The following is a 57,388-nucleotide window of genomic DNA, read 5'->3' as shown; positions in this document are numbered from 1 at the left end:
CGGCCCAGGTCACCACCCTGCGCCTGAAGTTGCTGAAGATCGGTGGCGTGGTGATCCGCAATACCCGGCGCGTCCGGCTGATGCTGAGTAGCCACTACCCCGACCAAGACCTCTTCCTCAAGCTGATCAAGAAACTGGTGCCGGGATGACCGGCAGGGTGCTGTCCCCGGCACGAGATAAACAATGGGGGTAGGGGGCAGTGCGTCTTGAAGGCGGGAAATCGATCAAAAAGTGAGCGATTCTCGCGCCATCCAGCATGAAGAGCTGGCCTGCTCACCCGCCAGGCCAAACTCGCGATACTGATGCAATATTCAGGCTATATCTGTGCTGCAGATTGTGTCCGCTTTCAGTGAGATTAATGGCGTCAAGGTTCCATATACCTTTGCGCCACGTCGCGCCGGTGACCTTGCTACCTTCTGGGCCGATGCGAGCCTTGCCGAGCGTGAAATGGGCTGGAAAGCCAGGCGCACTCTGGACGGCATGATGCGTGATATCTGGCGCTGGCAGCAGCGAAACCCCTACGGCTATCGCCGGGTTTATGAAAAAAATAAACAATAATTCAAAGGGTTAATGCATGCTGAGCATTCAAGATGTGCGATTGGGCGTGATCGGCCTCGGCTATGTGGGACTGCCCCTGGCGGTGGCGTTCGGCCAGGCACTGCCGACTGTGGGTTTCGATATCGTTGCTCGGCGCATTACCGAGCTGCGTGGGGGTATCGACCGCACCCTGGAGGTAGAACCCGCGCTGCTGGCTTCGGCTACCCAGCTGAGTTTTGAGAGCGATCTCGAGGCGTTGCGCGAATGCAACGTATATATCGTCACCGTACCAACGCCTATTGATGCCAGCCGCCGCCCGGACTTAACGCCCTTGATCCGCGCTAGCGAGAGCCTGGGCAAGGTGGTGGGTAAAGGCGATGTGGTCATCTTTGAATCTACCGTCTATCCAGGCGCCACCGAAGAAGACTGCGTTCCAGTGATCGAACGGATTTCGGGTCTGGTCTACAAACGCGACTTCTTCGCCGGCTACAGCCCGGAGCGCATCAACCCGGGAGACAAGGAGCACCGGGTCACCAGTATTATGAAGGTAACGGCCGGTTCCACGCCCGAGGTCGCCGAGTTTGTCGATGCGCTCTATCGTAAGGTGATCTGTGCGGGCACCTACCAGGCGAGCTCCATCTCCGTGGCAGAAGCGGCCAAGGTGATCGAGAACACCCAGCGTGACGTGAACATCGCTCTGATCAATGAGTTGGCGATGATATTCAACCGTTTGGGGCTCGATACCGAAGAGGTGCTGAAGGCGGCGGGGACCAAGTGGAACTTCCTGCCGTTCCGCCCGGGGCTGGTGGGAGGTCACTGCATCGGCGTGGATCCTTACTACTTGACTCACAAGGCACAGCAGGTGGGCTATCATCCAGAGGTGATCCTCTCCGGGCGGCGCATCAACGACGGTATGGGTGCCTACGTGGCCGGCCAGCTGGTCAAACAGATGATCAAGCGGCGCATTCACGTGCAGGGCGCCCGGGTGCTGGTGATGGGCCTGACCTTCAAGGAGAATTGTCCAGACCTGCGCAATACCCGGGTGGTGGACATTATCAGGGAACTTGCCGACTACAACATCGCCGTGGATGTCCTCGAGCCACGAGTCGATAAGGATGAGGCGGAGAGAGAATACGGCATTCGGCCGGTGGTTGAACCCGAGACCGGCGCTTATGATGCCGTAATCCTGGCCGTGGCTCACCGCGAATTCCGCGAACTGGGTGTCGAACACATTCGCGCATGGGGCAAGCTTAAACACGTTCTCTACGATCTCAAGTATCTGTTGCCCAAGGAGGCGGTAGATCTGAGGCTGTAAGCCGTTTCCTGGATTTTGCCATGCTATAGGTCTTTCAATCATGACAGCCAAGATGTCGATAAGCTCACCGAGCCGTTACGGGCCGCAGGAGCGTCGCGCAATTAGGTCACCAGAGCTTCGAAAAGAGCGTCGTGGCGATGGTTCCCATAAAACATCTGATTTGTATTACTACCTAACCTATGGAATGACGATTGCTTCTCGGATCGAAATTCCCGAGATACTGGGAATTGCCCCGGTAGAATCGCCTGATCTGGAGATTCTTACATCTGAAGTGTCACCTCTCATGGAAGATGCCTCATACAACGATCAGTGGTTTCAGATCGGTCATCAGCGTTGCCAGATAGAAATTCCTGGAATTGCACGCTATCGGGTAGAAGGCGGCCAGCTAATGATGCTCGATAGGCGCGGTGTCGGTGCAAGTGAACCCTCTATAAATCCTGGTGATGTGCGTCTTTATTTGCTGGGCAACGTGTTTGGGATATTAATTTACCAGCGAAAGTGGATGCCTTTGCATGTGAGTGCACTGACGACCCCTTCTGGCGTGTGGGCATTCACCGGAGAGTCCGGTGCCGGGAAGTCGACACTTGTCGCCTGGCTTCACCATACACAGGGCTGGCTTCTTGTGACCGACGATGTGGCGGTGATCAAGCCGGAGGAGAGCATCCCGCTGCTCCACCCTGGCCCCTCGCGCGCCAAATTATGGAAGGATGCCCTGGCGATGTTGGGGATCAACAAGAGTGGCTTGGTGCGTGATATGAGCCGTCATGACAAGTATCACCTTCCATTGAATCAAGGGTTCGACCATCGAGCTAAGCCGCTTAAGACTCTGGTTAAGCTGGAACGTGCCGAACCGGGGGAGCCGGCCAGTCTTATACCTGTGGAGGGGGTAGATGCCTTTCTGATACTCGCTGGTGCGCTTTATCGAGCAGATCTTGGCAATGTATTTTGCGGGCCGGACGTGCTGATGGAATTCCTGGCCTTCCTTGGCTCAAAGATTGCGGTTTTTCGATATCGAAGGCCTTGGTCCCTGGAAAAGATCGACGATAATTTAGAACCATTGCTGAGCAGGATCAATGCGGACCAGGCCGGGAGGGGCTGTCCTCTCTTTTGAAAACGATCCCCGCGGCGCAAGGATCTTATTGCAGTTTGGATTCAATGAAGCCGGGAGGGCGTCGACTTCAGGTCAGCTGTGTGTTACTGGTTTTAGGTTTATCGTATACAGCTCTTGATCATAATTTATAGAGCCGCTGTATGTCTCGCGAACAGAAGTCTTTTTCATGACGGGTGCCGACCAAGTACGGTTATTCTCATGCTTTATTACAGAGTTCATTTCAATTTCCTTACGAATATGTGGCTAAAGGTTTAATGTAACAAGAGGCATGACTCACAGTGGTCAAGAAACACTTCCTAACCTGCCAGCATGTCATAGATACTTTATGCCACAAGTTTTTTTAACCACGTTATGTTTAGCACCACTAGCTCATAACCTCAAGTGAAATACAGTTCCGACTATTTGTCAAGAAATGTATCCATAGGCGGCGCGGTCTTTCATCGGTCAATCTTAACGTTAGTATTAAGGCATGAAAGACTGAGATAGCCACATGCTTAATGCTGAAAAATTTTCAGCATCGGCAAGAGTTTTGATGTTAAGCGATTACTACCCGTGTTGCTGTAGCTTAACGGCCTGGGGCTGTGCTAGTGTCATGTAACAAAGTGTAAAAACTGTCTGGCGCGGATCATTCGGTGCCCGAGGCCAGGGGTATGACGATTGATCGCTGGCTTGCAACGCTTCTCGGGGCGGCGCGTTACGAGCGTCAAAGGGAAGGGTCTAGGAGCGGAGATGAGTGCAATCCTGGGGCGAGTGAGCCTTGATGGTAGGCAAGTTTCGCGGAGAAACTTCATCAAGGCGTTTGACACTCTCCAAGATTGGGGGAGGGACGGCCGAGGGTTGCTGGTTCAGGGTGCTGTGGCTCTGGGGCACCAAAATCTTGCTTTGACACTCGTTTCCGGCAATGAACGTCAACCACTGTGCCTTGGCCGGCAGTACATTGTGTCCGATGCAGTCATCGATAACCGCGCTGAGTTATGCGAGCTGCTGGAAATTGATTCCATCTTGGCCGGAGAGATCCCAGACAGTCAGTTGATACTCAGAGCCTACCAGCGCTGGGGTGAAGCCTCCGTAGATCGGCTGGTGGGAGACTTCGCCTTTGTCATCTGGGATTCTGAAACGTCACGACTATTTGCGGCCAGGGACGTAGCGGGCAGCAGACCGCTCTTCTATGCGCAACGAGCCTGTACACTGTTGTTTGGCACCACCGTCGAGTCAATTGTTGCACATCCCGATATCCAGTTTGACATTGATGAGTCCCGAGTGGCATTTTTTCTAGCACAACCCTTTGGAGCGTATGAAAACCCATTTATAGAAGGGATCGAATTTCTTCCGCCGGGACATACCCTTCTGGCTTCCACGCACGGTATAAACGTCAGGCGTTACTGGCATCCGGAAGAAATACCTCCTGCATCATCAGCATCTCTCGATGACTATGCCGAGCAACTTCGGTCATTGGTCGAGAGAGCGATAGAGGATCGGCTTTGCCAGAACCATCCCGTTGGTTCACATATCAGTGGCGGACTGGACTCTACTGGCATCTCCGTGTTGGCACATCGTCTGCTGCGAAATAACGGTAGCCGACTCGACATGAGTTACGCCTGGGCGCCCCCTATATGTGACCTATACCCTTTAGTTGAAAAAGCTTTTGATGAGCGGTTTCAGATAGCTGATCTTTCTAAGCGTGAGGGCTTCGACTGCGTCTTTGGCTCAGCTAGTTCTGATGATTACATGAGTTTTTTAAAACGCAATATTGCCTTCGAAAACTCCACAGATCTTTTTGAAGAGTTGCCTTTGATGGAACAGGCTGCTGGCCGAAAAACTCGCGTTATGCTGTCTGGCTGGGGAGGGGATGAGTGCGTCACATTCGGGCTGCGCGGTTATCCATCTTGGTTGCTGGGCCAGCGTCGCTTCAAAGATCTTTTCAACTTGGCGAGAACTTGTGGTGGTGGGCTAAGAAAACCAATCGGAGTATCCAAGTTCATATTTCAGCTTGGGATCCTTCCCCTTTGTTCGGATAAAGTCTATTCCGCATTCAGCCCCTATTTGAAGACGAGGCAACTGCTTCGCCTTTCAGCGCCGGCGCTCATGGCTAGATATCCCGACGCCTACAAGAAAACCAGCCTGATCTGGCGAGACGCCAAGGACCCGTTTTCCATGCAGTGTGCACTCTTGAAGAATGGCCATCTTTCCGCTCGAATGAGCCTCTGGTCTACCTGGGCTGGACCGTTGGGCATCCAGTATCGTTATCCCCTGTTGGATAAGCGCTTGATTGAATACTCTCTTTCGCTTCCGCCGGACATGTTATGGCAGAAAAGAAGCGATAGGATTGTTTATCGAGAGGCTATGCGAGATGTGCTTCCAAAACGTGTCAGCAAATACGATACGGCTAATGAGGAAAAACGCAAGAAGATCAGTTTTTATTGCTGGAAAAAATTGAAATCAGACGTGAGTGTTTATCGTGAGATCCACTGCCCTTGGCTGGACATGGAGGCATTGGTAAAAAGAATTGAAGAAGCGCCAGTTGCCATAGAAGATTTTGACTTGTTGAGCTTTATCCCTCTTCATTATGGCATGCGTGTGCTCGAACTTTGGCGACAAGGAATGCATGAATCGGGAGACTATAAAGGTAAGGGTTTCGATAAAATTGGTGATAGGGGGCGTTATGAAAATCGATATTAATTGCACGGTGCGACGTAATCCAGATATATTGACCGCCGTTATCGACGATGAAATCGTGATGATGAGTGCTGATCAAGGCCAATACTTTGGCTTGAGCAATATTGGTGCTCATATCTGGAATATGACGGAGGATCCGATTTCGGTAGAGGAGCTGATTGCCATGCTTTGTCAGTCATATGATGTCAGTGCCCAGACGTGCAAAGATGACACCTTGCCTTTTTTAAATAACATGATCGATTCCGGTTTGATGGAAGTTATCTGTCGGTGAATATGTGGGTTCTTTGAGTTTTCGCAGGGGGCAACCATTGAGGAAATTCTCGGCATTTGTAAACAAGCCTGCATTTTTCAAGCTGTGGATCCTCCCCACCTGGTGTTTGCTGGGCGTCAGCAAGCTGCTTATTCATCTCGTGAGCTTTCGTCGCCTGGAGCGTTTTATGGGCACAGGGTGCGGGGTGAGCCCGGCACTGGCATTGCTTACTTCTAGGCAGCGAATGCGGGCGACCGCAATTGGCCAACTAGTGAGAATCACGGCCTGCTACACGCCCTGGACCTCCAACTGCTTTCCTCAGGCGCTGACCGCCGCCCTGTTATTGCGCCTCTATCGAGTCCCCTACCTGCTTTGTTTCGGGCTGGCACGTGGCCGAAGGTCCGATGATTACCTGGCCCATGCCTGGGTGAGCTCCGGTCCCGTGGTGGTGACGGGAGGCTTCAGCTTCAATTTATACACTGTGGTTGCCTGTTATCTTGCGCCCAATCTGTCTGTTGACGCATCACCATGAGTTGCCGACGCCTATCGGCATCGACGGTGTGGCACGCCTGGTGATCGGCGGGAAGGTCAATGGCTTGGCGCTCTCTCGGTAAGGATGGGATATGGAAAGTTACGCCCCTCGAACCCCGGTGCTGAGCCCAGAGTTACGTCTGTTGCTGCTGTTCTCTCGACTGGAGCTCAATGCTGAACAGGCCAGGGCCGCGCAGGCGCTCTGCCAGGAAATCAGCGATTGGCAAGCGTTCCGTCACCTTGCCGCCCAGGGCTTCATTCTGCCCTTGGCCTATCGTCATCTGCGTCGACTTGCCCCTTCCTCGCTGCCTCTCGAACAGCGCGAGTCCATGAAGCGGCAGGTGATGTCGCTCTCTCTGCATGGCTTGAATGTGGTGACCAGCCTGGGGGAGGTCAGCCAGACGCTGCTTGAGCCCTTGGGCATTCCCTATATCACGTTCAAGGGGCCTTCGCTTGCGGCGCGCTATTACGACGAACCCGCCGTGCGCTTCTGTCGCGATATCGACATTCTGGTGCCCAGGGAGCGCATGGCGGAACTACTGGCTCGTGCCCTGGCCCTGGGCTTTACGCCAGTGGTGCCCGCGGATCTGGCACATGATCCCGTCAGCCTGGCCTTCGTCGCACGCTATCAGCAGGTGATTACTCTCCGCTCGCCGAGGGGGATGATCATCGAGTTTCACTCTCGAATCGATAATCTCGGCACGGTGTATGCTTCGCGTGCGCTGTTCGATCGGGCGGAGTCGGTTCGTGTCGGCAGTCGCGAGGTGTCGGTCATGCCGACCGATGAGCTTTTCGTCTATATCTGCTGGCACCATACCAAGCACTTCTGGTCGCGACTGCACTGGCTGGTCGATCTCGATGCGATGCAGCGTCATCCTAGCTTCGACCACCGGCGCACCCTGGCCTGTGCCGAACGGCATGGGCTGGGCGCCACGGTCGATGTCTGCTTGAAGATGGCGGCGCTTCTGGGCTCGCCTGACTTCGAGCTGGATGACAGCCCTGATCAGCGGCTCAATCAGCTCTTGACGCTCTCGATCCAGGGCATGCAAGGAGATCCGAGTTTCGACCACCGGCTGGACAAGAAGATGTCGAATCCCGATTTCTCCTTTCAGTGGCAGACAGGGCGACTCCACCTGGTGCGCGGCAAGCTGCTGGGCTGGTTGCGGATGTTTCAACCCAGCTATGCCGAGTACCGAGTGTGGCCGCTGCCCAGCGGCTGGCAGTGGCTGTACTGCTTCCTGCGACCCTTGCTGGCGTGTCGCCGCCGCTTGCCGAACCACGACACCGACTAGCCCAAGGAGCATTATGCCCTCCATCGCCAAGTTGCTGGCTCATCTCGCGACACTGCGGCGCATCCTGGTCATTCTCTGGGTCAGCAGCCCAACCTGGATGGCGATATCTACCGGCCTGATGGCGCTCGAGATTCTTTTCGGGCTGGGGGTGCTGTATCTGCTGAAGCAACTCGTGGACAGCGTGACGACGCTGCTGGGGGGGGATGCCGCGGAAGACGGCATTCGCCAGCTGCTCTGGACGGTGACGACAACCGGCATCTGCTCACTGGGGTTTCTAGCGGCACGCGGCTTTTCCGGATTCGCCAGGGAAATCCAGGGGCTGCTGGTGGCCGAGTATATCGATCACGCTATCCATGAGTGTGCGGTGCACGCGGATCTCGCCTTCTTCGAGAGTCCGCGCTATTTCGATACCCTGCAGCGTGCCCGGGAGTCGGGCAACCAGCGCCCGGTTCAGGTCGCGAACAACCTGATGCTGCTGTTCAAGAACAGCCTGATGCTGGTTGCCATCGTGGTGTTGCTGGCCACCATCAACGGGATGCTGTTGCCACTGCTGGTTGTGGCCACCGTACCGGCTTTGCTGGTCAGGCTGCGTTTCACCCGCCGGCTCTATGACTGGCAGCGCAAACGCACCCAGATGGAGCGCAAGGCGGCCTATCTGGACTGGTTATTGACCTCGGATATCAACGCCAAGGAGCTGCGACTCAATCAGCTGGGTGACTTCCTGAGCCAGCGTTATGATGAACTGAAGGCCTTGATCCGCCGGGAGAGGCTGGCGATCAGTCGGCAGCGCACGATCGTCGAGGTTGGAGTGTCGGTGGTGGCGACGGCGGCGTTTTTCCTGGCGCTGGGCTATCTCGCCTGGGAAACCTCAGAAGGTCGCAACAGTGTGGGGGATCTGGTGCTCTTCCTGCTGGTGTTCCAGCGCGCCCAGTCCATGGGCCAGGAGCTGGTGAGTCAGCTATCGCGGCTCTACGAGGACCACCTCTTTATTGGCCTGTTGTTCGAGTTCCTCGATGTGCGGCCGGTCATAGCGGAGCCCAGCGATCCCAGGCCGCTGCCGCCGCGGATAAGCCAGGGACTATGCTTCGAGAACGTCAGCTTTCGCTACCCCGGCACCCGCCATGAGGTGCTGCATAACATCAATCTCACGATTCGGCCGGGGCAGGTCGTGGCGCTGGTGGGGGCTAACGGGTCCGGCAAGACATCGCTGATCAAGCTGCTCTGCCGGCTCTACGACCCCAGTGCGGGACGGATCACCCTGGACGGTACCGATGTCCGGGAGTACTCCCTCGATGAGTACCGGCGCAAGTTCAGTGTCATCTTCCAGGATTACGGCAAGTATGCCGACACCGTGCGCAGCAACATTCGCTATGGTGATATCCGTCAACCCGAGGATACGTCGCTGGTGGAAGTGGCGGGAGAGAGGTCGGGGGCGGATCTCTTCGTTCGCACCTTGCTTAGCGGTTACGACACGCCGCTTACCCGCATGTTCGATGATGGCCAGGAGCTCAGCATCGGTCAGTGGCAGAAGGTGGCCCTGGCCCGTGCCTTTATGCACCAGTCCGAAGTGATCATCCTCGATGAGCCCACCAGTGCCCTCGACCCGGGGGCCGAGTTCGATCTGTTCACCAACTTCCGCGAGCGCATCGACCATCGTGCCGCCCTGGTCATCAGCCATCGGCTCTCCACGGTGCGCATGGCGGATTATATCTATGTGCTGGATAACGGGGAAATACGTGAGACCGGTACCCATGATGAGTTGATACATCAGGGTGGCATGTACTGCGCGCTCTTTAGCCAGCAGGCGTACCACTATCGAGAGGTCGAGGCCTGAATGAGTGCCATCTGCGGTATTGTCAGCCTCGACGGGCGTCCGGTCGCGCCCTCGCATCTGGCCGCCATGGTGGCGAGGTGCCAGCATCGGCTGGTCGATGAGGTCTTCTATCACCGCCAGGCGGGGATGGGGGTGGCGTGTCTCTCCCGCGATAGCTCCTCGGATGGTACGGGGGCGTGCCGCCCCGAAGCCTCTCCGGATGGTCATTTGGTGTTGGTCGCGGATGCCCGTCTGGATAACCGCGAGGCGTGTCTTGCGTGGCAGCCTTCTGCCTTTACCCAGCGGGAGACGGCAACCGATGGCCATCTGATGTTCGGGACCCTTCTGCATGACCCGCAGGGCGGTCCTGGCCGGCTGATAGGCGACTTTGCCTACGCCCTCTGGGATGGGGGGCAGCGAACCCTGCAGCTGGCAAGAGACGCCATGGGCATGCGATCGCTCTATTATCGGGTCGAGTCGGGGCGCATCCTCTTTGCCACCGAGCTGAGCCAGATTCTGGCCGTGGAGGGGGTCAGGCGGCGTGCCAATCGCCTGGCGATGGCATGGCATCTCTCAGATCTGCAGACCCCGCCCGGCTGTACCTTCTTTGAGGGCATCGATGAGGTCCTGCCCGGTGAGGAGGTCGAGATCGATGCGCGCGGCAGGGTGCGGCGACGTGTGATATGGAAGCCGGACCCTGATGATCGGCTGCACTACCGGGATAGCGGCGATTATGCCGAGCATTTTCGGGCGCTCCTCGTCGAGGCGGTGCGTTGTCGCTCTCGGGTCGCCTCGCCTGCCGCCATCTCCTTGAGTGGTGGGATGGACTCGGGGAGTATCGCCTCGATAGCGGGATGGCTGGCCGAGCAGGGGAGGGATATGCCGGCCCTCAGGGCCTACAGCTGGGCCTTCACCCAGCATCCCGAGTGCGACGAGCGCGACAACATCTACCGCCTTGCCAAGCGCTTTTCCATCCCCGTCAAGGAGATTCCGGCCGAACAGACCTACCCCTTGATGGACCTGTCTGCCTATGTACCGGACGAGGATGGTCCCTTTAACCTGATCTATCAGGGGTTTGTCGACAAGGTGCTGCGCGGCGCCGCGGCAGATGGCTGTCGCAGCGCCTGGTTTGGCTTTCGTGGCGATGTGGTGGTGGGCGGCTCGATTCACGAGCTGGCGGGCCTGGTTCGTGATGGACGCTGGCGCGAGGCGCGGCATGAGCTGGCTGGCCTGCGACATGACCATGGGCTTGGTCGGACTCGGGGCCTGTGTCGTTTCGGGATCAGGCCGGTACTGGATGATGCCTTGAGCCTTCTGACCAGGCCCTTAAGGCAGGCTCCCTTCAGCGACGCTCGGCTGTCCGCCTACTCCCCGCGTGATCGTCTGCCCTCGTTCGTGACGCCCGACCTGGCTCTGCGCGCTGGCTTACCCGGTCGGGACCCGCTGGTTGCCGACTCCAATGCCTGGATCCGGGCCTCCCACCGCGAGCGCTATCGGCAGATCTTCTCGCCCCTGGTCATGAGCGTGATGCGGCTCGTCGAACGGCAGTGTGCAACCCATGGCCTGGTCAGGGCAGATCCATGGAGTGATCGGCGCCTGGCCGCCTTTGTGCTTGCCTGTCCCCAGCACCGGGTCGACGGATTTCGTCAGCCTAAACGGCTTGCCCGCCAGGCAGTCCGAGGCATCATGCCGGATGAGGCGCTCCAGCACTGTCGGAAGGTGATGCCGGCCCCCCTGTATGAACATGCGATTCGCCATCTGGCTTATGACAGGGTGCTGGATCTGATGACGGATAGCCGCTGTGCGGCGCTTGGTCTGATCGACGAGGCACAGTATCGGGCGCTGTTTCGCCGCCACTGTCGCGGCGCCCCCCAAGCAGTCGATTTCTGGCCTGCGCTATCGCTCGAACTCTGGCTGCGTCGCTGGTGGGCCTAACGCGTTGTCAGGCCTCATGCCATTCTCTTCCTTGGCCCCTGGAGATGAATTCCCGCCAATACTTTTGTAAACGATATGTATCCTGGTGAAGGGTGCTATATTTTTAACAGTCCTGCTGGCGGTCGAGAGTGGTGTCACCAGCCATGACGGGATCACCTTCGATGATCAGGGAGGCGGTAATGAATAACAATGCAAAGGATTCCTGCCAGACCAACGGCAGGGCCAGGTATCAGCCACCTCGGCTTTACCACTGGGGTGCCGTATCGGATTTGACTCGCCTCGGCGGCTCCGGCGGACCTGGTGACGTGTTCTACAATCCTGCTGGCAAGCCAATCGGCAACCCTGACGACGGTAGCGTGACACCGGGGTTCGTCACATAGCGGTAGTGTGATATTAGGGGCGGGCGTCGCTTCTTTGCGCCGCCCCAGTTCTTTGCGCCGCCCCCAGTGGAGAGCCTTGCCGTCTCGCTCCACGTGCCTCGGCCTGGAAATGAGTCATGTACCGCTTCCGCCTGTTCGGTTTCGAAACCCTGGCCAATATGAAACTGACCATTCCCATGGCGGAAGCCTCACCGCTTGCGACTCCTGAGCTCTTCTTCCGATGCCTTCCGGCTGGCCTTGGCGAGGTGCAGGCATCTGCTGGTATTTCGCTGTACCTCAGCAAGCGTCTCAATGACGCCGGTGAGCCTGCCGTGCAGCTTTTCGAGGTGAGTGGCTCTGCTTGGTTGATGCGCTTTCCAGGGATTGCCGACTTCTATCTCCGGACGGGAGAGATCGAGTGCCGACTCGTCGAGCCGGGATTGGCCTATATGATCAATATCCTGCTGCTGGGGCATGTTATGGCCTGCTACCTGGAGCATCAGGGCATTCTGGCCCTGCATGCGGGGGCCATTATGGTGGGCGAACGGGCCGTGCTGCTGGCTGGCGATAAGGGGGCGGGCAAGAGCACCCTGGTGAGCTCCATGGTCGCGGCTGGCTTTCCCTTGATGGCAGATGATATCGCCGCTGTCGAGGAGAGGGCGGGCAGGGTTTGCTGTCGCTCGGCCTTCCCGCTGGTCAAGCTGACGCCTGAGCAACTCACACTCTTTGGGAAGGGGCGATTCAGTGCATACCCTCGTTTTCATCCGGGTTTTACCAAGTTGAGCGTGCCGGTGACGGACCTGGGTAGTTTCGATGCCGAGGCCCGCCCAGTGGGGGCGATCTACCTGATCGACAGGGCAAATTACGCGAGCCCGGTCATCGAAACGCTGCCGCCTACCAGAGCGGTAGCGGAGCTGGCCAGACACTCCTTCCTCGGCCATATCCTCGAGGCGACTCCCATGTTACGTGATCGCTTCACCCATCTGGTTCGTGTGGCGCGCACCACTCCCGTAAAGATGCTGCGCTATCCGGACGGTTGCTGTTATCTGGCCGAGGTGCATGCTGCCATCGAGCGCGATCTGGAGGTTAGCTAGTGGGAGCAGACAACCTGATGGTGACACTGTATGACGGCGCGGAGGTCTCTGCTGCCAGGCTGCTGGCAGTCACCGGGAAGCCGGATACACCTGCAGCCGTCGCGGAGCTGGCGGCGGCGGTTCGTGCCAACCCTCTCTGGTCTCGGTTACCAGATTCGGTACTCATTGGAAGGTGCGAGCCTGTACCCTTGCTGGCGGTGGCAGGGACCTTTAGCGACGAGCAGCAGGTATTGCTGCTGCAGTTGAGAGGGTATCTCGATGTCCTTCTGCACGAGCGTGAGTTCGTCGACTACTCACAGGCCGAGGAGGTGTGTGGCCAGCTTGCCGAACGACTGGTCACGGTCTTTGGTGCCGACACACTCCAATCCGCGCAGTTTGCTGCCATTCCCCGCGGAGGCCTGATCGTGCTGGGAATGCTGGCCTACCACCTCGACTTGAAACCCAACCAGTTCACAAGCCTGGAGGCGGCCGATGCCGACAGGGTGCTGTTCGTAATTGACGACTGCAGCCTGACTGGCAAACGGTTCCGCGAATGTCTGAGTCGTATCGCCAGCGACTCCGTGGTGTTCTGTCCGCTCTATGCACCTGAGGCGCTCTGCGCGGGTATCGTAGCGCGTGAACCCAGGGTGGTGAACTGCATTGCCGGCGTCAGCCTCAAGGATACCTCACCGGCTCAAGGCGTCGCAGGGCATGAGGAGTGGCGCCGTCGGCGATATGCCCAACTTGGTGAGGACTTCTACTGGCTGGGACAGACTCTGGGCGTTGCCTTCGCCTGGTGTACGCCGCAGACCCGGCGCTGGGACGATGTTGAAGGCCGTTTCTTGGAGGACTGGGATGTGGTGCCGCCTTCACGCTCCCTCAAGCGTCGCTTGCTGCAGCGGCGCCTCGAGAACGATGCCGATGCGAAGTATCTGCCGACCCTGACACTGAATATGCCGACCCCCGGGACGGAGCTTCGAGTCCATGATCGCGTGCTCTGGTGTTGCTGGGACGACGAGGTGATCGTTGCCAAGCTCCCACAGCGAGCTGATGATGCCGCCAGGGTATATCGCCTGATCGGAATCAGCGCTGAGTTTTGGCAGCTGTTGATGACCCACGACGCGATGCAGTCGATTATCCAGGCGCTGTGGGAGCAATATCAGGTCGCCCGCGAGCGTCTCGAAGCCGATATGACCTCCCTGGAGGATCAACTATACGCGGAGGGGTTGCTGGTGCGCCACGAGCATCTGCCCCGGAATCATGGCACCGACACATACCAGCTGCAGGACGATCCCAGTTGAGCACTTGCAACTTTTGTATGAGAGCAATGATGCTGGCAAGGTGCCGACGTGGAGTGTAGCTTTATGTGTAGATTTGGTGGTCGAGTGTAAATTTTCTCGTTTATCCCTTAATAGTCTCGAATGGTTGGATGGAAGAAGCGGGTAAAAGATTAGGCGATCTCTCCTTGGGTAGTGTGGAAAGCCACGGTTGTTGATGGTGAGGTCGACATAGGTACTTCTGCTGCTGGGGTATTGAGGCATGACTACCGAAATGGCGATGAAAGAGTATGACCACCAGATGGATGGGGCGGGATGGGTCATCTTCGAGAAGGCAGTGGATGCTGATTTAGTGGCAGAGATGAAGACCGACGTGCTGAAGTGGATAGATCACTGCGAGACATACCAGGTCGAGCGGGGTTTGAGCGAGTTCGGGGACGGTACGGCGCATCAGACTGTTGGCGGCAATGATAGCCTCGACCGGTTCTACCAGATGCACCTTTTCCACGATTACATTGCACGCTATTTCGACGAAAAACCTTATATCCTGTGCTGCAGTACGCCCACTGCCGGCTACGCGCACAAGCGAAATTATCTGCACAGCGTTCATCGTGATATTGGCACCTATATTCCAGGCTTCAAGGTTCGCCTTAATATGATAGTGATGCTCGATGATTTTACTGTCGATAACGGTGCCACCCAGATACTGCCTGGTTCTCACCACAAGGAACATAAGCCTACCGATGAGGAGTTCGAGGCTAGCTGCATTCCGATCATCGGTCCCGCCGGCTCCGTCGTGTTCTTCAATTCTTATCTTTGGCATCGCGGTGGTCATAACAAGACAGACGACACTCGTGTCGCCCTGACCAGCGGCTTCACCCGGCCCTTCATCAAGCCCCAGGTGGATTACGCACGCATGTTGGGTGAGGAGTACGGCCGGGACCTTTCTCCGTTGACCCGACAACTCTTAGGCTACAACAGCCGGGTACCGGTCAATTTGGACGAGTGGTATCGGCCCGATGCGGAACGCTTCTACCAGAAGGGACAGGGATGAAGAGCTAATACACCAGGAATCTCGACCATCCCAGAGGGCTGGTGTTACATGGCGAAGAACATGGTGGTACTGGTGTCTTCCGGCGGCAGTGTGCTCGACGAAGCGCTCAAGGTGGATGCTTGTAGGCAGAACATCGCCCTGGTGGTGTGTGACCGCGAGTGTGCTGCCGAAGGAGTCGCCCGACGTCATGGCATTGCCGTCGAGGTGCTGCCATGTCGAACCGGCAGGGAATTCTCGGATGCTCTCTACGACTATTTCCTGGGCAAGCCGGAGGTTGATCTCTTCCTCTCGTCGTACTCCCGGTTACTCTCCGGTAAGTTTCTGCAGCAATATCGGGGGCGTATCGTCAACTTCCACCCCGCTGTCCTGCCCGCCTGTCCCGGCCTGGACGGCTTTGGAGATACGCTGAAGGCCGGCTGCAAGTTTATCGGAGCAACCGTTCACTTCGTGGATGAAGGCATGGATACCGGCAAACCGATCCTTCAGGCGGCCAGGCCCTATGACCCTGAGCTCACCGACGCGGAGAACCGCCAGAGGGTTTTCCTGCAGATGTGTCGAATGTTCGTTCAGGTCGTCGCTTGGTTCGCTGAAGGACGCGTGAATCCGCAGGGCAGCGTTTCCGGGGCTCGTTACGAGCTATCCGAGTTTTCCCCCAATCTCGATCACTGGGTGAGACTTCCATGATTAAACGCACTTTCGATATCGCCATGGCCGTTATCATGCTACTTCTCTTGAGCCCGGTCATGCTGTTGGTTGCCTTGCTCATAAAACTGACCATGAGGGGAGAAGTGTTCTTTCGTCAATGGCGACCGGGGAAGGGTGAAGTTCCCTTTCAAGTCCTCAAGTTCAAGACGATGCGTGATGCAGTGAACAGTCAAGGCGAACTTCTGCCTGATGAAGAGCGCGTCACCCGCCTCGGGCTGTGGATACGCCGTGCCAGCCTCGATGAATTGCCCCAGTTGTTCAATATCCTGAAAGGCGATATGTCTTTCGTGGGGCCCCGTCCACTGCTGATGGAATATCTCCCCTACTTCATCGCCGAAGAGCGGCGCCGGCATGAAGTACGTCCCGGGGTAACCGGGCTGGCCCAGATCAATGGACGACAGGATATCAGTTGGGAAGACAAACTCAGCCTGGATGTGGAGTACGTTGATCGCCAAACACTCTGGCTAGATCTCAAGATACTGTTTACCACCGTTGTGGTCGTTCTCAATCGTGAGGGCATCCTCCATGCTGCCCCCCAGGGCCGACTGGATGATTATCGCAGGCGTCTGGGACTTCGGCATGTGGCCTGATTACACTTTTCTCTCTGCGGTGTCCCGGCGGGTTGGCGGCGCCTTCTATCTTTTCGATGGGCGGAAATTTCACGACAACTATGTCGGTCTGCGTGATCAGCTTCGCAGCCATTGGCCGAACACCGAGCTGGCTTATGCCATGAAGGCCAATTATATGCCGCCCATCGGCAGGCTACTGCTCGAGCTGAATGGCTGGGCCGAGGTGGTGTCGGCTTTCGAGTATCGGGTCGCTAGCGCCTCGTTGCCTGCCGACAGGATCATCTTCAACGGGCCGATCAAGTCTGAGCAGGATCTGCGTGAGGCGCTTGAAACAGGGAGTCAGGTCAATCTGGACTCCTTTCGGGAAATTCAGCTGCTGGAGAAGATGGCGCCCGAGTTCGAACGTGTCGAAGTCGGCCTGCGAGTCTGCTTCGACTTCCCCGAACTCGCTAGCCGTTTTGGTTTCGAGGTAGAAAGTGGAGAACTGGATGAGGCGCTCCTTGCCCTGGGTGCAATCCCAGGCTTGAATGTCGTGGGGCTGCACTGCCATGCCACGCGCCGCCCATTGGGCGTGGCGGATCCCGTGGAGCGCGTCGAGCGTCTCTGTCGCCTGGCCGGTCAACTGCTGCCTCGATATCCCATCCGTACGATAAATATCGGTGGTGGCCTGCTGGGCGACATGCCTGGGTCAATCAGGAACCAGTTCTCCTATTCGGTACCGAGTCTGACCGAATATGCCGATGCTATAGGTCGGGCATTCGTGCGCTGTTCCCCAACATCATCCATGCGCTTGATCGTGGAGCCCGGAACGTCGATGGTAGCCAACAGCATGTCGCTGATAGCGCCGGTCATCGAGACCCGGAAACGTCGAGGGGGCTGGCAGGCCTTGCTGGATACCGGCATCAATAGTCTCAACCCCACCCGATCCAGTACTCATCCTAGTCTGAAGGTGGTGTCTTCATCTCCCCCGGAGGCGCATCGGACACTGCGGGAGTATCGCCTTGTCGGCAATACCTGTATGGAACATGACATCCTCTGTGATTCATTCTCTGGACACCTCGAGGCTGGAGACTTCGTGGTCTTCGAGAGCCGCGGTGCCTACTCGCTGAACTATACGCCACCCTTCATCGTGCCCTGTCCGGCAGTGGTGGATTGCCAAGGACGTCTGCTGAAGCGGGCCGACTCGCCCGACAACATTCTGGCCTCTTATCTACCATCCTCCCATGCCGGTCCCGAGGAAGCCCACCATGAATATCATGCTGACTAGCGCTGGACGGCGTAATTACCTGCTGAAATATTTTCGGGATTCGTTGGGTGGCAATGGACGTGTGCTGGCCGCAGACTGTTCCGACTATGCTGCGGCCCTACAGGAAGCGGATGGCGCTTTCGTGGTGCCGCCTGTGAACGCCCCCGGCTATGTTGAGGGCCTGCTTGAGCTATGCCTGGCTCAGCGAGTCGGACTGCTGTTTTCCCTCAATGACCATGAGCTCGCGGTCCTGGCTGCCGCCAGGGAGCGGTTCTCTGCCCAGGGGGTGCAGATAGTGGTCTCTCGCCCCGGGGTGATCTCGCTGGCCGCCGACAAGCTGATGACGGCAGAATTCCTGAAGGAGGTGGGGCTCGGGACTCCTGTCACCTATGCCTCACTGGAGGAGGCCCTTAGGGGCCTGGAGGACGGTGAGGTGGTGTTTCCCCTGGTCGTGAAGCCGCGCTGGGGAACGGCATCCCTGGGGATCGAAGTGGTCGATGACCTGGAACAACTCAGACTGGCATGGCGTTATGGGCAGCTGCGACTGCCGAAGCTGGGGTTAGGCAGCGGAGCCAGTGAAGGGGAGGGGCTGATTATCCAGGAGCGCTTGCCGGGTCAGGAGTATGGCCTTGATATCATCAATGACTTGAACGGGCGCTACCGGACAACCTTTATCAAGCGCAAGCTCGCCATGCGTGGTGGGGAAACCGACAAGGCCGTCACCGCGACTCGTCCTGACCTCCTCGAGGTGGGCAGGCGGATTGGCAAAGCCCTGGGGCATGTGGGAAACCTGGATTGTGACGTCTTTGTGCACGGCAAAGAGTGCTTCGTCCTGGAGTTGAATCCCCGTTTCGGTGGTGGTTACCCGTTCAGTGCAGAGGCCGGTGCCGATGTACCGGGTGCCCTGATTGCCTGGGCGGAAGGGCGAGAGCCACCCGTGGGGTGGAATGCCCCCCGAGAGGGGGTAGCATCGGCCAAGTGTGATCGCCTCGTGCGGATCATGCCGCAGCATTTGGCTGGCTTCCTCTAGCGTATCAAGGGGGAGGCGTTCGTGGAAAATTTGGCTGGATGGAGTGTGCTTACGCTAGGAGCCTGCTCGCTGCTGCTGCCCGCTGGCTTCCAGATTTTCCTGTTGGTGTTGGCTGCCGGCGCGGTCGGCTGTCTGATGCGACCGAGCCCCGGCGTTGCTGCCCCGTCGGTACTGTTTCCCTCCTTGGTCATGACTCTGTTCGGCATCGCATGGATAGCGGTGGCCGCATGGCATGGCGAGTTTCACGCGACATGGCGCTTGGTATGGCCTGTGCTGCTGGCGGCACCGATCTTGTGGGTCATGCTGTCGGCGCGGCCGAATCCGGCGTGGTTCTGGGGTGGCCTAGCCCTGGGGGCCTCCGGTGCCGGGGGCTGGGCGCTGTTCCAGGTAGTGGTGCTGGACGTGGGCAGGGTGGCGGGACACGACCCGCTGCATGCGATTCTGTTTGGCAATCTGGCACTCATGCAGGGGCTCTTCTGTCTTGCCGGGCTCGTCTGGGGATGGCGCCAGACCAGGCGGGTTGTCTGGTGTTGCGTCTTGACCATGGGGGCGTCGCTGGGTTGCCTGACTTCCCTGCTCTCGGGGACTCGCGGTGGTTGGATCGTACTGCCTGGGCTGCTAGCAATCTGCTGGATAGCATATGCCGGCTGGTTAACGCCGCGTCGACGAGTGCAAATCGTTGTATTTGGCGCATTGCTGGCTGTCTTCGCTGTTGCAACTCCGCAGACAGGCGTGCAGTCACGACTGGCGTTAGGCGTAGAACATGTCGGTCACTATCTCGCCGGGGAGCGTACTGTGGCAAATGCTGCTCGTCTGGAGCTATGGCGAGGTGCACTGATGCTGATCGGTGATCGTCCGGTGCTCGGTTGGGGAGATGCGGGGTATTTACGGGGCATGGTGGAGCTCTCGGAAGCGGGCAGACTGGATCCGGCTACCGCCAATTACTGGCATGCCCACAGTGATGTGCTCGATGCCTGGGTGCGGCGTGGGGCGCTCGGCATGTTGGTGTTGCTGGTTATCTACCTGCTACCGGTCTACCTCTTCCGAAAAGGTTTGCGAGCCCATGACCCGGAAAGACGAGCCCTGGCAACGTGTGGCCTGATGCTGCCCGCTGGCTTTTTCGGGTTTGGGTTGAGCTACAGCTTCATGGTCTACACGGTAGGTGTAGCCGCCTATGCTGGATGGTTTTGCGTGATCTGGGGGCTATACAGCTCCTTGCCACCCGACGCCGTCTACTCAGGTTCTTCGAACTGATGCCGATAGCAGGGCGACGATGTCGGTTCTCTATCCTCGACGTCTTCGTCATACAGCGCCTGCAGTATCGCCTCGCGCAAGACCGGTAGGTGAGAGCTCGCAAGATCCCTTGCCGCGGAGAGCAGCGTCAGCCGCCCCTGGCGCGCCAAGCGCAGCAGCGGCGCCAGGCTTTGCGGTGCATCACGCAGCTCTCCGCGATAGCGGGCGGCGAAGACCTCCGGGCTGATCTCCTGCTGGTGATACTGCCGGCGCAAGGCCGGTGAAGGAGAGGCATCCCGGTACCAGTCGGTGAGGGCGAGCCCCTCGCGGCGCTTGCCGCGAGGCCAGAGGCGGTCGACCAGTACCCGGGCGCCGTCCTCGGCGTCGACCGGCTGATAGATGCGCTTTAGCGCGATGTCGTAGGTCATGGCTAGCCTCTGTCATCAAGTCTGCGTCATCAGGTCCGCGTCGTCGGGTCCGCGAGGGCCTCTTTTGCCTGCTTCTGCCAGGGGCCGGGGAGGGCGGCGGCCCGCTCGAATGCCTCTCGCGCCTCGTCGGTTTCCCCTCTCTCACGATGCAGCAGCCCCAAGTTGAGCCAGGCGGCGGCGAGGTCGGGGGCCGCCTGCACGGCATCCGTGAAGGCGTCCAGGGCGCCTGCGGCGTCGCCGGCCGCATGGCGGGCGTTACCCAGGGCGAAATGGCCCATGGCAAGGCCCGGATGGCGCTTCACAAGTGCCTCCCAGGCGGGCAGGGATGCCCGGGCGCCCTGTGCGCGCTCGAAGTCGGCGATGGCATCCAGGGTGCTCTGACCGTTGCCGGTGGCCGGCAGCTCGCCTGGCGGCAGGGCGACGAAGGCCCAACGCTCGCTGCGCGCCCAGGTGGCATCGAAGCGCTTGAAGGACTCGAGGCGCGCCGGCTCCATGCCGCTGTGCAGCGTCAGCGTCTTCTCGGCACGGTCGAAGCCGATGGCCACGGCGTAGTGCCAGACCGGCCAGGCAGGCAGCGAGAGATTCTGCATCACCACCACCGGATGGCCGGCATCGATCTCGGTCAGCACGGCGTCGAGATTGCCGGCGATCCGAAAGGGGATACGGCCCTGGCGGCGCACGGTGCCCAGCATCTCGGGCTGGACGCTGCCCTCCCGACCGGGCAGGAAGACCTGCGGGATCAGGGTGTCGACCGTCACCGGCACGCCGGAGGCGTTGAGCACCATGGCCAGTGAGGCGGGGCCGCACTGGTAGTCGCGCTGCCCGTGGAAGGGAACGTCCTCGAGCAGGGTCTGCCGGGGCAGATCGCGCTGGGTGGACTCGGCCAGGCGAGGCGTACTGGCGCAGCCGGTCATTACGAGCATCATCAGTACCAACGCGAGAACGCCCGCGAGGCGGGCGTTCTGGAGGAGGGCACTGACACGATGCCTGTCAAGGCATGCCATCATGCAGGGCTCTCACTCAGCGCGTGAAGGGGAAGACGTTGGTCAGGCCGAGGATATCGGTGACCAGCAGGATCACGAAGACGGCGAACAGGGCGCCGACCACGCTGGCCCCGGCGGGGAGCTGCTCGAGCTGATCGGCCATCTGGGCGGCCTCCGCATCGGAGAGCGCGGCCACGCGAGCCTCCACCTCGGCGGGATCGACGCCCTGGGCGACCAGCTGCTCTTGAACATCATCGCGGGCCAGGACGGCGCTAATGCGTTCGCGATCGCCCTGCGACCGCTCGGCGGTCAGCACATCCTGGGTGGTGATCAGGTCGCTGCCCGGGCTCGCCGGGGCCGCGGCCACCGGCAGGCTGCCCAGCACCAGGGCGGCGATCAGCAGCGGGCTCAGGTAACGGCAGATCTTCTTCATCATGTCGGTGTTCCTTCTTCTTGGGTTGGGCTTCCGGCTCCAGGCTCCGCCGCGGCTGCCTCCCTGCAGTCGGCGGAATGCGATGTTCTTCCAGTATAGGACGAAATGATGTGAAATTTCATGCCCTTGTAGAGGCCCCAGCAGGCGCGGCGGGCCTCAGCCGATCCGGTAGCTGGAGGGAAGCTCGGCCAGCAGGCCTCGTCCGCCGGCGAGCGTCAGCGCCAGGTCGTGCAGGCCGTCCCAGAGGGGCACGCTGCTGCCACCCTTGATGGCCAGGTCCAGGCGCTGGGCGAAGAGCAGCAGCTTGTGCAGCCGTTTCAGTGGCAGCCGGGCGATGGCCTGCTGGTAGGCGGGGCGGCGCTTCTCGAAGATCGGCGGCTTCTGGGCCTTGCAGGCATGCTCGAGGCTCTGGCCCTGATCCAGGTGCTGGTGCAGGGAGAGCAGGATGCGCAGCTCCCGGGCCAGGGCCCACAGCACGATGGGCGCCTCGACCCCCTCGCCGCGCAGGCCGGCCATGATACGGGAGACGCGGGCACGTTCGCCCTTGAGGCAGGCGTCCATCAGGGTGAAGACGTCATAGCGGGCGCTGTCCTCCACGCCGCCGGCGACCTCGCGGGGGCCGACGCGCGCCCCCGCGGGCAGCATCAGGGCCAGCTTCTGCAGTTCCTGGTCGGCGGCCAGCAGGTTGCCCTCGGTGCGCTCGCCCAGCAGTCGGGCGGCGTCGAGATCCAGCGAGAGGCCGTGGCGACCGGCACGGTCGCGCAGCCAGTAGCCCAGGCGGGAGGCGTCCACCGGCCAGACCGGCACGAACAGCCCGACCTTGTCCAGCGCCTTGAACCAGGCGCTCTTCTGCTCGCGATAGTCGAGCTTGCCGGTGGAGAGCAGCAGGATATCCTCGCCGCTGCGCAGGGTCTCGGCGTACTCGCGCAGCGCCTTGCCCCCCTCCTGGCCCGGCTTGCTGCTGCCCAGGCGTACCTCGATCAGGCGGCGCGTGGCGAACAGCGACAGGCTGGCGGCCGCCTCGGTCAGGCGGCCCCAGGCGAAGTTGGCCTCGACGTGCAGGACCTCTCGCTCCTCGACGCCTCCCTGGCGGGCCGCGCGGCGCACGGCGTCGCAGGCCTCCATGTGCTGCAGCGGCTCTTCGCCGGCGACGATCACCACCGGGGGGAGCTTCTTGGCCAGCGCATCCTCGAGCTTGTCGGCAAATACTTTCAAGAGAGTACCTTCAAGACAGTACCTTCACGTTAGCCCCATCACGACAGCCCCTTCACTCGTGGGCCCTCATTGATCGTTCAAGGCGCGCAGGCGGTCCAGCAGCTGCCGGGTCGCCTCGCTGCGCAGACGCTCGCGGGCGGTCTCGCGCTCGGCGTCCTGGGACAGCAGTTCGTCGTCGTTGACCGTCAGGCGCTCGCGGACTTCCAGGCGCTGCTGGTCGAGGAGGTAGGCGCCGTCGGAGCGCCGCTGGACCGAGAACGGTACCTCGAGCGTCAGCTCGAGCTCGCGAGGCCCGCTGTCGAGACCGCCCAGGCGTCGCTCGCGAAACGCCTCACTGCCCAGGTTGAGCACTCGTGTTGCTCCATCGTGCACCCGGGTGCCGGCGCCCTCGAGCCGCCGGATGACCAGGCGTCGAAGGTCGGTCTCCGGCCCCGCCAGGGCCAGGGCGTCGAGGCTCACCAGCGGCTGGTCGTAGCCGCGCAGGCGAAAGCCGCAGCCGGCCAGTGCCAGGGTGGCGCCGGCGGCGAGGCCGAGGCGCAGAAGGTGTCGGCGCTGCATGGGTCAGTCTCCCGTCGGGCGCGATGAAGGGGGCGTGGCGATCAGCCCACCACGATATTGACGAGCTTGCCCGGCACGACGATCACCTTGCGAACGCTCTTGCCCTCGAGGTGGCGCTGGACGTTCTCGGCGGCGAGGGCCTGGGCCTCGACGGCGGCCTTGTCCGCGGCGGCGTCGACATCGATGCGCGCGCGCAGCTTGCCGTTCACCTGCACCACCAGCTCGATGCTGTCGCGGGCCAGGGCCGCCTCATCGACCTGGGGCCAGGCAGCGTCGATCGCCGGCTCGTCGTGGCCGAGCTCCGCCCACAGGGCGTGGCAGGCGTGGGGGGTGATCGGAGCGAGTAGGAGCACGCAGGCCTCCACCGCCTCGCGCGATACGGCGAGTCCCTGGGGCGAGGCGTCGTCGAATTTCGAGAGCGCGTTGGTCAGCTCCATCACGGCGGCGATGGCGGTGTTGAAGGTCGTGCGGCGACCGATATCGTCGCCGGCCTTCTTGATGGTCTCATGGGTCTTGCGGCGCAGGTCGCGCTGGTCGTCGCTCAGGCCCTCGCGGAGGGTCTGGGCATCGAGGGTAGCCGGCGAGCCGGCCGCGAGGTGCTCGCTGACCAGGCGCCACAGGCGCTTGAGGAAGCGGCTAGCCCCCTCGACGCCGGAGTCGGACCACTCCAGGGACTGCTCGGGCGGGGCGGCGAACATCATGAACAGGCGCACGGTGTCGGCGCCGAAGCGGTCGATCATCGATTGCGGGTCGACACCGTTGTTCTTGGACTTGGACATCTTCTCGATGCCGCCCATCTCCACCGGCTCACCGTCCTTGACCAGCACGGCGCTGACCGGACGGCCCTTGTCGTCACGCTTTACCTCGACGTCGGCCGGGTTGAACCACTCCTTGCCGCCGTTATCGGCGGGGCGGTAGAAGGTCTCGGCGATGACCATGCCCTGGGTGAGCAGGCGCTGGAAGGGCTCGTCGGTCTCCACCATGCCGAAGTCGCGCATCAGCTTGTTGAAGAAGCGCGCATAAAGCAGGTGCAGGATGGCGTGCTCGATGCCGCCGATGTAGAGATCCACCGGCAGCCAGTAGTTGGCCCGCTCGTCGAGCATCGCCTCCTGGTTATCGGCGCAGCAGAAGCGGGCGAAGTACCAGGAGGACTCCATGAAGGTGTCGAAGGTGTCGGTCTCGCGGGTCCAGCCGTCGCCCAGGTCGGAGAACGCCGGCATGCGCTTGAGCGGCGAGCCGGTGGCGTCGACGGTGACCTCCATGGGCAGGGCGACCGGCAGTTCCTCGTCGCTGAGCGGCACGGTCTGGTCCTCGGGGCCGTACTTGACCGGGATCGGCGCGCCCCAGTACCGCTGGCGGGCCACGCCCCAGTCGCGCAGGCGGAAGTTGGTCTTCACCTCGCCGCGACCGAGCTCGCCAAGTCGCTTCGCGATGGCCTCGAAGGCGGCGTCGAAGTCCAGGCCGTCGAACTCGCCGGAGTGGATCAGGGTGCCGTAGTCGTCATGGGCGCCCTCGGTGAGGTCCGGGGTCTCGCCGTTGGCGTCGGCGATCACCGCCTCGATGGGCAGGCCGTACTTGGTGGCGAACTCCCAGTCGCGCTGGTCGTGGCCGGGCACCGCCATTACCGCCCCGGTGCCGTACTCCATCAAGACGAAGTTGGCGACAAAGACCGGCACCTCGCGGCCGGTGAGGGGGTGCACGGCCAGGTGGCCGGTCGGCATGCCCTTCTTCTCCATGGTGGCGAGCTCGGCTTCGGAGGTGCCGCCGTGGGCGCACTCCTCGACGAAGGCGGCGAGCTCACTATTCCCCTCGGCGGCCTGCTTGGCCAGCGGGTGGCCGGCGGCCACGGCGACGTAGGTCACGCCCATCAGGGTGTCGGGGCGGGTGGTGTAGACCGAGAGCGGCTCGGCAGCGCCGCCGTCAGACGCCTGGATGTCGAACGTCAGTTCCACCCCGCGCGACTTGCCGATCCAGTTGCGCTGCATGGTCTTGACCTGCTCGGGCCAGTCGATCTTGTCCAGGTCGGCCAGCAGCTCCTCGGCGTAGTCGGTGATCTTGAGGAACCACAGCGGGATCTCCTTACGCTCGACCAGGGCGCCGGAACGCCAGCCGCGGCCCTCGATCACCTGCTCGTTGGCGAGCACCGTCTTGTCGACCGGGTCCCAGTTGACCGTGGACATTTTCTTGTAGACCAGGCCCTTCTCGACGAGCTTGGTGAAGAACCACTGTTCCCAGCGGTAGTAGTCGACATCGCAGGTCGCGAACTCACGGCTCCAGTCGTAGGCGAAGCCCAACGCCTTGAGCTGGCGACGCATGTAGTCAATGTTGTCGTAGGTCCACTGGCCCGGCGGTACCCGGTTCTGGATGGCAGCGTTCTCCGCCGGCATGCCGAAGGCGTCCCAGCCCATGGGCTGCATGACGTTCTTGCCCTGCATTCGCTGGTAGCGGGAGACGACGTCGCCGATGGTGTAGTTGCGCACATGCCCCATGTGTAGCTTGCCGCTGGGGTAGGGGAACATCGACAGGCAGTAGAACTTCTCGCGGCTGGCGTCTTCCACCGCCTTGAAGCACTGGTTGTTGTCCCAGAACTGCTGGGCGTCGCGTTCGGTCTCGTGGGGCTTGTACTGTGCGTCCATCGCTCTCTTCGGGTACCTTGCAAGTCGAGCGCAGCGCCTCGGCGCCGCGGGTGTCAGCGGCCCTTGCCCGGGCTCAAGGTCGAGCGCCTGCGCGGCGCGAAACCATTGAATTACCGGCGGGATGTCGTCTAAATGGAATAACTGGCTGTGCGCTAGGATACCCCAGCACGGCGTCCGGCGGCTATGGGGCAGCACCGCCGGGCCCGCAAGCCCTGTCGCGAAACGAGGAGAGCAACATGAGTGAGCACAAGGAGCCGCATCAGGAACACCGCCTTCGCGAGGGCTACGAGCGCATGCTCGAGCGGCTGCGCGAGGGCGCCGATGAACTGACCTGGGAGAACCTGCAGAAAGATCTGGACGAGGCGGTGGAGTTCGAGGCCGAGCTCGAGGAGTTCACCAAGGACGAGCTCTCGCTGCTGCGCGCCTGGGTGGAGCGCGACCTCAAGGAGATGCGCCGCTACCTCAATGCCGGCGGCGAGAGCGTGGCCACCTGGCTGGGCATCGACCTCTCCATGCTGTCGCGCAAGGTGGTCGACTCGCTGCTCTCCATCGCCGATCGCAGCGTGACCGAGCGCGCGCAGCTCGAAGACGACCTGGAGGCATCACGCGCCGACTATGTGGCCGGCGAAATGGCCGCCCCCGGGCGCATGGCCTGCGTGCACTGCGATGCCATCGTCGAGCTCGAGGGCGTCACCCGGATCGAGCCCTGCCACCAGTGTGGCCACCGCTACTTCGTTCGCGCGCCGAAGTAATCTGCCGGAGCGCCGCCAGGCGCCCGGGATAACCCCACCATCATCGCCCTACAGCAGGCGCTCCATGAGCAGGATGGCGACCAGGACCAGCCCGGTCATGGCCGCGGCGTAGCCGAGGTTCTGGCGCATCATCCCGGTGGCGCTGACCCCGTAGCGTCCCTGCAGCGAGAGGTTGATGCCCGACAGTGGCCCGACGCTGGTGCCCACGGCCCAGGAGGCGAGGGCCACGAAGGCGAACAGAGTCTGGTCCTGGGCATCGAGGTCGAGCATCGAGGCGAGCACCGAGACGCCGATGATCGGGTGCAGGCCGGCCACGGCGCTGGCTACGATGGCCAGGAAGCTGGCCATGGCCTGTGCCGGGCCGAAGTCGGTGAACAGCGTCCAGTCGTTGTCGGTGGCGGCGTCGATGAAGGTCGAGAGTCCCACGGTCAAGAGCCCCGCACAGAGGAACAGCGAGATCTCGCCGCGCATCGCCGGCAGTCGGGTGATGGCGTGCTGGTGAACGCGCTGGCGTGTCCAGTGCAGGCCCCGGGGCAGGTTGGCGAGCAGCGCCATGCCGGGCATCAGGAAGGTGATGATGCTGACGATGGAGAGCTCTGGCGTCAGGCCATAGTGGAACACCATCACCGTGGCCGCCATGCTCACCGGCATCAGCAGGCTGCGCGGTGACAGCGAGAAGCCGGCGGTGTCGGCCAGTTCGAAGCGGTGCGAGAGCTCGCCGACCGTCAGTATCCCCGCGGCCATGGCCAGCGGCAGTCCGAAGGCCAGGATGGTGGCGTAGTGCATCTCGGGGGCCAGGGTCATCACCACCCCCATGGAGGCGAAGAAGGGCGACCAGAGGGCGGCGCTGGAGAGGCCGCGATTGAGGCCGAGCAGCTGCGGCGTGGTCAGCGGGCCGCGTCGCTCCAGGCGATCGCCGACCATGAAGACCGTGGAGAGGTTGAGGATCGAGCCGAGCAGGTGCACGCCCAGCCAGGTGCCGAGCACGCCCCGGGCGCCGGTCAGGGCCTTTCCAGGCGGGCGCGAGCGGCCGCGCAGGTTGCCGATCAGGCCGATGAAGCTGACCCCCACGAGCATCGCGACCACGAAGGTATTGCCATCGAGGATGCCCGGCCAGTCGACCTCGGCGCCCTGCCAGACCTGGGCCAGTACAAGCAGCGTCAGGCCGATCACGGCCAGCAGGCCCGCCTGTCGCCTCGTGCGGCGTGGAATATCCCGCCACAGCAGCGCCGTCGCCAGCCACAGGCAGTAGCTCACCAGATGATTCAAGGTAACGAGTCCGGTGAACGTCAGGATCTGCGTCAACAGTCCGGTGAGGATCAGGCCGCCGGCCAGGGCGTGGCGGAGGCTGATCTCGCCGGAAGCCGACTCAGAGGCGGTGGGCGGCGACATGGTTTTACCGTGTGGCGAAAAGGCTTGCATGCTAAGCAAGATGTCCACCCACCTCAAGACGAAGGCGGGAAGGGCCCAGAAATAGCTAGGCTCGTTGCTGACGCACCCATGCACGTCCTGCCTCCCTTTGGATCGTCGAGCCTGGCAACAACCAGCGTTTCCCTAGATGCGGTGGGGTAGGTGGCGCACCGGCAGCACCGGCGCATCCCGGGACTGGAGGCGGTCTTGGCTTGGCGCGCAGCCGAAGAAACGCCGATAGGCGCGGGAGAAGTGCTCCAGGGAGCCGAAGCCGGCGCTGGCGGCTACCTCGGCTACGCTGAGATCGGTCTGCTGCAGCAGGCGGTGGGCGCGGTTGATGCGCAGCCAGAGGTAATAGCGCTTTGGCGTGACGCCCAGCTCGGCTTTGAAGCGTCGCTCGAGTTGGCGCACCGAGAGTCCCACCTCGGCGGCCAGCTCGGCGCTGGACAGTGGCGCCTCGATCGCCCGGCGCATCAGCCGGATGATCCGGCGCATCTGGGCAGAGGTCTGGGGCTGGTGCTCTGGGGCGGCTGCCAGCTGGGCGGTGCCCCCCGGGCGCTGTCGACGCTCCAGCAGGTGGTTGCGCAGCTCCTCCATCAGCGGCGCCTCCACCCGGTCGGCTAGCCAGGCCAGCATCATGTCGAGCACCGCCGTGCCCCCGGCGCAGGTCAGGCGGGCGGCGCCCAGGGTGTAGAGTTCGCCCACGGCCTCCACCCGGGGATAGAGCTCGCGGAAGCCCTCCAGGTTGTCCCAGTGCACCGCGGCGCGCTCGCCATCGAGCAGCCCCGCCGCGGCCAGCACCTCACTGCCCATCTCGATACCGCCCAGCTGGACGCCGGCGGCGGCGCAGTGGCGCAGCCACATGGCCAGGGGGCGGTCGTCGGTGAGCGCCTTGGTCTCGAAGCTGGCCAACACCAGCACCCCGTCCAGTTCGGTGGGCGCCGGCCAGTCGACCGCCACCCCCAGGGGCACGCCGTTGGAGGCGGGCACCGTCGGCTCGCCGCCCAGCAGCCGCCACTCGAAGCGCGGTTCCTGGGCCAGCCAGTTGACGATGAACAGCGGATCCAGCAGCGCCCCCAGGCCGGCGAAGGAGAACTGCGGCAGCAGCAGGATGCCGAGCCGATAGGGGGGCGAGGCGGCAGGGGTGTCGGGCATGGCGCGATCTCAGTTCCGGTAGTCGTCGCCCTCCTTGTCGAGCAGGCGCATCAGCGCCGCGAAGTGGGCCTGGGGGGCGCCCGCCCGAGCATAGTCGTCCCACTGGGCGGCGGTCTTGCGGGCGACCTCGGGGGCCACCGGCGCCAGCGGCAGGCCGCTGGCTCGGGCCACCAGGTAGGAGCGGCAGGCGCGCTCGAAATAATAGAGGTTATCGAAGGCTTCGGCGACATCGGCGCCGGTGGCCAGCACGCCGTGGTTGCCCAGCAGCAGGATCGGCGCCTCGCCGGCCAGACGGCCGAGGCGTTCCGCCTCGTCACCCAGGCCCATGCCGTCGAAGCCGTGGTCGACCACCATGCGCTCGAAGAAGCGCATGGCATTCTGCTCCACCGGCGGCAGCTCGGGAGCCTCCAGGCACGCCAGGGCGGTGGCGTACAGCGAGTGGGTGTGCAGGATACAGCCCACCTCGCGGCCTTGGCGGTGCATGGCGCCGTGGATGGCCCAGGCGGTGGGGTCGAGCCCCGCGGGACGTTCGCCGCCCCGGGCCTCGACCTCCAGCAGGTCGCTGGCGCGCAGCTCGGCGAAGTGGCGACCCGCCGGGTTGATCAAGAAGCGCTCGCCGCCCTCGGCGGTGGCCAGGCTGCAATGGTTGGCGGTGGCCTCGTGTAGGTCCAGGCGGGCTAACCAGCGGAAGGCGCAGGCTAGCTGCTCCCGGGGCGTGCCCGGGATCTCGGGGATCTCGCTCATGATGGGCTCCTTGCTCAGTAGTGGATCCAGCGGGTCTTCAGGGCCATGTACTTGTGCATGCCGGCCAGCTCGTAGTCGCGGCCGATGCCGGACTGCTTCATGCCGCCGAAGGGCGTCTGAGGGCTCACGGCGTCTACGCCGTTGACCGTCACGGTGCCCGCCTGCAAGTCATCGCAGAGCCGATGGGCTCGGCTCAGGTCGGTGGTCCATAGCGAGGCGGCCAGGCCGTATCGGCTATCGTTGGCGAGTGCTACGCCTTCGGCCTCGTCACTGAAGCGGCTCACCGCCAGCACCGGGCCGAAGATTTCCTCGTGGAATAGCCGGTGTTCGGGGATGACCCCAGTGAACACCGTGGGGGCGATAAAGAGCTCGCCGCCGGCCGTCTTCAGCGGTTCGCCGCCATGGCGCAGGGTAGCCTCTTGCCGGCCGATGGCCAGGTAATCGCAGACCCGGTCGAACTGGGCGCGGCTGACCAGCGGGCCTAGCCGGGTGGCCGGGTCCAGGGGGTCGCCGGGGACCAGGTCCACCAGGCGCGCGTCCAGGGCTGCGAGGAAGGCGTCGTGGATGCCGTCCTGGAGCAGCAGGCGAGAGTGGGCCGAGCACACCTGGCCGGCATGGGTGAAGATCCCCGCCACCGCGGCGTCCACCGCCGCTTCCAGGTCGGGGCAGTCCTCGAAGATCACAAGTGGACTCTTGCCACCGCACTCCAGCCACACCGGCTTCATGTTCGACTCCCCGGCATAGACCAGGAAGCGCTTGCCGATCTCGGTGGAGCCGGTGAAACCCAGGGCATCCACGTCGCCGTGGCGGCCCAAGGCCTCACCGGCTAGGTGGCCATGGCCCGGCACCACGTTGAGTACTCCCGTGGGAAGCCCGGCCATATCGCACAGCTCGGCCAGGCGCAGAGCAGAGAGCGAGGATTCCTCGGCGGGCTTGAGCACCAGGCTATTGCCCGCGGCCAGCGCCGGGGCGAGCTTGACGGCAGCGTTGTGCAGCGGATAGTTCCAGGGCACCACGGCACCCACCACGCCGAGCGGCTCGTGGGTGACGGTGGCCTGGACGCCGGCCGGCGAGGGCGCGACCCGGTCATAGACTTTGTCCTGCAGCTCGCCGTACCAGTCGAAGAGCACCGCGGCCTCCTCGGCGTCATCCAGGGCCTCGCTGATGCACTTGCCGGCCTCCAGGCTGTCGAGCAGGGCCAGCTCCTCGCGGTGGATGCGAATCTCGGTGGCGATGGCCAGCATCACCCGGCGCCGCTCGGCGGGCTCGGCCCGGGCCCAGTCGCCGGCGACAAAGGCCGTCCGGGCGGCGGCCACGGCGCGGTCCACGTCGGCCGCGTCGCAGGCGGCGATAACGGCAGCCGGGGTGCCGGTCATGGGGTTGATGGAGTCCAGGGTGGCGGCGCCTGCGGCGGAGCAGCGGCGTCCGTCGATCCAGGCGTGGCCGTCGACCTCGAGGGCCGCGGCTCGGCGCTTCCAGTCATTATGGGTCAAGGGCATGGGGTTTCCTCGTTGTCTTGGGTCGGGGGTTCAGAGGTCGAGCACGAGACGTGCTCCCGCGGGGCGGGAGACGCAGGCATAGAGGGTGTCGTTGGCGGCCTTCTCGGTGTCGTCCTGGAGGACGTCGCGGTGGTCCACGGCGCCCTCGATCACGCCGCAGGCGCAGGTGCCGCAGGCGCCTTCCCCGCACAGGGTGGGCGGGGCGACGCCGGCGCGGGCGAGGCCCTCGATCAGCGGTTCGTCGGGGGCCAGGGTGAGGGTCCGCTCGCTACGCGCCAGCACGACCTCGCACTGGCCGTCCCGGGGCGTGGTGTCCGGCGCCGCGCCGCGGAAGCGCTCCAGGCGCAAGCAGCCCGCCGGCCAGGCGTCGGCCTCCGCCTCCAGGGCGGCGAGCAGGCCCTCCGGGCCGCAGGCATGGATCCGGGTGTCGGCGTCCACCTCGCCGACCAGCTCGGCTACCTCGGCGCGGCCGTCCCGGGCGGAGACGTGCAGGCGCAGCGCGCCCTCGGGCAGCAGGGCGGCGAGTTCGTCGGCGAAGGCGGCGTCCGCCTCCCGGCGCACCAGATAGTGAACCTCCGGCGTGACGCCTCGGGCGCACAGTCGCCGGGCCATGGCCACCAGCGGGGTGATGCCGATGCCGCCGCCGACCAGCAGCTGGCGGCCGCCGGTCTCGTCCAGCGGGAAGCGGTCCCGGGGCGTCGAGGCGGCGAGCGCGAGCCCTTCCCGGGCCTCGTCGGCCAGGAAGGTCGAGCCGCCCCGGGAGTCGGGCTCGCGCAGCACGCCCAGGCGATAGCGGCCGTCGGCACCGTCGTCGAGCAGCGAGTAGTGTCGGGCGAGCCCGCCCGGCAGCTCGAGCTCTAGGTGCGCCCCGGCCGGGGCCGGCGGTAGTTCTTTGCCGTCGGCGGCCTCGAGGGTCAGCTCGACGACGGACGGGGTCAGGCGGCGGTGACGGGTCAGGATCAGCGACAGGCGATCGGACATGGGAACCTCCTCAGCGTTGCTGGTGCTGCCAGTCGGGGTGGATCCACGCTGGCGCCTTGCTGGGTGCCAATGCGGGGCGACCGAGGATCAGGTCGCTGGCCTTCTCGGCGATCATCACGGTCGGGGCGTTGGTGTTGCCGCTGACGATGGTCGGCATGATGGAGGCGTCCACCACGCGCAGCCCGTCCAGGCCGTGGACGCGCAGCTCGGGGTCGACCACCGCCTCGGGATCGCTCGCCGGGCCCATCTTGCAGGTGCCGGCGGCGTGATAGCCGGTTTCGGTGGTGGCCCGGGCCCAGGCGTCCAGGGCCTCGTCGCTCTGGCAGTCCGGCCCCGGGGTGATCTCCTCGCCGCGCAGGCCGTCGAAGGCCGGTTGCTCGATCAGCTCGCGGACCAGGCGCACCGCGGCGCGCATGTCGGCGCGGTCGCGCTCGGTGGCCAGGTAATTGAAGAGGATCTCCGGGGCCTTCGCAGGGTCGCTGTCCGCCAGGCGCACTCGGCCCAGGCTGGTGGGGCGCATCAGGTCGATGTGCACCTGGAAGGAGTGATCCTTGAGGGCCTCCACGGTGCCGGGCTCGACGGCCAGTGACATGAAGGTCAACTGGAGGTCCGGGTGCTCGACCCCGGCCCGCGAGCGGATGAAGGCGCCGGCGTCGAACAGGTTGGTGCCGGCCAGGCCACCGCGATCGGCGAACCAACGCATGCCCAGCCACCACTTGCGCGGCGACCGGGTCCAGGGGGCGTGGGAGACCGGCCGGGGGCAGCGGTAGGCGACCACGGTATCCGGGTGATCGCTGAGTCGGCGGCCGACCCCTTCCAGGGAGTGGGTGGCGTCGATGCCCCAGCGCTCGAGTTCGTCCCGCGGGCCGATCCCGGAGAGCATCAGCAGCTGGGGGCTGTTGATGGCGCCGCCGGCCAGCAACACTTCTCGTCTGGCGGACACCTCGACGCGTCGGTCGCCTCGACGGTAGGCCACGCCCTGGGCGCGACCGTCCTCGATCAGCACCTTCTCGGCCAGGGCGCCGGTGATCACCGTGAGGTTGGGACGCGTGCGGGCCCGGGCCAGGTAGCCCCGGGCGGTGCTCCAGCGCCGCCCCTTCCAGGTGGTGCGGTCGATGCGGCCGAAGCCTTCCTGGCGGTAGCCGTTGACGTCGGCGCTGGCGCCATAGCCGGCCTGCTCGCCGGCCTCCAGGAAGGCTCGGGACAGCGGGTCGGTGGGCCGGCCCGGGCTGACCCGCAGCGGCCCGTCGGCGCCGTGGTAGTCGTCGCCGCCCAGGGCATGGCCCTCGGCGCGCTTGAAGTAGGGCAGGACCTGGGCGTAGTCCCAGCCCTGGCAGCCGGCCTCGGCCCAGGCGTCGTAGTCCCGGGCATGGCCGCGGATATAGACCATGCCGTTGATCGAGGACGAGCCGCCCAGGGTCTTGCCCCGGGGGGTGGCGACGTAGCGGTCGTCCAGGTGGGGCTCGGGGCCGGACCAGTAGTGCCAGTTGAAGCGCGGGCCGTCGATGGCCGCGCCCATGGCCGCCGGCATATGGATGGTCCAGGAGTGGTCCTTGGGGCCGGCCTCGAGCAGCAGCACCCGGTAGCGGCCGTCGGCGGACAGACGGTCGGCGAGCACGCAGCCCGCCGAGCCGGCGCCGACGATGATGTAGTCGTAGTCAGGGGTCGGATTCATGATGACTCCAGGGCCTGGGGGCTCGTGTCGAACTCCCAGGACGATGGGCGCCGGTGGCAAGGCGGAGCATTTGCCAGGGAGGGCATATGTAGCGCCCAGGGAAGGGACTACAGCGCCCTCGCGAAGGTCCGGCTCACCGGGGCTTGTCGCCGGATCAGCCCATCTCGTAGGCAGAGGGATGGTATGCGTGCTTAGCGGTCGGCCAGGTAGGCGTCCATATAGGCCTCGAGGGCCGGCGTGGCGCCGTCGGCGGCACTCACGCCCTCCAGCCATTCGCCGACCCGCTCGGGGTTGGCGTCGAGCCAGTCGCCGGCCACCGCTTCCAGGGGGCGCTCCTCGCGGCTGAAGGCGTGGACCCAGGCGTTCTGTACCTCGATGGGCACCACCATCTGCTCGAGGAAGGCGGCGACGTTGGGCGCACGCTCGACGAAGGCGGCGCTGGCCACGGTGGAGACGCTGCTGGCATCGCCCCACAGGCCCTCGGGGTCCTCCAGGTAGTGCACGTCATAGACGACGTTCATCCAGTGCGGCTCCCAGCCCAGGAAGGCGGTCCAGCGCTCGCCGTCCATGTTGGCCTCGAGCTGGGAGAGCATGCCGGTGACGCTGGAGGCCACCACCCGCCAGTCACTCAGGCCGTAGGCATCGTCGTCGATGGCGTCCTGCATGATCTCGTTGCCGACGTTGCCGGGCTCGATGCCGTAGAGGCTGTGGTCGAAGCGGTCGGCGTGCTCGGCCAGGTCGGCCATGGAGCGCACGCCGGCGTCCCAGACGTGGCCGGGCACGGCGAGCTTGAAGCGCGCGCCCTGGATGTTGTGGACGACCTCGACTAGCTCGCCGCTTTCCAGGCGCGGATCGAGCATGCCGCCCTGGGAGGGGCGCCACAGGGCCATGTCGACGTCGATGTCGCCACCGACCAAGCCCTCCAGGATGATGGCGGTGCTGGCCTCCTTGACGCTGGTCGCGTAGCCGAGACGCTCCAGCAGCTGGCTGGCGACCTCGGTCTTGACGGTGGCGCCGGGCCAGGGCGGGGTGGCGAAGCGCACCTCCTCGGCCTGGGCGAGGCCGGGCAGGGCGACGGCGCCGAGGGCGGCGGCCAGCAGGCCGGTGCGCAGGGTGTCGTGATGCTTCGTCATGGGGAATCTCCTCGTGTGTTGTTGTCTGGCGGCGGCTCAGAAGCCGCAGACCCCGCCGCCATCCACCGAGAGGATGGCGCCGTGGGTGAAGCCGGCCCGGGGCGAGGCCAGGTGGAGGATGGCGTCGGCGACCTCCTCGGGCCGGGCCATGCGCCCCAGGGGCGAGCGGGCCCGGGCGGCGGCCAGGTAGGCCTCACGATCACCGCTGGCCTCGGCGGCGGCGTCGATCATGTCGGTGGCGACGTTGCCCGGGCAGACGCAGTTGACGCGGATGCGGCCGGCGAGCTCCAGCGCCAGCGCCCGGGTCAGGTTGACCACCGCGGCCTTGGCCCCGGAGTAGACGCTGCTCGGCGGGAAGCCGATCAGCCCGGCATCCGAGCCCAGGTTGACGGCGTTGCCGCCGCTGGCCTCCAGGTGGTGCAGGGCGGCCTGGAGGGTGAAGAAGGTGCCGGCCGCGTTGACGGCGAAGGTGGTGTCCCAGTGGGCCTGGGTGACGGCCTCGAAGGGCAGCTCCTCGAAGACGCCGGCGGCGTTGACCAGCACGTCCAGCCCGCCGAGCCCGGCCACCGCGGCCTCGACCACGGCGGCGCAGGAGGCGCGGTCCTCCAGCGGTCCCGGGGCGGCGACCACCCGGGCCCCGTCGCCCCGCTCGTGGCACAGGGCGTCGACGGAGGCCGCGCGGCGGGCGCCGATGGCCACCGTCGCGCCTTCCGCGAGGAAGCGGCGCACGGTGGCGGCGCCGATCCCGCGGGCGCCGCCGGTGACCAGCACCCGCTTGCCGGTGAAGGCACCCTGGGGGCTCATGACCCGGCTCCGTCCTCGCCGTGCAGGGCCCGATGCACCAGACGGTGGAAGTTCAGCACCAGGTGCTCGCTCTCGTTGCTGCGCTCGGCGTCGATCATGTAGCGGCCCTGGTCGTAGCCCAGGGAGCGCAGGCCCTTCTGGGTGGTGACGTTGAGCTCGATGTCCTCCGGTCCCAGGTCCTCGTTCATCCAGCGGATGCTGGCCCGGGCCACCTCGGGCAGGGCGTCAGGGCCCTGGGCGCTGTAGTAGCCGAAGCGCAGGATGCTGCGCTCGGCGTCCAGCGGGATGATCATGAAGGTGCCCATGCACTGGGAGAACGGGAACTGGTAGAAGGTGTTGTGGGGCCACAGGCCGATGTTGAAGAAGCCGTCGCCGTCCTCCACCGGGCGACCGATGGGCTCGCCGTAGGCCTCGGTGGCCTCTCGGTTGGGCGGGGCGCCGTAGGTCCACCAGTTGTCGTGGTGGCGCAGCTTGTAGCCGGAGAAGTCGATCAGCGACGCCAGATCCACGTGACAGGGGCCCGAGAGCTGGAAGTGATAGCCCTCGATGGAGTTGTCCATGATCACCTTCCAGTTGGCCGGGACGATGACGTCGTCCTCCTGGATCAGGCGCATCTCGTCGAGATGAGGGATGGCGTCGCGGATCGCCGCCTCGGCGCCGGGGAAGAGGTCGTGCATGTCCGCGGCGTCGGGATCGAGGTTGAAGTAGACGCTGCCGGCGAAGACCTGCAGGCGGACCGGTGGGATCCGGTAGTCGTCGACGTTGAAGGCCTCGATGCGGTCGCTGCGCGGGGCGGCCTTGAGGCGGCCGTCGGCACCATAGCACCAGGAGTGGTAGGCGCAGCGGATCACGCCCTTCTGCACGCCGCGGGTCTCGCTCAGCAGGCGGTTGCCGCGGTGCTGACAGACGTTGTGGAAGGCATGCAGCTCACCATCCCGGTCGCGCATCAGGATCACGCTCTGATCGAAGATGTCGCGCACCACGAAAGCGCCGGGCTGGTCGAGTTCGTTGACGTGGCAGCCGAAATGCCAGGCGCCCATGAAGACGCGCTCGCGCTCGGCCTCGAACAGCGCTGGATCGTAAAAGTAGCGGGACGGCAGGGTCAGGGCGTTTTCGGGCTGCTGGGCGGCCCAGGCCTGGGGGGACTGGCTCATGGCGTCACCTCGTTGTGTCACGGTTTCGTTATGCGGTCCGCAGCAGGCTAGGGGGTGCGGCGCAACGCCACATGATCTTATACGACGCCGTGACGAGGTAATATTTGATATAAAGCGGCATATATTTGCCGTTTTATATCGAATGAGCGCGGTTTGTTGGGGGGTGGTCGGCGATTAAGGCTTGATGAATTACGTCATTGGCCGGTCCAGTTGCAGGCCATGGCGTCCCGGGCGTCGTCGAGCTGCGCAATCATGGCGTGGGCGGCGTTGGAGCGAGTGCGGCTGCGGTGGACGAGATAACCCAGCGGACGATGGATCGGCGGGTGATCCACCTCGAGCACGTGCAGCTCGCCTGCCACCAGGCGCTCCGGCAGCAGGCTCCAGCCCAGGCCGATGGCAGTCATCATCTTCAGGGTCTCCAGGTAGTTGGTGAAGATCGCCACCGGAAGCTCGAGCCCGGCCGAGGCGAAGCGCGACTCGATCAGCCCGCGGGTGAAGGTCAGCGGTCCCGGCAGGACGGCATCGAAGGCGCAGAGCTCGTGCAGCCCCAGTCGGCCGCGCCCGGCAAGGGGGTGATCCGGGCCGCAGACGAAGCACAGCCGATCGATCCACACCGGTACCGCCTCGAGCTGCGGGTCCGGGCGGGGGGCGAGGGTCACCACCGCGAGCTCCAGCTCGCCGTCCAGCACCCCCTGGTAGGCCTGCTCGGAATCCAGGAAGTGCAGGTCGAGGCGCACGTCCGGGTGCTGGCCGGTATAGGCCTTGAGCAGCGGCGGCAGCCGGTGCAGGCCAACGTGGTGGCTGGTGGCCAGGGTCAGGCTGCCGGCCACGCTGTCTTCGAGGTTGCCCAGCGCCCGACGGCTGTCGTCCACCATCACCAGTATCTGGCGGGCCCGGGGCAGCAGCACCCGTCCGGCCTCGGTGAGGCTGACCCGCCGACCGATGCGATCGAAGAGCCGGGCGTCGATCTGCCCCTCCAGCACCGCGATGCGCTTGCTGACCGCCGGCTGGGTGAGGTGCAGCTGCTCGGCGGCGCGGGAGAAGCTGCCGCTGTCCGCCACGGCCAGGAAGGCTTGCAGGCTCTGGGTGTCCATGGTAAAGGCTCCGTGGCAATCAAAAGGATTCCTTTATGGAATCCAATCCATAAATAACATGAATTGCTTTTATGGACGACGGGCGGGAGACTGATGGCATAGCGCCACGAGTCGAAGGCTAAGGGCCAAGCGCCAAAGAATGACAACGAGACGCCACGCGAGCGGCGCCGGGGACAGGTCTCAGCGGAGGTCATTTGCCATGGATGGCAAATGTAGCGCCCAGGGAAGGGTTTACAGCGCCTCCGCATGCACCTGTCGCCGGGAAAGCCGTGAAACGCGGTTAACGACCGGATTCCAGTGAGAGGGCCCACGCGCCCGGGAGAATGACATGGCAGGCCAGACACTCTACGACAAGCTGTGGTCGCAGCACCTCGTCAAGGAGCGCGATGACGGCACCGCGCTGATCTACATCGACCGCCAGCTGCTCCACGAGGTGACCTCGCCCCAGGCCTTCGAGGGCCTGCGCCTGGCCGGTCGCGCGCCGTGGCGTCTCGATGCCAACCTGGCGACCCCGGACCATAACGTGCCCACCACCGTGAAGGAGCGGGCCGAAGGGAACGCCGGCATCAAGGACCCGGTGTCGTTGATCCAGGTGCAGACCCTCGACGACAACTGCGTCGAGTTCGGCATCGAGGAGTTCAAGATCAACGACCCGCGCCAGGGCATCGTCCACGTGGTGGGCCCGGAGCAGGGCGCGACCCTGCCGGGCATGACCGTGGTCTGCGGCGATTCCCATACTGCGACCCACGGCGCCTTCGCGGCGCTGGCCCACGGCATCGGCACCTCCGAGGTGGAGCATGTGCTCGCCACCCAGTGCCTGCTGGCGCAGAAGATGAAGAACATGCAGGTGCGCGTCGAGGGCAGCCTCGGCACCGGCGTCACCGCCAAGGACGTCGTGCTGGCGATCATCGGCCGCATCGGCACCGCGGGCGGCACCGGCTACGCCATCGAGTTTGCCGGCAGCGCCATCGAGGAGCTCTCCATGGAAGGGCGCATGACGGTGTGCAACATGGCCATCGAGGCGGGCGCGCGGGTCGGCCTGATCGCCGTGGACGACACCACCATCGATTACCTGCGTGATCGTCACTATGCCCCGACGGCCGAGCAGTGGGACGCCGCCGTCGCCGACTGGCGCGACCTGGTCTCCGACGCCGATGCCGCCTTCGACACGGTGGTGACCCTGGACGCCGCCGAGATCGAGCCGCAGGTCTCCTGGGGCACCAGCCCCGAGATGGTCACCGGCATCTCCGGCGAGGTTCCCGATCCCGCCGAGGCCGCCGACGAGACTATGCAGCGCGGCTACACCCGGGCGCTGGAGTACATGGGGCTCTCGGCCCGGCAGAAGATCACCGATATCCGCCTCGACAAGGTGTTCATCGGCTCCTGTACCAACTCGCGCATTGAGGACCTGCGCGAGGCGGCCAAGGTGGCCCGCGGCAAGAAGGTGGCCGACTCCATCAAGCTCGCCATGATCGTGCCGGGCTCGGGCCTGGTGAAGCGCCAGGCCGAGGCCGAGGGACTCGACCGCGTGTTCACCGAGGCGGGCTTCGAGTGGCGAGAGCCCGGCTGTTCCATGTGCCTGGCCATGAACGCCGACAAGCTCGGCGCCGGCGAGCACTGCGCCTCCACCTCGAACCGCAACTTCGAGGGGCGCCAGGGGTTCGGCGGGCGCACCCACCTCGTCAGTCCGGCCATGGCGGCGGCCGCGGCGATCGCCGGTCACTTTGTTGATGTAAGGAGTGTCGACGTCCGCCGGGTCGACGCCTCATCCGATGCCCAGGAGGCCTGAGCCATGAACAAGTTTGTACGCGCCGAGGGCCTCGTGGCCCCGCTCGATCGGGCCAACGTCGACACCGACCTGATCATCCCCAAGCAGTTTTTGAAGTCGATCAAGCGCACCGGCTTCGGCGTTAACCTCTTCGACGAGTTGCGCTACCTCGACGAGGGCCAGCCGGGTCAGGACGTCACCCATCGCCCAATCAACCCGGATTTCGTCCTCAACCAGCCCCGCTACCAGGGCGCCAGCGTGCTGCTGGCGCGGCGTAACTTCGGCTGCGGCAGCTCTCGCGAGCACGCGCCCTGGGCGCTGGAGGATTTCGGCTTTCGGGTGGTGATCGCCCCGAGCTTCGCCGACATCTTCTACAACAACGCCTTCAAGAACGGCCTGCTGCTGGTACCGCTCCCCGAGGAGACCGTTGATCGCCTGTTCGCCGAAGTCGAGGCCAGCGAGGGCTACCGGCTCGACGTGGACCTCGAGCACCAGCGGGTGATCACCCCCTCCGGCGAGATCCTCGAGTTCGAGGTCGACGCGTTTCGCAAGCACTGCCTGCTGGAGGGGCTCGACGACATCGGTATCACCCTGAAGGACGAGGACGCCATTCGCGCCTTCGAGGAGAAGCATCGCGTCGCGCGGCCCTGGCTGTTCCGCGATAGCGCACCGGCCTGATCGAAGAGATTGGATGTTATTGCCAGGACGTGGAGCGCCGGGGGCAAGCCGTAGAGGAGGTCATTTGCTATGGATGGCAAATGTAGCGCCCAGGGAAGGGTTCACAGCGCCTCCTCGCAGGCTTGTCGCCGGTTAAGCCCCGCTCCGGCGCTGACCCCACAAGGAAGCAATGATGACGCAGAAGATTCTGGTACTGCCGGGTGACGGCATCGGCCCCGAGATCACCGCCCAGGCCAGCCGTATCCTGGCGGCGTGCCAGGCCCGTGGCCTGGATGTCGAGGTCGAGGAGGGGCTCCTGGGTGGCGCCGCCTATGACGCCCACGGCGAGCCGCTGCCCGTCGAGACCCTGGAGAAGGCCCAGGCGGCCCGGGCCATCCTGCTCGGCGCCGTGGGCGGCCCCGAGTGGGACAGGCTCGAGGACCTCACCAAGCGCCCGGAAAAGGGGCTGCTCGGCGTGCGCAAGCAGCTCGGGCTGTTCGGCAACCTGCGCCCGGCCATCACCTATCCCCAGCTGGCCGCCGCCTCGAGCCTCAAGCCCGAGCTGGTGGCAGGGCTCGATATCATGATCGTGCGCGAGCTCACCGGCGGCATCTACTTCGGTCAGCCCCGCGGCATCGAGGAGCGCAACGGCGAGCGGGTGGGCTTCAACACCTACGTCTACAGCGAGAGCGAGATCGAGCGCATCGGTCGCGTGGCCTTCGAGATGGCCCGTAAGCGCGACAAGCGGCTGTGCAGCGTCGACAAGGCCAACGTGCTGGAGGCCACCATCCTGTGGCGCGAGGTGATGGAGCGCCTGGCGCCGGAGTATCCGGACGTCGAGCTTTCCCACATGTACGTCGATAACGCCGCCATGCAGCTGGTGCGCGCCCCCAAGCAGTTCGACGTCGTGGTCACCGGCAATATGTTTGGCGACATCCTCTCCGACGCCGCCGCCATGCTCACCGGCTCCATCGGCATGCTGCCCTCCGCCTCGCTCAACGAGAGCGGCCAGGGCATGTACGAGCCCTGCCACGGCAGTGCGCCGGACATCGCCGGCCAGGGCATCGCCAATCCGCTGGCGACCATCCTTTCGGTCGCCATGATGCTGCGCTACTCGCTCGACGCGCCGGTGCTTGCCGAGCGCATCGAGGGGGCGGTTGGCAAGGTGCTGGACGAGGGCTTGCGCACCGCCGACATCGCCGCCGAGGATACCCGCACCGTCTCGACCGCCGAGATGGGCGACGCCGTGTTGGCCGCCTTCGAGGCCCTCTAACGCGCCCGAGGCTCCGCGGCATCGATCGTGTCGCGGTGGCCCCCATCCCCCATGACTCCTTGCCGGCCCGCCTGCCAGGCGCGGCCGGCTCGTGTATAGTATTTCGCACATTTAATTTCTGGAGGACTTCACATGTTGAAAGTCGGTTTTGTCGGTTGGCGTGGCATGGTCGGTTCCGTGCTGATGCAGCGGATGCTCGATGACGGCGACTTCAAGGGCATCGAGCCGATCTTCTTCACCACCTCTCAGGTCGGCCAGGCCGGCCCCGACGTCGGCGTCGACGTTCCCCCGCTCAAGGACGCCTTCGACCTCGAGGCCCTCAAGGCGCTGGACGTGGTCGTGACCTGCCAGGGCGGCGAGTACACCGAGAAGGTCTATGCCGACCTGCGCCAGGGCGGCTGGAAGGGCTACTGGATCGATGCCGCCAGCACCCTGCGCATGGCGGATGAGGCGACCATCGTTCTCGATCCGGTCAACCGCGGCGTCATCGATGCCCAGTTGGCGCGTGGCGCCCGGACCTTCGTCGGCGGCAACTGCACCGTCAGCCTGATGCTGATGGGGCTCGGCGGGCTCTTCGAGGCCGACCTGATCGAGTGGATGACCTCCATGACCTATCAGGCCGCCTCCGGCTCCGGCGCCAAGCACATGCGCGAACTGCTCAATCAGATGGGCGGCCTGCGCGACAGCGTGGCCGGCGAGCTTGCCGACCCGGCCAGCGCCATCCTCGACATCGATCGCAAGGTCACCGCGGCCATGCGCGGCGGCGACTTTCCCACCGACAACTTCGGTGCGCCGCTGGCCGGCAGCCTGTTGCCCTGGATCGACAAGCCCATGGAGAACGGCCAGAGCAAGGAGGAGTGGAAGGGCTCCGTGGAGACCAACAAAATCCTCGGCCTCCAGGATAATCCGATCCCCATCGACGGGCTCTGCGTGCGCATCGGCGCCATGCGCTCCCACAGCCAGGCCTTCACCATCAAGCTCAAGAAGGACGTGCCGATCGACGAGATCGAGGATCGCCTGGCCAAGCACAACGAGTGGGTCAAGGTCATCGCCAACGACAAGGACGCCACCATCGACGGCCTCACCCCGGCGGCCGCCACCGGCACCCTGACCGTGCCCGTCGGTCGCCTGCGCAAGCTGGCCATGGGCGGTGAATACCTCTCCGCGTTCAGCGTCGGCGACCAGCTGCTGTGGGGCGCCGCCGAACCCCTCAAGCGCATGCTGAAGATCCTGCGCGAACAGTAAGGCAAGGGCGGTAAGGCGCGGGTGTCCGATCGCCACGCCGTTGATACGCGGGGCGTCTCTTCAGGGAGGCGCCCCGCGTTTCGTTGGTGGTGGGAGAGTCGCGTCGGGCATGATCCATGTCGTATGTTGCGACGTATGGGGTCCGCTAATGACCCGTAATGGCGATCGCCTGAGTGGAATGTGTTACATAGACATCGAGACGATTAAGAAAATATGACCAGACCGTCGCCCGGTTCGAGGCGTCGGCAGCAACGACGCAAGGGACCCCGATGAAACGCAAGCTGACGCTCGCCATGCTGCTTTCGCTCTCCGCCGCCAGTCCCCTGGCGCTGGCCCTCGGCCTGGGGGAGGCCGAGGTCAATTCGACGCTCAGTGCGCCGCTGCGAGCCAGCATTCCCTTGACCGATAGTGCCGGCCTGCAGCCCGGGCTGCTCAACGTCTCCGTGGCCGACGAAGAGGCCTTCTCGGCAGCGGGGCTTTCGCGCACGCCGCTGGCGGCCAGTGTGAAGATGGAAGTGATCCGGCGTCGGGGGCGCCTGATGGTCGACCTGACCACCGAGCGCGCCGTTCGCGAACCCTGGCTCGACCTGCTGCTGCGTTTCGACTGGCCCGGCGGTCAGCAGCTGCGCGAGGTGACGCTGCTGCTCGACCCGCCGGACTATGATCGCCTGCCGGCCCTGGTCGCCGCGCCCTCTACGCCCTCCACGCCGTCGCAGGAGGATGTGTCGCGGTCTCGCCCGCAGACCAGTGCGCCGGATGGCTCATCGAGCTCCGTGGCCCGCACCTCGGCCGCGGCCGGCGCCGGAAATCCCGCCTGGGTGGGTTCCGGCGACACCCTGTGGGCCGTGGCGAGCCGGCTGCGACCGGACAGCGGTATCAGCATGGACCAGATGATGGTCGCCCTGGTCGACGCCAATCCTGAGGTCTTTCCCAGCGGCAACATCAACGCCATGCGTGCCGGCTTTACCCTGGTAGTGCCGCCCCGCGAGGCCATTGCGGGGCGCTCCGCCCCCCAGGCCGGTGACCTCGTCCAGGCCATGAATCAGGCCTGGGCCAATCGCGGCGGCGGCGCCCCGGCGCGGGTGCCGCTCGACGCTGCCGAATCGACCGTGGCCAATGCCTCGAACCAGGCGCCCGCGGCGGCGACAAGCCCGGAGGATGCTCCCGCCGGTTCGACAGCGGCCACGACGGGCGACGGCGAGTCCGCCGGCGAGGGCGGGCCGCGATTGACGCTGCTGAACGACGCCGAGATGGCCGCCGAGGGCGGTCTCTCGGCGGATAATAGGGCCGAGGGTGAGGCGGATAGGACCGCGGAGGGCGCGGCGGACGACTCGGTCGGCGAGGTCGGGGCGGGTGCGATGAACTCTCTGGCGCTGTCGCCGTCGGCCCGGGGTGAGGGGGGGGTCATCGATCCCGAGGTGCTGGCGATGATTCAGGGCAGCGGCGAGCTCACCGAGGATCAGCGCCTTTTACGTCTCGAGGCGCGTTGGCAAGAGAGCCGCGAAACTCTGGAGGCGGTGCGCCGCGAGCGGGATGCGCTGCAGAGCGCGCTTGGCGATCTGCGTGCGGAAGTGGAGGCCATGCGCGAGCAGATGGCGAGTCTCGCTGCGGGTGGTCGCGGCGTCGACGACGCGGGCGGGGGGGGCGTGGTCGCCCCGGAGAATGCGTCGCCGTCGGCCGAGCCGTCGCCCTGGTGGGGGGCTATCTACCAGGGCGCCATCGATCGTCCCCTGATGCTGGGTGGCGCCGGCCTGGCGGCGCTGCTGGCGCTCTGGGCCCTGCTGCGCCGGCGTCGTCGTGAGGAGGATGCGCCGGCCCCGGTCTTCAACGAGCCATTGCCGATGGACCCCGCAGCCAGCGGCGTGATGATGCCGGCTGCCGGCCACAGGTCCGCCGGGGAGGCTCAGGCCTCCGAGCGAGACGCGTCGTCGAGGACGCCGGTGCGCGCCTCCATGCCCGAGGCCGAGGCCATCAACGAGGCCGATATCTTCATCGCCTATGGTCGCTATGATCAGGCTCGCGAGCTGCTGGAGGCAAACTTGACCCGGGAGCCCGGGCGCGACGACCTGAGGGTCAAGCTGCTGCGAGTGCAGCTAGAGCAGGGCGATCGCAGCGCTGCGGCGAACCAGGCCGAACAGCTGCGCGCAGGGGGCGATCCCGATGTTCAGGCCGAGGTGGACGAGCTCATGCGGCACCACGCGGTGCCTGCCGCCTCGTCAGAACCCGAGCGCGCCGTGTTCCCTCTTCCCGACGAGCACCGGTCGCGCGGCGTCGATGAGCCCGGCGCGCAGGACGAGGCTGATGGTGACGGAGCGGCCGACGAAGGGTCCCTGGGCGAGGTGCCGGTCGCCGGCGACGAGGCATCGAGCGTTGCTCGGGCGTCCGACCTTCTGGCCGCCTATCGTCCCCCCGAGCCGGAGCCCACCGACGAGCGCTCTGGCATCGAGTCTTCCGACCCGGAGCGCGACGCCTACGAGGCGCCTGAGACTCACGAGCTTCCCGGCCATCACGCGGGCTTCGAGGGACACGCGGGCTTCGAGGATCACGCGGGCTTAGAGGATCACGCGGGCTTCGAGGATCACGCGGGCTTCGAGGATCACGAAAGCATCGAGGCGCAGTCGGCATCGTCGATCGACGAGGCGCCGCTTGCGACCGTTCGGGACGACGAAGGGCGCGACATCATCGATTATCGTCCCCCCTCTCTGGAGGAGAACCCTGCGCCCCGAGAAGAGACGCCCATGCAGCCCAGCGTGGACTTTACGCTATCGGGCGCCACGCAGTCGGATCATTCGCCGACGGCGACGACTGAGCATCGCGTCAGTCGCGATATTTCCGAGGAGTGGGACGTCGAGGAGGTAGCCTTCCCGTCGCTGCCGCGGGATAATGTCGACTTTCCCTCGGAGGCCTCCCCGGCGTCGACGCTTACCGAAGCGCGAAGCCTTCTGGACGTCGGCGAGCGCGGTCGAGCCAGGGTGCTGCTCGAGAGCCTGATCGACGAGACTGGCGATCCGGATGTCCGGCAGGAGGCCCGCGAACTGCTGGATCAACACCTGTCATGAGGCCGAATGACCCTTTTCAGATACCTCGATGAACGCCATCCCCTCAGCGGCCGCCTGGCCATGGGGGTCGAATACGATGGCAGCGGCTACTGCGGCTGGCAGCGCCTCAAGCACTCCCCCTCGGTGCAGGGCGCCGTCGAGGCCGCACTCTCGAAGGTGGCGGCCGGACAGTCGATCACCCTGCACTCCAGCGGGCGCACCGACTCAGGCGTTCATGCGACCCGCCAGATCGTCCACTTCGATCCTCCGGTGCTGCGTTCCGAGAAGTCCTGGGTGTTTGGCGCCAACGCCAATCTGCCTCGTGACGTCGCAGTGCGCTGGGTGAAGCCGGTCCCCGATGACTTTCACGCCCGCTTCAAGGCGCTGGCGCGACGCTATCGCTACGTGATTCTCAATCAGCCGAGCCGGCCGGTGTTGGAGCGCGCCAATGCCACCTGGTGTCGCGATCCTCTGGATGCCGAAGCCATGCATCGGGCCGCCCAGGCGCTGGTCGGCGAGCATGACTTCTCGAGCTTTCGCGCCGCCGGCTGCCAGTCGAAGACGCCCTGGCGCCACCTCCATTTCATCGAGGTGCATCGCCACGGCCCATTGGTGGTCGTCGACGTCCAGGGCAACGCCTTTCTGCACCACATGATCCGCAACATCGTCGGTGCCCTGGTGACGGTGGGGCGGGGCGAGCGGGGGGATGACTACCTGAGCGAGCTCATGGCGCTCAAGAATCGCTCCCTGGGAGACGTGACCGCCCCGGCCTGCGGCCTGCACTTCGTCGACTCTCTCTACGACGAGAGCTGGGACTTGCCCCGTGAGCCGCTGGGTCCCAACCTGCTGGCCTTCCTCGGCGAGTGGACCGGCGAGCGTGATCTGCCCGATTGTCCGATGGTGGCCTTTCGCCGTGGCCGCCCGGTGGCGGAGGAGGCCTAAGCAGGCCGCGAGCGATGTCCCCCTGCAGGACTCAGCTTGACGCGCGATCCGGCGCGCAGCGGCGGTGGGGTTGCCCCGGCCGCCCGACGGCGCCATCGCGATATAAATGCGGAACGCCGAACCGTCGCTCCCACCGCATGCCTACGGCACTGTGGCCTTGTAAGAGCGTCTCCCTTTGCTGATCAGGAGAAGACTTCCTTGACCGTCCTGGCTCCCCAATGTCGCACCCGTATCAAGTTCTGTGGCCTGACCCGCGAGGAAGACGTCGACGCCGCCGTGGCCGCCGGCGCCGATGCCCTGGGCTTCGTGCTCTGGCCGGGCAGCAAGCGCGCCATCGATGAGCGCCGGCTCGCCGAGCTGGGTGCCCGTGTGCCGGCCTTCGTCACCCGCGTGGGACTCTTCGTCGACCCGTCGCCGGCCCTGGTGGCTCGCTGCAGCCCCCACCTGGACCTGCTGCAGTTCCACGGTGACGAAACGCCGGAGGCCTGCGAGGCGGCCGGGCGACCCTGGATCAAGGCGCTGCGCATGCGCGAGGAGCTGGATCTGCCCGCCGCCGCCGAAGCCTATGGCGATGCCCGGGCGCTGCTGCTCGACGCCTATCGCCCCGGCGTGCCGGGGGGCACGGGGGATACCTTCGACTGGTCGCGAATCCCCGCAAGTCTCACGAAACCTGTTATCCTCGCCGGAGGCTTGACGCTGGACAATGTCGATGCTGCGATCGCGGCCGTTGGCCCCTTCGCGGTGGATGTCTCCGGTGGCATCGAGGCCGCGCCCGGCATCAAGGACGCCGCCCGCATGGCGGCATTCCTGGACGCCGTGCGACGGGCCGACGAGCGGCGCTCGCGCTGAGTCCTCGGCGTCTGCTCTTCCCCTACACCCCTTCTGGCGACCCTGTGAGGTGTCTTTCGTGAGCAAGTTCAGTGACCTGACCCGACTGCCGGATGCCCGCGGCCATTTTGGTGCCTACGGCGGCCGGTTCGTCTCGGAGACCCTGAGCTTCGCCCTGGATGAGCTGGAGAAGACCTACCTGAGTCTTCGCGATGATCCGGTCTTCCAGGCGGAATTCGACTACGACCTGGCCCATTACGTGGGTCGACCGTCACCGCTCTATCATGCCGAGCGATGGTCGAAGCAGCTCGGTGGGGCACAGATCTGGCTCAAGCGCGAAGATCTCAATCACACCGGCGCCCACAAGGTGAACAACACCATCGGCCAGGCGCTGCTGGCCAAGAAGAGCGGCAAGCCCCGGGTCATCGCCGAGACCGGTGCCGGCCAGCACGGCGTGGCCACGGCCACCGTGGCGGCGCGGCTGGGGCTCGAGTGCGAGGTCTACATGGGGGCCGAGGACGTCGAGCGACAGAAGCTCAACGTCTATCGCATGCGTCTGCTGGGGGCCAACGTCATCCCGGTCACCTCCGGCACGCGCACCCTCAAGGACGCCATGAACGAGGCGCTGCGCGACTGGGTGACCAACGTCGACAATACCTTTTACATCATCGGCACCGTGGCGGGGCCACACCCCTATCCGATGCTGGTGCGCGACTTCAACGCCGTGGCCGGCCGCGAGGCGCGCCGCCAGTCCTTCGAGGAGTTCGGCAAGCTGCCCGATGCGCTGATCGCCTGCGTCGGCGGCGGCTCCAATGCCATGGGCCTCTTCTACCCGTTCGTCGAGGACGATGACGTCGTCATGTACGGCGTCGAGGCGGGCGGCGATGGCGTCGAGACCGGGCGCCACGCCGCGCCCCTGACGTCGGGCGCCCCGCGTGGCGTGCTGCACGGCAACCGCACCTACCTGATGTCCGACGAGGGCGGCCAGGTCTCCGATACCCACTCGGTCTCAGCGGGCCTGGACTACCCGGGCGTCGGCCCCGAGCATGCGCTGTGGAAGGACGTCGGGCGCGTCAACTACGTGGCCGCCAACGACCAGGACGTTCTCGAGGCGTTTCGTGAGCTGACCCACGTCGAGGGCATCATGCCCGCGCTGGAGTCCGCCCACGCCCTGGCCTATGCCAAGGTGCTGGCGCCGACCATGCACCCCGACCAGAACATCGTGATCAACCTCTCCGGACGTGGTGACAAGGACATCATGACGGTGGCGAAGATCGACGGAATCGAATTCTAGATGACGGCCCAACCCATGAATCGTATCGACCAACGCTTCGCTGCGCTCAAGGCCGAGGGCCGCCGCGCACTGATTCCCTACATTACCGCCGGCGATCCGGCGCCCCAGCACACCGTCGGTTTCATGCACGCCCTGGTGGCGGCAGGCGCCGACATCATCGAGCTGGGCGTGCCGTTCTCGGATCCCATGGCCGACGGGCCGGTGATCCAGAAGGCCTGCGAGCGGGCCCTCAAGAAGGGCGTCCGGCTCAGCCACCTCTTCGAGATGGTCAGCGAGTTTCGTCGCACCGACGCCGAGACCCCCGTGGTGCTGATGGGGTATCTCAACCCCGTGGAGCGCATCGGCCTGGCGACCTTCGCCGACCAGGCCGCCGAGGCGGGCGTCGACGGCGTGCTGATCGTCGACATGCCGCCAGAGGAGGCCGACGAGGTCGGCCCACGGCTCAAGGCCCGCGGTCTGGCGTCGATCTTCCTGGTCGCCCCTACCACTTCGCGTGCCCGGGCCGCTACAATATGCGCCCACGGCGAGGGCTATCTCTACTATGTTTCGCTGAAGGGCGTGACCGGCTCGGCGACTCTCAATGCCGACGACGTGGCCGAGCATCTGGCGCCGCTGCGCGAGATGACCGATCTGCCGCTGTGCGTGGGCTTCGGGATCCGCGACGGGGCCTCGGCCGCCGAGGTGGGCAAGGTGGCCGACGGCGTCATCGTCGGCTCGGCGCTGGTCAATCGCATCGCCGAGAATGCCGAGCATCCCGAGGTGATTCCCGCCGCCCTCGAGGCGGTCCTGGGTGAGATGCGCCAGGCGCTGGACGCCTGATCCTCCTCGTTAATGAATCGACCCAGCTCCCGGCGCCGCCGGGAGCATTAGCCTTTACGGAAGTGTTTTGACATGAGCTGGCTAGACAAGATCGTGCCCTCGGTGGGCCGCATCCAGCGCAAGGATCGCCGCGCAAGTGTCCCCGATGGCCTGTGGCGCAAGTGCCCCAAGTGTGAAGCGGTGCTCTATCTCCCCGAGCTTGAAAAGCACCACAGCGTCTGCCCCAAGTGCGACCATCACCTGCGCCTGACCGCACGTAAGCGGCTCGACTGGTTCCTGGACAAGGAGGGTCGCGAGGAGATCGCGCCCAAGCTCGAGCCGGTGGATCGCCTCAAGTTCCGCGATTCCAAGAAGTACCGGGATCGCCTGGTCGCGGCTCAGAAGGCCACCGGCGAGAACGATGCGCTGATCGCCATGCGCGGCTCGCTCGAGGGGCTGCCTGTGGTCGTGGTGGCCTTCGAGTTCACCTTCATGGGTGGCTCCATGGGCGCCGTGGTGGGGGAGAAGTTCGTGCGCGCCGCCACCGTCGCCCTCGAGGAGGGCATCCCGCTGGTCTGCTTCGCCGCCTCCGGCGGCGCGCGGATGCAAGAAGCGCTGTTCTCGCTGATGCAGATGGCCAAGACCTCGGCGGCCCTGGAGAAGCTCAAGCAGGCCGGCGTGCCCTACATCTCGGTGCTCACCGATCCGGTGTTCGGCGGCGTCTCGGCGTCACTGGCGATGCTTGGCGATCTCAACGTGGCCGAGCCCAACGCGCTGATCGGCTTCGCCGGGCCGCGCGTCATCGAGCAGACCGTGCGCGAGAAGCTGCCCGAAGGCTTCCAGCGCAGCGAGTTTCTGCTCGAGCACGGCACCGTGGACATGATCGTCCATCGCGGCGAGATTCGCTCGCGTCTCGGCGGCGTGCTGCGCAAGCTGACCCATCAGCCGTTGATCGGCGAGGAGACCGTCAGCGAGGAGCCTGATCTGGTGCAGGCGGCCCAGGAGGACGTGCTCGCCACGATGCCCGACGAGGGCGTCGAGCACGACGCGAAAAGCGACGCCGAGCAGAGCGGCGAGCGTTCCGAACCGGCGCGCTGACCGATCCCCATGAGCGAGCGCGCCCTGCCCACGACGCTTCCGGCCTGGCTGGCCCGGCTGGAAGCGGCTCACCCGGTCGGTATCGACCTCGGCCTCGATCGCGTTGCCGAGGTCGCGCGCCGCATGGGACTCCTCGAGGGGCCACTCGCTCCCCGGGTCATCACAGTCGCCGGCACCAACGGCAAGGGTTCGACCGTGGCCATGCTCGAGGCGCTGGCCCAGGTCCACGGCCTTACCACGGCGACCTACACCTCTCCCCATCTGCTGCACTACAACGAGCGCCTGCGGCTGAACGGCCGGGAGGCCGACGACGCGACCCTGATCGCCGGCTTCGAGGCGGTCGAAGCGGCGCGGCTCAAAGGCGAACCGATCAGCCTGAGCTACTTCGAGATGGGCACCCTGGGGGCGCTGTGGGCGATCGCCCGGCAGCCCCCGGCGCTGGCGATCCTCGAGGTGGGGCTGGGTGGCCGCCTGGACGCCGTCAATATCATCGATCCGGACGTCGCGGTGATCACCACCGTGGCCCAGGACCATGCCGCCTTTCTGGGTAGCGACATCGAGGGCATCGGGCGTGAGAAGGCCGGCATCCTGCGCCCCGGGCGCCCCGCGGTGCTGGGCAGCACGACGCTGCCGTCAAGCGTCACGGACGTGGCCCGCGAGCGCCAGGCCCGGGTGGTGGCGCTGGGCGAGGCCTTTCGCCGTGAGGGCGAGGGTGCCGGCTGGCGCTGGTTCGGACAGGATGGCGGCGGCCACCCCGTCGCGGTTGGCGAACTGCCCGATCCCGGGCTGCCGCTGGACAACGCCGCCAGCGCCCTGCAGGCCCTGGCGCTGGCTGATGTGGCGTTTGATGAGGCCGCCTGCCGCCACGCCCTGGCAAGCGTCCGGCTGTCCGGGCGCATGCAGTGGCTGGGGCCCTGGTGCCTGGATGTCGGGCACAATCCCCATGCGGCCGCCTACCTGGCGCGGCGGCTCACGACTCTCCCGTGTGAGGGGCGCACTATCGGCCTGATCGGCATGCTCGCCGACAAGGATGCCGACGGGGTGATTGCCGCCCTGGCGCCGGCCGTGGATGCCTGGGTGCCGGTGAGCCTCGAGGGTGAGCGGGCGCGGTCGGCGGACGACCTGGCCGACCGCCTGGCTCACCTGGACGCTCGGATCTGGCATCGCGGGGACTCGCCGGCCGAAGCCGCCGACTGGCTGTCGGCCCGCCTCGCGCCCGAGGATCGTGTGCTGGTCTGTGGCTCCTTCTTCACCGTCGCCGCCGTGCTGGCCTGGCATCAGGCCGATGCCCCCTCCACGGCGCCGACGGCAGAGCACGCCACGCGCAGCGAGGAAGCGAAATGAAATACGGAATGCGAGAGCGTCTCAGCGGGGCCGTGATCCTGATCGCCCTGGCGGTGATCTTCCTGCCTATGCTGTTCGACGAGCCGGCCCCGCGCGGTGAACGGCCTCAGCCGGTGATGACCATCGAGCAGCCAGTCGAGGTGGAGCGCCGCGAGGTGCCGGACCCGCAGCCGCCGGAGAGTCTCGATCAGGCCCCCGAGGACGCCGCGCCCGACGCCGCCTCAGCTACCCCGGAAGCGTCATCGGACGTCGAGCCGGCAGCCGAACCGCCGCCCGGATCGGCATCGACGCCGCCCGAGCGCGAGCGCGTCGATGAGCCGGCCGTCGACCCCATCGCCGAGCTGGCCCGCGCCGCCGACGAGCGCCTGGCCGGTCAGCAGAAGGCCTCCGCCACGCCGGTCCAGGCCGCTCCCGACGGCGAATGGGCCGTGCAGGTGGGCAGCTTCGGCGAGTCCGCCAACGCCGAGCGCCTCGAGGCGAAGCTCGCCGACCAGGGCCTGCCCGTCTATCGCCGCGCCCGCGACAATGGCCTGACGACCGTCTACGTCGGCCCCTTCGCCTCTTCCCGCGAGGGCGAGCGGGTGATGGGTGAGCTCAAGGCCCAAAATAACCTTCAGGGCCTGCTGGTGCGCGCGGACCGCGGCTCATGACGCTGACCTGGATCGACTGGCTCTTCGTGGCGGTGCTGGCGGCAACCGGGCTGGCCGGCTTCCTGCGCGGGCTGGTCCGTGAGGCCCTGGGGCTCGCCGCCTGGATCATCGCGCTGCTGGCGGCTCGGCTCCTGGCCCCGCCGGTGGCGGAGCTGCTGTCCGGGGTGATCGACAGCGCCGACGGCCGCTTGGTACTGGCCTTCGTGCTGGTGATCTTCGCGGTGATCCTGCTCTGCGGCCTCGTCATTCGCATGCTGCACGCCGCGGTGGAGTGGGTGGGCATGGGATTGTTGAACCGGGTGACCGGCACCGCCTTCGGCATGGCCAAGGGCATGGCGATCCTGATCCTGGCGACGATCCTGCTGAGCCTGACCCCGCTGGTGCAGTTGCAGGCCTGGCAGGAGGCGACGTTGCGCCCGACCTTCGAACGTCTCCAGGTCTGGGCGGTGAGTCATCTCGAGGCCTGGGAGGGGCGCCTGCCCGAGGCGTCTGCCCTGCGCGAGTTCTCCCTGCCGCCAGCGTCGCCGGCCTCGTCCGACGAGGCGGAACCGAACGACGCCGATGGGGTGACGTCCCCCTGATACATGAATCCGGGACGGCGCCACGGCCCGTCCCGACTCTTCACAGCAATTCCGGCAAGCAAGCCCGGCAAGAGAGGTAAGGTAGAATGTGCGGTATCGTGGGCCTGATGGCCAAGCAGGCGGTGAATCAGGGCATCTATGACGCCCTGACCGTGCTCCAGCACCGCGGACAGGATGCCGCCGGGATGATGACCTGGGACGAAGGCCGGTTCCTGTTGCGCAAGAGCAACGGCCTGGTGCGGGACGTCTTTCATACCCGCCACATGGCCCGCCTCAAGGGCAACCTGGGCATCGGTCACGTGCGCTATCCCACCGCCGGCTCTTCCAGCGAGGCGGAGTCGCAGCCGTTCTACGTCAACTCCCCCTACGGCATCACCCTGGCGCATAACGGCAACCTGACCAACTCCGATCAGCTCAAGCAGGAGCTGTTCTCTTCCGACCTGCGCCATATCAACACCAGCTCCGACTCCGAGGTGCTGCTCAACGTCTTCGCCCACGAGCTCGGCAAGCAGGGGCTTCACCTGGCGCCCGGCGATATCTTCGATGCGGTGCGCCGCGTGCATCGTCGCTGCCGGGGCGGCTACGCCGCGGTGGCGATCATCAATGGCGTCGGCCTGGTCGCCTTCCGCGATCCCAACGGCATCCGTCCGGTGGTGTTCGGCACCCGCGACGAGGGCGAGGGGCAGGAAGTGATGATCGCCTCGGAGTCGGTGGCCCTGGACGTCGGCGGCTTCGAGCTGCATCGCGACCTGGCCCCGGGCGAGGCGATCTTCGTCGACATGACCGGCGCCATCCATACCCAGCAGTGTGCCGACACCCCGAGGCTCGCCTCCTGCATTTTCGAGCACGTCTACCTGGCGCGCCCCGATTCGATCCTCGACGGCGCCTATGTCTACGGCACCCGGATGCAGATGGGACGCAAGCTCGGCGACCGCATCCAGAACGAGTGGCCCGAGCAGGACATCGACGTGGTGATCCCGATTCCCGACACCTCGCGGACCTCGGCGCTTGAGCTCGCCCAGCACCTCGGGGTGACCTATCGTGAAGGCTTCATGAAGAACCGCTACATCGGGCGAACCTTCATCATGCCGGGCCAGACCCAGCGCAAGAAGTCGGTGCGCCAGAAGCTCAACGCCATCGGCGTCGAGTTCAAGGACAAGAACGTACTGCTGGTGGACGACTCCATCGTGCGCGGCACCACCTGCAAGCAGATCATCCAGATGGCCCGCGAGGCCGGTGCCCGCAAGGTCTATTTTGCCTCCGCCGCGCCGCCGGTGCGCTACCCCAACGTCTACGGCATCGATATGCCGGCGGCCAACGAGCTGATCGCCCATGGGCGCAGCGAGGCCGAAGTGGGCGAGCTGATCGGGGCCGATCGGATCTTCTACCAGGACCTCGACGACCTGAAGGCCGCCTGTCGCGAGGTGAATCCCTCCCTCGAGGCCTTCGACTGCTCCGTGTTCGACGGCCAGTACGTGACCGGCGACATCGATGATCGCTACCTAGCGGATCTCGAGGCCTCGCGCAGCGACGATGCCAAGCAGCTCAGCGCCGGCGACCACGCGCTGGTGGGGATGCACAACCAGGAAGACGACCTCGACGACTGAAGGGACCCGTCATGCAGCAGGATCAGATACCAGCGCCCGAGTGGGAGCTCGAGACCCTGGCCATCCGGGCCGGTCATCAGCGCACCCACGAGCAGGAACACGGTGAGCCCATCTTCCCGACCTCGAGCTTCGTCTATGGCAGCGCCGCCGAAGCGGCGGCCAAGTTCAGCGGCGAGGAGCCGGGCAACATCTACTCGCGCTTCACCAATCCGACCGTGCGCACCTTCGAGCAGCGCCTAGCGGCCATGGAAGGCGGCGAGCGCTGCGTGGCCACGAGTTCCGGCATGGCCGCGATCATGGCCACGGCGCTGGCGCTGCTCTCCTCTGGCGACGAGATCGTCGCCTCGCGGTCGCTATTTGGCTCCACGGTCAGCCTGTTCGACAAGTATCTCGGCAAGTTCGGCATCACCACCCGCTACGTGGAGCTGTCGAACCTCGAGGCCTGGGAGGCGGCCATCGGCCCGGCCACCAAGCTGCTGTTCGCCGAGACGCCCTCGAATCCGCTCTCCGAGGTGGTGGACATCTCGGCCCTGGCCGAGATCGCCCATCGTCATGAGGCGCTGCTGGCCATCGACAACTGCTTCCTGACCCCTGCCCTGCAGAAACCGCTGGCGCTGGGGGCCGACCTCGTCATCCATTCCGCCACCAAGTACCTGGACGGCCAGGGCAGGGCGATCGGTGGGGCCGTGGTCGGTCGCGACAAGGAGCTCGAGGAGGTGTTCGGGGTGGTGCGCACCTGCGGGCCCTGCCTGAGCCCCTTCAATGCCTGGCTCTTCACCAAGGGGCTCGAGACCCTGAACCTGCGCATGCGTGCCCACTGCGTAAACGCCGGTATTCTCGCCGAGTGGCTGGAGGGCCACCCGGCGGTGGCCCGGGTCCACTACAGCGGCCTGGCGAGCCACCCGCAGCATGAGCTCGCCAGCCGCCAGCAGCAGGGTTTCGGGGCGGTGGTTGGCATCGAGGTGAAGGGCGGTCGCGAGGCGGCCTGGTCGGTGATCGACGCCACGCGCATGGTCTCGATCACCGGCAACCTGGGTGACGTCAAGACCACCATCACCCATCCGGCCACCACCACCCATGGCCGCCTCTCCGATGACCAGAAGACCGCCGCCGGCATCGGCGAGGGCTTGATCCGCCTGGCGGTGGGGCTCGAGGCGCTGGAGGATATCCGCGACGACCTGGCACGTGGACTCGACGCCCTGGTCTGACGGCCGCGCGACGCGACCTTCGTCCTCACGCCATAAACGCCTGCCCCAAAGTGGCAGGCGTTTTTTTTATGGGTGCGCCAGGCATGGCGCGCAGCGCCTGACTGGCGCTGTTCCCGAGGGTGGTGCCTCGGGATGACTTGGGGGTGGAAGTCCCCTGCACGCCCGGCAAGGGGAAGTGCTAGCCGACGGCAAGGGTGTCTCCCGCGAGGGGGAATCTGAAGGAAGCCCGAGGCAAAACGCTGGCCTGACGAACAGGAAGCGGATACGAGGCGTCATGGCGGGGTGAGATGGCCCAATTCATCAAAGCCCGGTACTTGCACGGAACGTCATGACGTATATCCGACAGGCATAAGCAGGAAGGTCGCGCGTCTTACCCTGGGAGATCTGGTGGTCTGCC

The 57,388-nt window shown here is 64.9% G+C and carries 50 protein-coding genes; 34 read left to right on the top strand and 16 right to left on the bottom strand.

The genetic code is table 11. The annotated features are described in order from the left end of the window. The 18 genes from BM388_RS12170 to BM388_RS12090 form a co-directional block, all read left to right on the top strand. On the top strand, window positions 1-149 hold a 149-nt coding region (locus BM388_RS12170), incomplete at its 5' end, for a transposase (RefSeq protein WP_175535096.1). Window positions 150-324: 175 nt separating this feature from the next. Then, a complete protein-coding gene (locus BM388_RS17630; RefSeq protein WP_139233940.1) occupies window positions 325-558 on the top strand; it encodes a Rossmann-fold NAD(P)-binding domain-containing protein in 234 nt (77 codons plus the stop codon). A gap of 16 nt (window positions 559-574) precedes the next feature. After that, complete coding sequence (gene tviB / locus BM388_RS12165) at window positions 575-1,852, top strand: Vi polysaccharide biosynthesis UDP-N-acetylglucosamine C-6 dehydrogenase TviB (RefSeq protein ID WP_089850526.1); 1,278 nt, start codon at window positions 575-577, stop codon at window positions 1,850-1,852. Window positions 1,853-1,892: 40 nt separating this feature from the next. After that, entirely contained in the window at window positions 1,893-2,963 is a 1,071-nt protein-coding gene (locus BM388_RS17625) for a hypothetical protein (RefSeq protein WP_139233939.1), read from the top strand. A gap of 729 nt (window positions 2,964-3,692) precedes the next feature. Continuing rightward, the gene (locus tag BM388_RS12155) at window positions 3,693-5,642 is read left to right on the top strand and encodes an asparagine synthetase B family protein (protein ID WP_089850522.1); all 1,950 of its coding nucleotides are present in this window, start codon (window positions 3,693-3,695) and stop codon (window positions 5,640-5,642) included. Continuing rightward, window positions 5,626-5,910, top strand: coding sequence for a PqqD family peptide modification chaperone (locus BM388_RS12150; protein ID WP_175535095.1), 285 nt, complete (start codon window positions 5,626-5,628; stop codon window positions 5,908-5,910). The genes BM388_RS12155 and BM388_RS12150 overlap by 17 nt, the downstream gene beginning before the upstream one ends. A 4-nt stretch (window positions 5,911-5,914) precedes the next feature. Then, window positions 5,915-6,421, top strand: a complete 507-nt coding sequence (locus BM388_RS18275) for a lasso peptide biosynthesis B2 protein (RefSeq protein ID WP_425431929.1) — start codon at window positions 5,915-5,917, stop codon at window positions 6,419-6,421. 91 nt (window positions 6,422-6,512) lie between these two features. Next, window positions 6,513-7,712, top strand: a complete 1,200-nt coding sequence (locus BM388_RS12140; protein WP_089850516.1) for a nucleotidyltransferase family protein — start codon at window positions 6,513-6,515, stop codon at window positions 7,710-7,712. 13 nt (window positions 7,713-7,725) lie between these two features. Next, window positions 7,726-9,546, top strand: a complete 1,821-nt coding sequence (locus tag BM388_RS12135) for an ABC transporter ATP-binding protein (RefSeq protein WP_175535094.1) — start codon at window positions 7,726-7,728, stop codon at window positions 9,544-9,546. After that, window positions 9,547-11,460 carry an asparagine synthetase B family protein gene (locus BM388_RS12130; RefSeq protein WP_089850512.1) on the top strand — a complete coding sequence of 638 codons (1,914 nt, stop codon included), beginning with the start codon at window positions 9,547-9,549 and terminating at the stop codon, window positions 11,458-11,460. 496 nt (window positions 11,461-11,956) lie between these two features. Further along, entirely contained in the window at window positions 11,957-12,913 is a 957-nt protein-coding gene (locus BM388_RS12125) for a phosphoenolpyruvate carboxykinase (ATP) (protein WP_089850510.1), read from the top strand. Then, the gene (locus BM388_RS12120; protein ID WP_089850509.1) at window positions 12,913-14,193 is read left to right on the top strand and encodes a PqqD family protein; all 1,281 of its coding nucleotides are present in this window, start codon (window positions 12,913-12,915) and stop codon (window positions 14,191-14,193) included. Before BM388_RS12125 ends, BM388_RS12120 begins: the two co-directional genes overlap by 1 nt. A gap of 238 nt (window positions 14,194-14,431) precedes the next feature. Next, window positions 14,432-15,223, top strand: coding sequence for a phytanoyl-CoA dioxygenase family protein (locus BM388_RS12115; RefSeq protein ID WP_089850507.1), 792 nt, complete (start codon window positions 14,432-14,434; stop codon window positions 15,221-15,223). Window positions 15,224-15,283: 60 nt separating this feature from the next. After that, window positions 15,284-15,907 carry a phosphoribosylglycinamide formyltransferase gene (purN, locus tag BM388_RS12110; protein ID WP_175535093.1) on the top strand — a complete coding sequence of 208 codons (624 nt, stop codon included), beginning with the start codon at window positions 15,284-15,286 and terminating at the stop codon, window positions 15,905-15,907. Continuing rightward, complete coding sequence (locus BM388_RS12105; protein ID WP_089850502.1) at window positions 15,904-16,518, top strand: sugar transferase; 615 nt, start codon at window positions 15,904-15,906, stop codon at window positions 16,516-16,518. Before purN ends, BM388_RS12105 begins: the two co-directional genes overlap by 4 nt. After that, a complete protein-coding gene (locus BM388_RS12100) occupies window positions 16,478-17,764 on the top strand; it encodes a type III PLP-dependent enzyme domain-containing protein (RefSeq protein ID WP_175535092.1) in 1,287 nt (428 codons plus the stop codon). Before BM388_RS12105 ends, BM388_RS12100 begins: the two co-directional genes overlap by 41 nt. Then, complete coding sequence (locus tag BM388_RS12095; protein ID WP_175535091.1) at window positions 17,745-18,773, top strand: ATP-grasp domain-containing protein; 1,029 nt, start codon at window positions 17,745-17,747, stop codon at window positions 18,771-18,773. The genes BM388_RS12100 and BM388_RS12095 overlap by 20 nt, the downstream gene beginning before the upstream one ends. A 21-nt stretch (window positions 18,774-18,794) precedes the next feature. Continuing rightward, window positions 18,795-20,027, top strand: a complete 1,233-nt coding sequence (locus BM388_RS12090) for an O-antigen ligase family protein (protein ID WP_139233937.1) — start codon at window positions 18,795-18,797, stop codon at window positions 20,025-20,027. On the opposite strand, the gene BM388_RS12085 is transcribed toward BM388_RS12090, so the two are convergent. The 6 genes from BM388_RS12085 to leuS all read right to left on the bottom strand — a co-directional run bounded on the left by BM388_RS12085 (window position 20,006) and on the right by leuS (window position 26,259). Beyond that, window positions 20,006-20,434, bottom strand: coding sequence for a DUF488 domain-containing protein (locus tag BM388_RS12085; protein ID WP_089850496.1), 429 nt, complete (start codon window positions 20,432-20,434; stop codon window positions 20,006-20,008). The genes BM388_RS12090 and BM388_RS12085 overlap by 22 nt on opposite strands. Before the next feature lie 29 nt (window positions 20,435-20,463). Then, window positions 20,464-21,360 carry a PA2778 family cysteine peptidase gene (locus BM388_RS12080; RefSeq protein ID WP_089850495.1) on the bottom strand — a complete coding sequence of 299 codons (897 nt, stop codon included), beginning with the start codon at window positions 21,358-21,360 and terminating at the stop codon, window positions 20,464-20,466. A 94-nt stretch (window positions 21,361-21,454) separates the two neighbouring features. Further along, window positions 21,455-21,850 carry a PA2779 family protein gene (locus BM388_RS12075; protein WP_089850530.1) on the bottom strand — a complete coding sequence of 132 codons (396 nt, stop codon included), beginning with the start codon at window positions 21,848-21,850 and terminating at the stop codon, window positions 21,455-21,457. A gap of 156 nt (window positions 21,851-22,006) precedes the next feature. Continuing rightward, entirely contained in the window at window positions 22,007-23,065 is a 1,059-nt protein-coding gene (gene holA, locus BM388_RS12070) for a DNA polymerase III subunit delta (protein ID WP_089850494.1), read from the bottom strand. A 66-nt stretch (window positions 23,066-23,131) separates the two neighbouring features. Then, complete coding sequence (locus BM388_RS12065; RefSeq protein WP_089850492.1) at window positions 23,132-23,623, bottom strand: LPS-assembly lipoprotein LptE; 492 nt, start codon at window positions 23,621-23,623, stop codon at window positions 23,132-23,134. 41 nt (window positions 23,624-23,664) lie between these two features. After that, window positions 23,665-26,259, bottom strand: coding sequence for a leucine--tRNA ligase (gene leuS / locus BM388_RS12060; RefSeq protein ID WP_089850490.1), 2,595 nt, complete (start codon window positions 26,257-26,259; stop codon window positions 23,665-23,667). 236 nt (window positions 26,260-26,495) lie between these two features. On the opposite strand from leuS, the gene BM388_RS12055 reads away from it, so the two are divergent. Further along, the gene (locus BM388_RS12055) at window positions 26,496-27,011 is read left to right on the top strand and encodes a zinc ribbon-containing protein (RefSeq protein ID WP_089850488.1); all 516 of its coding nucleotides are present in this window, start codon (window positions 26,496-26,498) and stop codon (window positions 27,009-27,011) included. A 48-nt stretch (window positions 27,012-27,059) separates the two neighbouring features. On the opposite strand, the gene BM388_RS12050 is transcribed toward BM388_RS12055, so the two are convergent. The 10 genes from BM388_RS12050 to BM388_RS12005 all read right to left on the bottom strand — a co-directional run bounded on the left by BM388_RS12050 (window position 27,060) and on the right by BM388_RS12005 (window position 38,660). Then, on the bottom strand, window positions 27,060-28,403 hold the full coding sequence (locus BM388_RS12050; protein ID WP_089850486.1) for a hypothetical protein: 1,344 nt from the start codon (window positions 28,401-28,403) through the stop codon (window positions 27,060-27,062). Between the two features lie 162 nt (window positions 28,404-28,565). After that, on the bottom strand, window positions 28,566-29,576 hold the full coding sequence (locus tag BM388_RS12045) for a GlxA family transcriptional regulator (protein ID WP_089850484.1): 1,011 nt from the start codon (window positions 29,574-29,576) through the stop codon (window positions 28,566-28,568). Window positions 29,577-29,585: 9 nt separating this feature from the next. Then, window positions 29,586-30,320 carry a class II aldolase/adducin family protein gene (locus BM388_RS12040; RefSeq protein ID WP_089850482.1) on the bottom strand — a complete coding sequence of 245 codons (735 nt, stop codon included), beginning with the start codon at window positions 30,318-30,320 and terminating at the stop codon, window positions 29,586-29,588. Window positions 30,321-30,334: 14 nt separating this feature from the next. After that, a complete protein-coding gene (locus BM388_RS12035; RefSeq protein WP_089850480.1) occupies window positions 30,335-31,819 on the bottom strand; it encodes an aldehyde dehydrogenase family protein in 1,485 nt (494 codons plus the stop codon). A 30-nt stretch (window positions 31,820-31,849) separates the two neighbouring features. Continuing rightward, window positions 31,850-32,800 carry a PDR/VanB family oxidoreductase gene (locus tag BM388_RS12030; protein ID WP_089850478.1) on the bottom strand — a complete coding sequence of 317 codons (951 nt, stop codon included), beginning with the start codon at window positions 32,798-32,800 and terminating at the stop codon, window positions 31,850-31,852. 10 nt (window positions 32,801-32,810) lie between these two features. Next, window positions 32,811-34,475 (bottom strand): choline dehydrogenase, encoded by a 1,665-nt coding sequence (locus BM388_RS12025; RefSeq protein WP_089850476.1) that lies wholly within the window; start codon window positions 34,473-34,475, stop codon window positions 32,811-32,813. Window positions 34,476-34,666: 191 nt separating this feature from the next. Beyond that, window positions 34,667-35,608, bottom strand: a complete 942-nt coding sequence (locus BM388_RS12020; protein WP_089850474.1) for an ABC transporter substrate-binding protein — start codon at window positions 35,606-35,608, stop codon at window positions 34,667-34,669. A gap of 36 nt (window positions 35,609-35,644) precedes the next feature. Further along, window positions 35,645-36,412: an SDR family NAD(P)-dependent oxidoreductase gene (locus BM388_RS12015; RefSeq protein ID WP_089850472.1), complete on the bottom strand. Its 768-nt coding sequence runs from the start codon at window positions 36,410-36,412 to the stop codon at window positions 35,645-35,647. Beyond that, complete coding sequence (locus BM388_RS12010; protein ID WP_089850470.1) at window positions 36,409-37,566, bottom strand: aromatic ring-hydroxylating oxygenase subunit alpha; 1,158 nt, start codon at window positions 37,564-37,566, stop codon at window positions 36,409-36,411. The genes BM388_RS12015 and BM388_RS12010 overlap by 4 nt, the downstream gene beginning before the upstream one ends. 194 nt (window positions 37,567-37,760) lie before the next feature. Beyond that, window positions 37,761-38,660 (bottom strand): LysR family transcriptional regulator, encoded by a 900-nt coding sequence (locus tag BM388_RS12005; protein ID WP_089850468.1) that lies wholly within the window; start codon window positions 38,658-38,660, stop codon window positions 37,761-37,763. 328 nt (window positions 38,661-38,988) lie between these two features. Between BM388_RS12005 and leuC the strand changes: the two genes are divergently transcribed. The 15 genes from leuC to BM388_RS11930 all read left to right on the top strand — a co-directional run bounded on the left by leuC (window position 38,989) and on the right by BM388_RS11930 (window position 56,991). Continuing rightward, complete coding sequence (gene leuC / locus BM388_RS12000) at window positions 38,989-40,449, top strand: 3-isopropylmalate dehydratase large subunit (protein WP_089850465.1); 1,461 nt, start codon at window positions 38,989-38,991, stop codon at window positions 40,447-40,449. Between the two features lie 3 nt (window positions 40,450-40,452). After that, entirely contained in the window at window positions 40,453-41,106 is a 654-nt protein-coding gene (leuD, locus tag BM388_RS11995) for a 3-isopropylmalate dehydratase small subunit (RefSeq protein ID WP_089850463.1), read from the top strand. Window positions 41,107-41,278: 172 nt separating this feature from the next. Continuing rightward, window positions 41,279-42,358 carry a 3-isopropylmalate dehydrogenase gene (leuB, locus tag BM388_RS11990; RefSeq protein ID WP_089850461.1) on the top strand — a complete coding sequence of 360 codons (1,080 nt, stop codon included), beginning with the start codon at window positions 41,279-41,281 and terminating at the stop codon, window positions 42,356-42,358. 132 nt (window positions 42,359-42,490) lie between these two features. Then, the gene (gene asd, locus BM388_RS11985; RefSeq protein WP_089850459.1) at window positions 42,491-43,603 is read left to right on the top strand and encodes an aspartate-semialdehyde dehydrogenase; all 1,113 of its coding nucleotides are present in this window, start codon (window positions 42,491-42,493) and stop codon (window positions 43,601-43,603) included. Between the two features lie 269 nt (window positions 43,604-43,872). Beyond that, window positions 43,873-46,662 carry a type IV pilus assembly protein FimV gene (locus tag BM388_RS11980; RefSeq protein ID WP_089850457.1) on the top strand — a complete coding sequence of 930 codons (2,790 nt, stop codon included), beginning with the start codon at window positions 43,873-43,875 and terminating at the stop codon, window positions 46,660-46,662. Window positions 46,663-46,668: 6 nt separating this feature from the next. Then, a complete protein-coding gene (truA, locus tag BM388_RS11975; protein ID WP_089850456.1) occupies window positions 46,669-47,583 on the top strand; it encodes a tRNA pseudouridine(38-40) synthase TruA in 915 nt (304 codons plus the stop codon). A 198-nt stretch (window positions 47,584-47,781) separates the two neighbouring features. Then, window positions 47,782-48,432 (top strand): phosphoribosylanthranilate isomerase, encoded by a 651-nt coding sequence (locus BM388_RS11970; protein ID WP_089850454.1) that lies wholly within the window; start codon window positions 47,782-47,784, stop codon window positions 48,430-48,432. A 58-nt stretch (window positions 48,433-48,490) separates the two neighbouring features. After that, complete coding sequence (gene trpB / locus BM388_RS11965) at window positions 48,491-49,705, top strand: tryptophan synthase subunit beta (RefSeq protein ID WP_089850452.1); 1,215 nt, start codon at window positions 48,491-48,493, stop codon at window positions 49,703-49,705. Window positions 49,706-49,720: 15 nt separating this feature from the next. Next, entirely contained in the window at window positions 49,721-50,524 is an 804-nt protein-coding gene (gene trpA / locus BM388_RS11960; protein ID WP_089850528.1) for a tryptophan synthase subunit alpha, read from the top strand. Between the two features lie 72 nt (window positions 50,525-50,596). Next, on the top strand, window positions 50,597-51,601 hold the full coding sequence (gene accD, locus BM388_RS11955) for an acetyl-CoA carboxylase, carboxyltransferase subunit beta (RefSeq protein ID WP_089850450.1): 1,005 nt from the start codon (window positions 50,597-50,599) through the stop codon (window positions 51,599-51,601). A gap of 9 nt (window positions 51,602-51,610) precedes the next feature. Beyond that, complete coding sequence (folC, locus tag BM388_RS11950; protein WP_089850448.1) at window positions 51,611-52,945, top strand: bifunctional tetrahydrofolate synthase/dihydrofolate synthase; 1,335 nt, start codon at window positions 51,611-51,613, stop codon at window positions 52,943-52,945. An 8-nt stretch (window positions 52,946-52,953) separates the two neighbouring features. Beyond that, window positions 52,954-53,595 carry an SPOR domain-containing protein gene (locus BM388_RS11945; RefSeq protein ID WP_245781536.1) on the top strand — a complete coding sequence of 214 codons (642 nt, stop codon included), beginning with the start codon at window positions 52,954-52,956 and terminating at the stop codon, window positions 53,593-53,595. Beyond that, entirely contained in the window at window positions 53,592-54,176 is a 585-nt protein-coding gene (locus BM388_RS11940) for a CvpA family protein (protein WP_089850444.1), read from the top strand. Before BM388_RS11945 ends, BM388_RS11940 begins: the two co-directional genes overlap by 4 nt. A gap of 86 nt (window positions 54,177-54,262) precedes the next feature. After that, a complete protein-coding gene (purF, locus tag BM388_RS11935; protein WP_089850442.1) occupies window positions 54,263-55,783 on the top strand; it encodes an amidophosphoribosyltransferase in 1,521 nt (506 codons plus the stop codon). A gap of 11 nt (window positions 55,784-55,794) precedes the next feature. After that, window positions 55,795-56,991, top strand: coding sequence for an O-succinylhomoserine sulfhydrylase (locus BM388_RS11930; protein ID WP_089850440.1), 1,197 nt, complete (start codon window positions 55,795-55,797; stop codon window positions 56,989-56,991). Window positions 56,992-57,388 lie beyond the last annotated feature (397 nt).

The organism is Halomonas saccharevitans (assembly GCF_900116405.1).
Lineage (GTDB): Bacteria > Pseudomonadota > Gammaproteobacteria > Pseudomonadales > Halomonadaceae > Halomonas > Halomonas saccharevitans.
This window is presented reverse-complemented; position numbering and strand designations above follow the sequence as displayed.

What these genes read in the sequence shown, in the direction of transcription:
- tviB (WP_089850526.1), top strand. Translation starts at nt 575, where the DNA reads ATGCTGAGCATTCAAGATGTGCGATTGGGCGTGATCGGCCTCGGCTAT.
- BM388_RS17625 (WP_139233939.1), top strand. Translation starts at nt 1,893, where the DNA reads ATGACAGCCAAGATGTCGATAAGCTCACCGAGCCGTTACGGGCCGCAG.
- BM388_RS12155 (WP_089850522.1), top strand. Translation starts at nt 3,693, where the DNA reads ATGAGTGCAATCCTGGGGCGAGTGAGCCTTGATGGTAGGCAAGTTTCG.
- BM388_RS12150 (WP_175535095.1), top strand. Translation starts at nt 5,626, where the DNA reads ATGAAAATCGATATTAATTGCACGGTGCGACGTAATCCAGATATATTG.
- BM388_RS12140 (WP_089850516.1), top strand. Translation starts at nt 6,513, where the DNA reads ATGGAAAGTTACGCCCCTCGAACCCCGGTGCTGAGCCCAGAGTTACGT.
- BM388_RS12135 (WP_175535094.1), top strand. Translation starts at nt 7,726, where the DNA reads ATGCCCTCCATCGCCAAGTTGCTGGCTCATCTCGCGACACTGCGGCGC.
- BM388_RS12130 (WP_089850512.1), top strand. Translation starts at nt 9,547, where the DNA reads ATGAGTGCCATCTGCGGTATTGTCAGCCTCGACGGGCGTCCGGTCGCG.
- BM388_RS12125 (WP_089850510.1), top strand. Translation starts at nt 11,957, where the DNA reads ATGTACCGCTTCCGCCTGTTCGGTTTCGAAACCCTGGCCAATATGAAA.
- BM388_RS12115 (WP_089850507.1), top strand. Translation starts at nt 14,432, where the DNA reads ATGACTACCGAAATGGCGATGAAAGAGTATGACCACCAGATGGATGGG.
- purN (WP_175535093.1), top strand. Translation starts at nt 15,284, where the DNA reads ATGGTGGTACTGGTGTCTTCCGGCGGCAGTGTGCTCGACGAAGCGCTC.
- BM388_RS12105 (WP_089850502.1), top strand. Translation starts at nt 15,904, where the DNA reads ATGATTAAACGCACTTTCGATATCGCCATGGCCGTTATCATGCTACTT.
- BM388_RS12100 (WP_175535092.1), top strand. Translation starts at nt 16,478, where the DNA reads ATGATTATCGCAGGCGTCTGGGACTTCGGCATGTGGCCTGATTACACT.
- BM388_RS12095 (WP_175535091.1), top strand. Translation starts at nt 17,745, where the DNA reads ATGAATATCATGCTGACTAGCGCTGGACGGCGTAATTACCTGCTGAAA.
- BM388_RS12085 (WP_089850496.1), bottom strand. Translation starts at nt 20,434, where the DNA reads ATGACCTACGACATCGCGCTAAAGCGCATCTATCAGCCGGTCGACGCC.
- BM388_RS12080 (WP_089850495.1), bottom strand. Translation starts at nt 21,360, where the DNA reads ATGATGCTCGTAATGACCGGCTGCGCCAGTACGCCTCGCCTGGCCGAG.
- BM388_RS12075 (WP_089850530.1), bottom strand. Translation starts at nt 21,850, where the DNA reads ATGAAGAAGATCTGCCGTTACCTGAGCCCGCTGCTGATCGCCGCCCTG.
- BM388_RS12065 (WP_089850492.1), bottom strand. Translation starts at nt 23,623, where the DNA reads ATGCAGCGCCGACACCTTCTGCGCCTCGGCCTCGCCGCCGGCGCCACC.
- leuS (WP_089850490.1), bottom strand. Translation starts at nt 26,259, where the DNA reads ATGGACGCACAGTACAAGCCCCACGAGACCGAACGCGACGCCCAGCAG.
- BM388_RS12055 (WP_089850488.1), top strand. Translation starts at nt 26,496, where the DNA reads ATGAGTGAGCACAAGGAGCCGCATCAGGAACACCGCCTTCGCGAGGGC.
- BM388_RS12050 (WP_089850486.1), bottom strand. Translation starts at nt 28,403, where the DNA reads ATGTCGCCGCCCACCGCCTCTGAGTCGGCTTCCGGCGAGATCAGCCTC.
- BM388_RS12045 (WP_089850484.1), bottom strand. Translation starts at nt 29,576, where the DNA reads ATGCCCGACACCCCTGCCGCCTCGCCCCCCTATCGGCTCGGCATCCTG.
- BM388_RS12040 (WP_089850482.1), bottom strand. Translation starts at nt 30,320, where the DNA reads ATGAGCGAGATCCCCGAGATCCCGGGCACGCCCCGGGAGCAGCTAGCC.
- BM388_RS12035 (WP_089850480.1), bottom strand. Translation starts at nt 31,819, where the DNA reads ATGCCCTTGACCCATAATGACTGGAAGCGCCGAGCCGCGGCCCTCGAG.
- BM388_RS12030 (WP_089850478.1), bottom strand. Translation starts at nt 32,800, where the DNA reads ATGTCCGATCGCCTGTCGCTGATCCTGACCCGTCACCGCCGCCTGACC.
- BM388_RS12025 (WP_089850476.1), bottom strand. Translation starts at nt 34,475, where the DNA reads ATGAATCCGACCCCTGACTACGACTACATCATCGTCGGCGCCGGCTCG.
- BM388_RS12020 (WP_089850474.1), bottom strand. Translation starts at nt 35,608, where the DNA reads ATGACGAAGCATCACGACACCCTGCGCACCGGCCTGCTGGCCGCCGCC.
- BM388_RS12015 (WP_089850472.1), bottom strand. Translation starts at nt 36,412, where the DNA reads ATGAGCCCCCAGGGTGCCTTCACCGGCAAGCGGGTGCTGGTCACCGGC.
- BM388_RS12010 (WP_089850470.1), bottom strand. Translation starts at nt 37,566, where the DNA reads ATGAGCCAGTCCCCCCAGGCCTGGGCCGCCCAGCAGCCCGAAAACGCC.
- BM388_RS12005 (WP_089850468.1), bottom strand. Translation starts at nt 38,660, where the DNA reads ATGGACACCCAGAGCCTGCAAGCCTTCCTGGCCGTGGCGGACAGCGGC.
- leuC (WP_089850465.1), top strand. Translation starts at nt 38,989, where the DNA reads ATGGCAGGCCAGACACTCTACGACAAGCTGTGGTCGCAGCACCTCGTC.
- leuD (WP_089850463.1), top strand. Translation starts at nt 40,453, where the DNA reads ATGAACAAGTTTGTACGCGCCGAGGGCCTCGTGGCCCCGCTCGATCGG.
- leuB (WP_089850461.1), top strand. Translation starts at nt 41,279, where the DNA reads ATGACGCAGAAGATTCTGGTACTGCCGGGTGACGGCATCGGCCCCGAG.
- asd (WP_089850459.1), top strand. Translation starts at nt 42,491, where the DNA reads ATGTTGAAAGTCGGTTTTGTCGGTTGGCGTGGCATGGTCGGTTCCGTG.
- BM388_RS11980 (WP_089850457.1), top strand. Translation starts at nt 43,873, where the DNA reads ATGAAACGCAAGCTGACGCTCGCCATGCTGCTTTCGCTCTCCGCCGCC.
- truA (WP_089850456.1), top strand. Translation starts at nt 46,669, where the DNA reads ATGACCCTTTTCAGATACCTCGATGAACGCCATCCCCTCAGCGGCCGC.
- trpA (WP_089850528.1), top strand. Translation starts at nt 49,721, where the DNA reads ATGAATCGTATCGACCAACGCTTCGCTGCGCTCAAGGCCGAGGGCCGC.
- accD (WP_089850450.1), top strand. Translation starts at nt 50,597, where the DNA reads ATGAGCTGGCTAGACAAGATCGTGCCCTCGGTGGGCCGCATCCAGCGC.
- folC (WP_089850448.1), top strand. Translation starts at nt 51,611, where the DNA reads ATGAGCGAGCGCGCCCTGCCCACGACGCTTCCGGCCTGGCTGGCCCGG.
- BM388_RS11945 (WP_245781536.1), top strand. Translation starts at nt 52,954, where the DNA reads ATGCGAGAGCGTCTCAGCGGGGCCGTGATCCTGATCGCCCTGGCGGTG.
- BM388_RS11940 (WP_089850444.1), top strand. Translation starts at nt 53,592, where the DNA reads ATGACGCTGACCTGGATCGACTGGCTCTTCGTGGCGGTGCTGGCGGCA.
- purF (WP_089850442.1), top strand. Translation starts at nt 54,263, where the DNA reads ATGTGCGGTATCGTGGGCCTGATGGCCAAGCAGGCGGTGAATCAGGGC.
- BM388_RS11930 (WP_089850440.1), top strand. Translation starts at nt 55,795, where the DNA reads ATGCAGCAGGATCAGATACCAGCGCCCGAGTGGGAGCTCGAGACCCTG.